We start from the raw sequence: 57,671 nt of genomic DNA, 5'->3' as shown, positions 1-57,671 counted from the left end.
TTTCTTTTTTACTGCCATTTAAGCGTTATGTATAAACGTATATATCGCCATTTAACATTTAAGGCTCAGGACTATCCGAAGCCTTAAATTTTTATTTTAAAACTTTGATCAGATCGGTTTGCTGTTCTACCAGTTCAGCGATCTTTCTCTGTAAATTCTCGAACTCTCGCATTATTTCCAAACCCTGTGGAGTGACTTCTGCTCCTCCACCGTGCTGGCCTCCTTTTTTCAGAATAACCAAAGGTTCTTCAGCATGCTGATTCAACCTTTGCACCAATTCCCAGGCTTTTTTATAGGACATTTCCATCTTACTAGCCGCCCTGGAAAGAGATCCTTCTTCCTGTATTCTTTTCAAAAGTTCGTTAGGCCCGGGACCATAAAACTTCTCTCCTTCATCTTCAACCCAACATTTAACTTTGATCTTTTTCATAATTGAAAGGATCTGTTAGGTTTTCAAATCGCTACCCGCATTTTTCAATTCATTGACAAAAGGTTGTTTATAGAATCTTTTTCCGGTCGCTTTATAAAGAGCATTAGCCAAAGCTCCCTGAACAGGAGGAAATGGCGGCTCTCCCAGACCGGTAGGATCTACACCATTATCTATAAAATGCACATCGATCTTTTTCGGTGCCTGTTTGTGACGAATTAGATTATAAGTGTCGAAATTGCTTTTCTGAGGCGCTCCATCTTTAAAGGTTATTTCGCTATAAAGAGCGTGGCCAATTCCATCGATGGTCCCACCTTCCACCATATTTTTAGCGGCATCTGGATTCACCACGATTCCACAATCTACCACACAGGTGACCTTATCTATCAAAGGTTCATTATTTTTTATCGTCATGTCAAGGATCTGTGCCACGTAAGAATTATGGCAGTAATATGCCGAAACTCCACGACTTTGAGAAGAACTTCCATTATTCCATCCAGATCTATCCCTGGCGACCTTCAGTACACCGGCATATCTTTTAGCATCATAATCATTCTCTTCACCAACAGGATCAGATTCTGCCCGTTTTAGCATATCCAGCCTGAACTGAATTGGGTCCTGCCCCATTTCCTCTGCCAGTTCATCTAAAAATGACTGCTCTGCCCCCGCAATGAAATTTGAACGTGGAGCTCTGAAAGCTCCTGTTGAAATATTTGATTCAAGACTCCAGCTTTCTGCAAGATAATTGTCGATAGCTCCTGCAGGGAAACGATTGGCGAAAAGCGGACTTTCCGGAATTCCTCCTGCATTCACATGAAAAGCAGTTAACTTATTGTTCGCATCCAGCGCAGCTCGGTATTTTACATGATAAGCCGGGCGATATACACCATTGGTCATATCATCTTCACGGGAATAGACAAGTTTGATAGGTTTCCCCATTTTCTGAGAAATGACGGCAGCTTCCACCAGGAAGTGACCATAAAGTCTACGGCCAAAACCACCTCCCATTCTTGTCATCTGTATATCTATATCTTCAAGGTCGAAGCCAAGGCGTTTATTTACACTCTTTTCGGCATATTCAGGTGTTTGAATAGGTCCTAATAACAAGGCCTTATCACTGGTAACATCGGCGAAAAAGTTCATAGGTTCCATGCAATTATGCGCAAGGAACGGGCAGGTATAAGAACGCTCGATAACCCTGGCGGCATTTTTAAATGCTTTTTCCGGTTCGCCATCCTTTCTTACCACTTCAGATTTTTTCTCCCCTACCTCAGCCATCAGCGTATTATGGATATCACTGCTTTCGAGTCCGGTTGCTCCAGCCATTCCAGCAGATTTTTCCAGAATCTGTATCTGTTCGGTCAATTTTGGGTTCAGGTCCCATTCTACCTTTAATTCTTTCTTAGCCTGCATCACCTGCCAGGTAGACTCACCTACAACCACCACAAGTTTTGAAAAGGCTGCCACATCGCTCCATTCTTTTTCCATATCCTCCGGATAGGTATCTATGGTAAAAACGTCAACGATACCGGGCATTTCTTTTACCTTATCGGAATCCATGGATTTGAACTCCATCCCGAATGCAGGTGGTTGTACCAGCATCGCGATGAGCATTCCGTCTTTATAAGTATCCAGGCCATAAAGAGGCTGCCCGGTCACAATTTTCTTCGCGTCTACATTCTTTCGGGAAGTACCTATTATTTTGAAATTGTCATTATCCTTTAATTCTACTTCTTCCGGAACTTCAACCTGGGCGGCGGCTTTCGCGATCTCGCCGTATCCCATGGTCTTATCACTTCCCTTATGTTTTATCACTCCTTCTTCAACAGTTAGTTCAGAAACCGGAACTTCCCATTGTTTAGCAGCAGCGGTAAGAAGCATCTGTCTGGCTGTCGCTCCAGCGGTTCTCAAAGATTCCCAACCCTGACGGATAGACTGACTACCACCGGCAAGCTGCCTGGTGAAAATATCAGTATTTAGGGGTGCTTGTTCTACGATGACATTATTCCAATCCACGTCAAGTTCTTCTGCCACGATCATGGGCATGGAGGTCTTTACGTTCTGACCAATTTCAGGATTTGGAGAATAGATGGTAACAATTCCATTATCGCCTATTTTCAGATAACCGTTAAGCTCGAACCACTCATCTGGCATTTGCATGGCCATTTCTTCTCCACCTTCTTCTGTAGCTCTTTTACACGCCAGCCAGTTGAAACCGATGATCAATCCGCCACTGGCAACTCCAACGCTTTTTATAAAAGATCTTCTGCCTATTCCTGTTTTTACTTTACTCATTTTTCTCGATTTAAATTCAACTAAGATTAGGCTATTTGGGAATCTGAAGCTGTTTTGATAGCAGCCTTAATTCTGGTATAGGTTCCGCAGCGGCAAATGTTACCATTCATGGCATTTTCGATTTCTTCATCACTAGGACTCGGATTCTTTTTAAGCAAAGCTGAAGCCGACATGATCTGTCCCGCCTGGCAATAACCACACTGGGGAACATCATGTTCCAGCCAGGCCTTTTGCACGGGATGATCCCCGTTTTCAGAAAGTCCCTCGATAGTCGTTATCTCGTTACCGGCAGCCGATGAAATGGGCAACTGGCATGATCTCACAGCAGAACCATTAAAATGCACTGTACAGGCTCCGCATTGAGCAATTCCGCAGCCATATTTTGTTCCAACCATTTTGAGATGGTCTCTTAAAACCCAAAGCAAAGGAGTTTTGGGATCGACGTCAACCGAAAGGTTCTTACCATTAATGGTTAAATTAAATTCTGCCATGATATTAAATTTTCTTAAAAATTAATAATTTCTTTGCTAATATGCTACGTCCTTATGCTTTAAAGTTGAAATTTTCCTGTATTTCCTCAGCCTGCCCTAAAAGTTCTTAATTCTTCCTGGATTCATTTCATGGTGGTTGTACTCGACTGATTTACATTGAAATGAAATTTTAAATCTTTCGCCATTTCAGGACGTACTGGCCGTAATTTTCACATATGAAAGCTTTATAGAAAAACCATAAATTGTAATAGGTGTATGGAATTACCTCTTTGCAATTTGAAAACCTATTTTATTCAACCAGATTTAAATTCTATTAATGTTCAATTTCATGAGTATCCCTTACACTGCTAAATGTTAGGTCCAGTAATTTCCAGTCACCCTCTTCCTTTTTATAAATTTCGGTTACAGTAAACTCATTTGTCACATCATTCCCTCGTACATGTGCCAGGAGGGTAATACGGTTCCAAAGAATTGCCGTATCATCAAAAACTTCAACAGCTACATCGTGAACATCTGCATTTTTATACCAGATACTTCCTGTTTTAATTATTTCCAATTCTCTGTCCTTTTTCCAGGATCCGCTCATGTGAACATACCTGGACCTATCATGAAATAAATTGGCAAGGCTATCGGTATTTTTATCGGCCATCCATTGCCATTTCTTTTTAGAAAGTTCAATGATCTCCTGTTCTGTATCTTGCCCTGCTTGTTCAGGAACTTTAAAACTATTATAAGTCTCAGCGGTAAGAGTATCTGTCCATTTAGTAGGTGCGTTTCCACTAATAGCTACATAGGTTACCGGGGAATCTGGTGAAGCTGCATGCCAGTGTTCTGTATTTGGAAGGCATTTAATAATATCTCCTGCACGTACCACCTGAACTTCTTTTCCTTTTTCCTGATAAAAACCAACTCCGTGAGTTATTAATAATAATTGACCCTTGGGATGCAAATGCCAGTTCAATTTTGAACCAGGTGCCGAAACGGCCTGGGCGATATTGAAATCGAAGGTTTCATCAGCATCGAAGAGAAGATTTAACCATATTTCTCCGGTATGATGGACATTCGGGGCTTTTGTCCCTTTTGGAAAGATACTTTCCTGCGCATTTACCTCGGAATTTAACGAGATTAGGAATATGAAAACTAAGGATATGTTTTTCATGACATTTAAAATTAAATATGCAACTGAGCAATTAAATTTTGCTCAGTACTAATTATTTTACAGCTAGTTCACTACAGGCTGAGCTCAATTTATGAATATACTAAATAATTGAATTAGAAATTTTTATAGATAACCTGAAGATCGGAAGTTTACGGAAATTGCTGTTGAATTTTTCCAAACGATCAACTTGCCCTGATATTCAATCTCCCAAAAGTTAAATCTTAATTAAACACACTTCTAAACTAAACCTAACCCTTTACATTTGCATCGCACACGATTTAATCGTTCAAACTTAATGATGTGAAGAATCATATTGAAACCAGTAAGATCCAGAAAATGTTCAGAATACTTCTGGCAATTTTCATGCTCTATGCCGGCTTTAGCCACCTAACATTTAACCGGATTGAATTTCAAAGCCAGGTACCAGACTGGATGCCTTTTAGCAAGGATCTTGTAGTAATTTTATCGGGAATAGTAGAAATGATTATTGGTCTAGCTCTGCTTTTCTGGAAAAGACAGCGTGTAAATACAGGCTGGTTACTCGCACTATTCTTCGTTATAGTTTTTCCGGGGAATGTAGCGCAATATGTTGAAGGCAGGGACGCTTTTAGTGTGCTGGATTCTGACCGGGCAAGACTCATCAGGCTATTTTTTCAGCCCGTGCTTATCGCCTGGGCAGTTTGGTCCACCGGAGCCTGGAAGGCCTGGCGAATTTCAAAAGAAACAGAAAATGCATAAAGAGAACCAACAAAAGCTTGAAAATCAGATCTGTTTTCCCATCTATTCGGTGTCCAGACTTATTACCAGGGCCTACAAACCTTATTTGGATAAACTAGATCTAACTTATCCGCAATACTTGGTCTTACTGGTATTATGGGAAGATAACGAGCTCTCTGTAAATAAGATCGGTAAAAAACTATTACTAAATACTAATACGCTTTCTCCACTTATAAAAAGAATGGAGAAAAATAATTTGCTTACCAGAACGCGTTCCAGGAATGATGAGCGTACGGTATTGGTAAGTCTCACAGAAAAAGGCCGGGCGTTAAAAAACCTTGCCTCCTCAATACCACAGGATCTGTTAGAAATTTTAATTAATGATGATGTAGAACTTTCAGATGTTATTCTGTTAAAGAAAACCCTGGACTCCTGGATCGATATCCTGGCTAAGGATACTGAAAGCTCTACGGAAATAAAAAAATATAGAATTATGAAAGCATTACAAATTACAAAATACGGAGATCTCCAAAACAGCCTGCAATTTTCTGAAATAGATAAACCTGAAATTTCCGAAAATGAGATCCTTATCGCGGTAAAAGCTGCAGCACTAAACCCTATAGATTATAAGCTGGCCCAGGGCCATTTAAAAGAAGTTCTTGACCTGGACCTGCCCACCGGTATTGGATATGATTTTAGCGGTGAGGTGATCGAAAAAGGATCTGCTGTACAGGATTTCGAAATTCGAGATGAGGTTTATGGCAGGGTTCCACAGGATTATATGGGTACCGTGGCAGAATTTGTTGCCGTAGACAGCCGGGTGATTGCACGTAAACCACAAAACATCAGCTTTGAAAAAGCCTGCTCACTGCCTCTTGCAGGTCTTACGACTATCCAGGCACTTGAAAAAGCGGGTATTAAGGAAAATGACCGCGTTCTTATCCATGCTGGTTCCGGCGGTGTGGGAAGTTTTGCTATACAGTATGCCAAGGCTAAAGGTGCGATTGTATATACCACCACCAGTAGTACAAATGTGGAGTGGGTTAAAGCCTTAGGGGCAGATCGCGTGATCGATTATAAAAATGAAAATTATAAAGAAATAGCCAGCGATCTGGATATAGTATTCGATACCCTAGGAGAGGAATATACTTTTGAAGCCTTCGGAATCATCAAGGAAGGAGGTCGGGTTACCAGTATTGTGGGACCGCCTGATGTTGAAACTGCGAAACAGATGGGTATGGAAGATTACCAGTTACCGGAAAAACTCAGCAAACTAAAAGAAGAAAATTCAGCAGAATATAAGTTTACCTGGATGCAGCCGAATGCTGCTCAACTTAAAGAGATAAAGGCGATGGTGGAAGATAGAACCATCAGACCAATTATAGACCTGGTCTACCCTTTTGGCGATGCGGTTAAAGCATTTGAATATTTGGCCACGGGAAGGGCCCAGGGAAAGGTGATTGTAAGTCTTGCAGAGACTTTCGAAAATCAATAAAAATTTAATTAATACCAAAAAAGAGAAATATGAAAAAGGAAAATGTATTAGTAGCAGGTGCCAATGGTACCACGGGAAAAATCATTATCGATCTTTTAAAGAGTTCAGAAAAATATAAGCCGGTAGCAATGGTTCGGAAAAAGGAACAAAAAGAAGATTTCGAGAAAAATAATGTAACGGCAATACTGGCTGATCTTGAAGAAGACGTGAGCCATACCACCGATAATATGCAAAAAGTAATTTTTGCCGCAGGATCTGGAGGTAAAAATGTCATTGGAGTAGACCAGGAAGGAGCTAAAAAACTAACAGATGCTGCCAAAAATTCCGGTGCCTCTAAATTTGTAATGTTAAGTTCTATGGGAGCAGACAATCCTTCGATCAGTGACGACCTGGAAGATTACCTGAAAGCAAAGCAGAATGCCGATGAATATTTAAAATCCAGCGGCATCAACTATAGTATCGTAAGACCGGGATCACTGAATAATAACGATGGTTCAGGAAAAATAAAACTTGAGAGGAAATTTGAAGATTTTGGAGAAATTCCACGTGCCGATGTGGCCAGGACGCTGGTAGAGGTTCTGGATGATGACAAGCGACAAAATGAAACTTTCGAAATCCTTTCCGGAGACACAGAAATTAAGAATGCGGTCAGATCATAAAGAGATTGTACTAACCGGATTCTAACATGCTACAAAAGTGCTGGAAGTTGATTTCAGCACTTTTTTCATTAAGATAAAATACTTCAATTCAGCGTCATTCCTATCCCAATTTTCTCCAGTAAATATGGGTGATGGTCAATTATAAGAATATCATTTTGCTTACCAAGTTTTTTCAGAATATCGAATAACAGATCTAGATCTTCAAAATGCAGACCGGTACTGGGCTCATCCAGAACATACAACATCCCGTTCTCCTGTGACTGCAACCAGTTTAGAAGTAGTAGCCGCTGTTTCTCTCCAGAAGATAAAGACTGTACAGGTTGATCTGATCCCAGGTGCCCCAACCCAATATCCTTTAGCAAATCCAGTTGTCTTAGGATCTTGTCAGAAATTGCTTTATCTCCAAGCCAGTTTCTTAACTCCTCTAAATTAAGAGCCAGCACCTGAGCTATATTTTGAGCATCTACCCTGTGGGCTAACACATGCTCCTGGTAACGCAGGCCTTTACACACTTCACATTTTTCAATGATGTTGGCGGCAACATCCAGGCTGGTCTCTATAAAACCTTTCCCTTTACAGTTTGGACACTGACTTGCTTTATTTTTATAGGAGAAATCCCTGGCCTTAAGCCCGGTATGACCGGCAAAGATTTTACTTATTTCCTTCAGTAGATCCAGGTAGGTAACGAGCAGGGTTGTGGCATGAGATCTTAGCTTCCTGGTTTCAAAATACTTCGCTCCGTTATATCTCTTCGGAGATTGGAAATTTCCGCAATTTACAGCAGTATTTCTTTCAATTGATGGTATCAGAATTTCTTTGACCAGGGTAGTTTTTCCTATCCCGGACTTTCCGCTTATGGCTGTAATGGAACCTACCGGAATTTCCAGATAATCTTTCTTTAAAGTATACCTGGATAAATTTTTAATTTTGATCGATTCTTTTCCCTTTTCGGGCAGGAATGGCTTTGTTTGCCTTTGAAGAAAAGGGTGACATTCCCGGGTATTCAAAAATTTGCCCGGGGTGCCTTCAAAAGTTATATAACCTCCGAGTTTACCGGCCTGGGGCCCCAGCTGGATCAAATGATCTCCCGCAAATATTATTTCCTTGTTATGTTCAATTGCAATTACCGTATTTCCCCTGGATATGATCTCTTTCAGAATATGAATAAGATCAGGAATATTGTCTCTTGAAAGACCTGCAGAAGGTTCATCCAGGAGATAGGTAATGCCTGTAAGTGGAGAATTAAGCTGGGTAATTATAGCTACCCGTTGATTTTCCCCTCCTGAAAGCGTAATAGATTTTCTGTTTAGTTGAAGGTGGTCTATATGTAATTGTGTGGCTCTTTTAATGGTGTTTTCAACCATAGGCCTGATCCCGGCGATTAGTTTTTGATCAATTTCTTCATCTGTTTTCAAAGACAGCCATTTTTGAAGTCCTTTAAAGTCGAGAGATTTGATTTCATGAAAAGAGCTTCCTACGATCTTAAATTCAAGCCTCCCGGGTTTTAATCCACTTCCTGAGCATTTACTACACGTAGAAGGCTCGAAAAGATCCTTCAGCTTTTCTATATTTTTGTTCTTCCTCGTCTTATAGTACTCTTCCTTTAAATAATTAAATAAGCCTTTCCAGGGCATTTTCACTTCCTGTATTCCTTTCCTGGTCCTGGTCTTAAAATTCCATTGGGTGGTCCATTCAGTCTCTCCGGTTCCATGAAATAGTATTTTAATTTGCTGCCTGGTTAGGTCCTTAAATGGAGTTTCCAGATTGAAATCATAATTACTACCTATTTCATTAACAATAGCCATAAATTGACTGTCTGCCTGGCCGTAATAGGCCAATGCCTTATTATGTTCAAATAAACCTTCAGAAATGCTTTTATCACTGTCGCGTACAATTTTATTGATATCCGGAAGAAGCTCTTCCCCTATTCCGTCGCAAACAGGACATTTTCCCAGATCATGATTATTGGAGAAATGACTTGCAGATAATTCCTTTCCCAGATATTGTGCCTTCCTGGAAAATGCAAACCGAAGTATTTTTTCGATACCTGTTTGTTTAGCGATATCTGATCTCTCTGTAAAGCTCTTTTCCTTTCTACTAATACAAATAGTGGGACTTAAGCCTTCAATATGATCAACATCAAGTTGAAAATTCACTCCGGTTCTTGATTGCTGATACGCAGAAAATTGTTTGGTCATTTCCTGAAGTCCATAGCCATGCAGGGTATCTATGGCTAAAGAGGATTTTCCGGACCCCGAGATTCCGGTAATTACCGTTAACTGATTCTTTGGAAAACTAACATTAAGGTCTTTAAGATGATGTGTTCTGGCTCCCCGAAGACTGATTTCATCCTTTTGTAGATCATGAATTTCATTTACATATGTAGGTTCAGCCTTTAGAGAATTATCTAACCACACATCTGCAGAATTTTGAAATAGTTCATTGTTTTCAAAACAAATAATCCCGGCAGTTTCTTTTTTTAGCCTGTGCAAAGCCTGCAGCATTTGTCTTACATTCTGCTGATGCAACCCTATCCCGGGCTCTTCCATTACTAAAAGTGTTCGCTTTGATTGTCTGGCAAAGTGTTTTGTAAGTTTAATTCGCTGCGCTTCACCTCCGGAAAGCGTGTTGGAAGGTTGACCAAGTTTAATATAACCCAGTCCCAATTCGATCATCAATGATAAAATCCTGCTGATCTTTGATTCGCCAGTAAAGAATTTATACGCTTCAGAAATACCAAGATCATAAACCTCTGATATATTTTTACCGTTCCAGTTTACTTTTAATACCTCGGGTTTAAATCGCTTTCCATTACAGGTTGGACACACCTGGTTTATAGATCCCATTAGGCTCATGGAAAGTGTTATAACCCCCGCTCCTTCACAATTTTCACATCTTCCCGCTTTATTATTGAACGAAAAGGCTCCTTTTGACAGCTGCAAATTTTTGGCCTGGGTTGTTTTAGCGAACAGGTCGCGAACCCCATCTGCCAACCCGGTATAGGTTGCAGGATTGCTTCTTGGTGTTTTTCCTATCGGTTGGTCTGTTACCATAAGAAGATTAAGGTCATTTTTTTCAGCATGATCATTTAGTTTATCCAGAATAGCAAAGCTCTTTCTGCTTACCACGTTCAGGGAGCCTTTTTGCAGTTGAAAAGCTGCTTCATCGACGAAAACCTGAGGCCTTACAGGTCGATTATCCAGTTTTGCTATTTCTTCCAGGGTTGGACTTGAAATATTTTCTGCCTTTAAAAATTTACTCACAGCACCATTAAAAATAACTTCTCCCCCATGTATCCCGGCTCCTGGACCTAATTCCACGATCCAGTCTGCCGAGCGTATGAAATTAAGGTCATGTTCTACCACCATTACCGTATTACCCCGGCTTATCAATCTTTTAAATATATAAAGCAGAAATCGCTGATAATTCTCTGGCAGACCTATAGAAGGCTCGTCAAAAACATAAAGAATTCCCTGTAAATTGCTATTTACCTGCCTGATCAATTTTATGCGCTGTCCATCTCCTGAAGAAATTTCGGAACTCGGTGTACTTAAGCAATATTCTCCCATCCCCAGATTAATAAGATCAATCAGGGCTGTATTAATTTTATCAACCAGCAGTTTTTCTCCCGCAGTGTAATCCTGGCTTTGCAACCTGGTATATAGATCGGTGAGAGTGAGATCCATCCAATCCTGAAAATTCAAACCTTTCCATTCAAACTTTAAATGTTCCGGTTTTATACGAGCTCCCTTACATTCGGGACATAATTTCGAGCTTACGAATTTTAGGATATTGGGGTTACGGTCTCGTTTAAGAATATCATTCATAATTGGCAGAATACCTTTATAAAATCCTTCTTCCCGTGGTTTAGCTTTAAGGCCTTTCCACCTGAGCCTTGATTCAATACTATGTTTTCCAAAAAAGACCTTGATACGGTCACTACCATTTAAAATTACCTCCTGTTGTTCTACAGACAGGTCTTTCCAGGGAATGTCTACATTAAAACCGTGAGCTTGACAAACCTTATTAAGTTCCTCCACGGTAATCTGTGAATAAACAATATACCCATTGGGTAAGGTGGTATTAATAGCACCATCTCTTAAGGTTTTACTTTTATCTCCAACCAGTTTGTCAATATCTATATATTCTGCCTGTCCAATCCCGTGACAGCGCTCACAAGCTCCCTTTGGATGATTGAAAGAGAACAGGGATTTACTCAAAGCTTCTTCTGCAGAATATCGGGCAAAAATGATTCTGAAAATTGCGGCAATTTCAGATAAAGTTCCAAAGGTGGCGTTTAACGTCTGAAATCGTTTAGACTGCTCAACCCTGATGACCGGTGGTAAAGATTCAATAGCATCCACCTCAGCAGTAGGTATGGCCCGTGCATTTTGCTGATTATAGGCAGAGAGACTTTCCAGGAAATAGCGATATCCTTCGTTTGCGATCACATCCATAGCCAAAGATGATTTCCCTGAACCAGACAAACCGGTGATCACGATCAACTGGTTTACGGGGATATCAAGATCTATATTTTTAAGGTTGTTCTGGTGGGCATTGATGATGCGCATGCAGGGATTTTATATTTCGTTTTGAATAAATAAAGATAGAAAGATTCTGGAGTTTGATTCCCCTGGCCTTTATGAAGGCCTGCTTAGCTGCCATGTATCAAAAATGAAATAGGTTACGGAGTATTCTTAGACCATATTAAATGCTGATCCTGAAAAAGCAGCTACAGAGTAATGTAAAGCCATATATAGAAATGACGGCAGATAATACCTTACATTTAATTTGATTCCTGAAGGTAAATCCGTTCTTGTTCCTATGATTCAGTATATAGATTCCTTACAGAACTTTCGTGTTGTGGCTTTGGATTTTTTCAGAACAAATTCAGGATTGCAGGATTGAAGTAATCCTTTCTGCGTCCAGTGGTTTTGAAAATACATCCTTTACCAGCTTATGGTTTTCTACAAAATCGATCTCCCTGGGGTTTTTTGAAAAGGTAAGTATATAAATATCGGGATTGATTTTAAGATCCTGGGAATCCAGTTCTTTTAAGAAATCAATCGCATCAAAAACCGGCATATTAAGATCCAGGAAGATTAAAAGTTTTGTACTGGCAAGGTCCAGGTCCAGCAAGTTTTTCAAAGCTTCCCGGGCAGAATTAAACCGCAGCAGTTCTGTTTCAGGAAAATGCTTCTGTATCATTAAAGATTGTATCGCGTTGATGAGAGGCTCATCATCTATCAGGAATATTTTATCATACTGCATGAAGTCGTCTTAAGATTGCAAGGATCTGTATGATTAAATATACTGAAGAGGTCGCGATCGGAATAAAGTTTAAGAATAAATTATATATATTTTTTACAGTTCAAAAAACTGGAATTCCAGGAGTCCTTCATTTTCAGGTAAATAATATTTCCTTTGTTTGTTCAGTTTAAAAAACTGATAATTACACTGCACCGTAACTTCATCTAAAAAATTAAAAAAGCACCCCTAAGAGATGCTTTTTAAAAAAAGGTTAAGCTTCCTTATTTAAACCGGCTCTACTTCCTTTACTTCTTCTGCTTCTGAATTCTCAACCTTATCGGTTGAATCTGAATTTTCAAGCACACTGAATTTTTCTAACTGTTCTTCTTCCCCGGTGAAATACAGAAATACTTTTAAGAATTGGTTCGAAATTCCCCCGGATCTTTGATAAACCTAATCTCTACATCCCGTTACGATCTTGCCGCCTACACGCCTCTCAATGCCCGTAAGGCATCACTTTCCAGGACTAGTGTCGTAATACTGTGTTCAGAAAAATCATCTTTTATCTCCTGATCGAACAGAACATGTGAGTGAGCATCGATAAGGCCAGGGAGTACAAGGTAATCGCTAAGGTCTATGATCTCTGCATCCTGGGGAATTTGCATATTTCTTTCAACACGTGTTATTTTATCACCCTTGATATGAATTACCTGTTCCTTAGTTAAGGAATTTTCTTTGCTGTTTTAGACAGAATCCACTTGGATATAAACATAACTGGTTTCTAACTGGGCTATCAGATCACCAGATAATAATAGAAGAATAGATGAAATGGAATGGTTTGTCATAAATACTAAGCTATGGTTTAGGTTGAAGCACGGGGAAAATAAAAATGTAAGGAATGATTTAAATAGTTTAAAATTTCGTGGTAATTAGATTCAAATAAAATACAGGGCGGCAAAGACTTCTCGAGATCCATTCATCGAAACTTACCTGCATTCTGCCGACACTTGAATTGATTTAATCGAAGCTTTTACAAATCACTACTATATTATCGCACCTTTAAAGGATTAAAGCCTTACGAACCACTTATGAGAAATAAATTGAATATATTATTCATCGAAGATGATGAGATTGAAGTAATGAAATTGCATCGTACCCTGAATACGCTGGATTTTAAACATACGATCACCGAAGCCTGTGACGGTAAAGAGGCTTTAACACAATTGGATGACCCCCATAATTTACCAGATTTAATCCTTCTGGATTTGAATATGCCCAGGATGAACGGGATAGATTTTCTGAAAATCCTTAAGAATGATGAAGTTTTAAAGTATATTCCAACAATAATTCTAACCACCTCCAATAACCGAAAGGATGTTTTGGAGTGTTATAAAATTGGTATTGCCGGGTATATGATCAAACCTCTTAAGTATGATGATTATGTCACCAAACTTAAATCCCTGCTGGAATACTGGAGTATGAACGAACTTATAAAAGCTTAATGAAAGGAATCGTATTTACAGAATTTCTGGAAATGGTCGAAGAGGAATTTGGCCTGGAAGTAGTAGACAGTATTATAATGAAATCTAAATTATCGTCAGAGGGCGTCTATACTTCTGTAGGTACTTATGATTTCTTTGAAATGCAGCAGCTCATCGTGAACCTGAGTAAAGAAACCGGGATAGAGGTGAATGATCTTATTTACGCCTACGGCCGGTATTTCTTCAGTGTTCTTCTAAGACACCACCCCAATATATTCAGTCTTTATTCCGACCCTATTTCGATGCTCGCTTCAATAGAAAATCATATTCATGTGGAAGTGCGCAAGATCTATCCGGGAGCGGAGCTCCCAACTTTTAAAATCATCAAAAAAGATGACAATTATCTCGAAATGATGTATTATTCAGAGCGTTCTATGTTCATGTTCGCCAGGGCATTAATGGAAAAGACATTTGAACATTACGATTCCAGCTATAATATAGATCTTGAGTTAATAAAAGAAGATGGAAGCCAGGTGAAATTCAGTATCAATAGACAACCTTATGCATTTAACCAATAAGATCGAAGTTTATGAAAGAGCCCTCAAACGTGAAAAAGCAGCCAGAAAAGCTGCCGAGGCTATTTTAGAGCAAAAATCTTCAGAACTCTATCAACTTTCAGAAAAATTAAAACAATCTAATGCCAAGCTCGAGGAACTTCTAAATCGTAAAACCTCTGAACTAGAAGGCGTTTTTGAGAACATCATTGACTCTTATGTGGTTATGAAACTGGATGGTGAAGTGGTTAAGATGAATGATGCAGCCATAGACCTAATTGGGTATGATATTGAGAAAGAGCCTGTAAATCTAATGCAGCTGGTTAAAGAAGAGTATTATGAATACACGGTGGCGTCTTTTAAAGAGCTATATCAAAAAGGCCGGTTTAATAATTATAAAGCGGTAATACGCACCAGGAATGGCGAAGAAAAGATGGTCCAGATAAATGCGAGTATCATCTATGACAAAAATCACAAACCTATAGCTGCACAGGGAATTGCCAGGGATATCACCCGGGACACCCGTATGAAAAAGATCATGGAACTGCAGAAACAGCAGTTGGATATCATCTTTAAAAACTCCCCTATTGGAGTATGCCTGCTAGACCCCAAAGTACCGGGATTCCTGGTTGTGAACGAGGCCATGTGCCAGATGTTCGAGTATGAAGAAGCAGAGCTAAAACCATTAGACGTAAAGGATCTAACGCATCCGGAAGACCGGGAAGAGTCCAGGGTCATGCAATTAAAACTGAAAACCGGTGAACTCGACAGTTTTATTACAGAAAAGCGTTATATCACTAAAAATAATAATATAGTCTGGGCCAAAACGTCTGTAACCGCAGTAAGAGATGATAATGGAGCTATAGAATACCAGGTTGCTACGGTAGAAGATATTACCGAGCAGAAAATTTCTAATGAAAAATTAAAAGAGTCTGAAAACCGGATGTCTACTCTTATCATGAACCTGCAAACCGGAATTCTCCTGGAAGATGAGAACAGGAAGATCCAGTTAACCAATCAGCAGTTCTGTAATATGTTTGGTATCCCGGCGCCTCCGGAGGCATTAGTTGGTGCAGATTGTAGTAATGCCGCTGAGGAATCTAAACATCACTTCGAGGATCAGGATAAATTCGTGGAGCGTATAAATATTCTTTTAAAGGAAAAAAAGCCAGTTCTGGCAGAGGAACTTAAACTGACAAATGGGAGAATCTATGAGCGAAGTTATATCCCTATTTATAACAACGGGATTTATAAAGGACACCTCTGGAGTTACGACGACGTTACTATAAGACGCCGCTACAAGGAGAGCTTACAGGCACAAAAAGAAAAATACGGAAATATAATTGCCAATATGAACCTTGGGCTGGTGGAAGTAGACAATGATGATCATATTCTACTGGCAAATCAAAGTTTTTGTGAAATTAGCGGATATTCTGAAGAAGAACTAAAAGGAAAAAAAGCGGCTGAACTTCTGCTTCTGGATGAATACAGGCCGGTGCTGGACGATAAGAACAGGAACAGGGAAAAAGGTGTTTCAGATTCTTATGAAGTTAAAATAAAGACCAAAAAAGGCGAAATTAGAAACTGGCTCATAAGTGGTGCTCCCAATTACGATGTGAATGGTAAGGTAGTTGGGTCTATTGGTATTCATCTAGATATCACTGAACAGAAAAAACTGGAAGAAAAACAGAAGGAGTTATTGCTGGATCTTGAAAAGCGTAACGAGCAGTTAAACGATTATGCCCATATCGTTTCTCACGATCTCAAATCACCACTGCGCAATATTTCAGCTCTACTTACCTGGACAAAAGAGGATTTTAAAGAGAAACTGGGCCCGGATAGTTTAACAAATCTCGACCTGATGGAAAGTAAGGTCGAAAAGATGGACCACCTAATTGAAAATATTCTAAAGTATTCCAGCATAGATGGCAGCCAGCTGACAAATCATGAATTAGATTCTCATCAACTGGTGGAAGATATAATTTCCATGATCTATATTCCAGATCATATAGAAGTAAAGATCAAGGATAAATTACCGGTAATCTATGCCGATACCACGAGAATGCAGCAACTATTCCAGAATTTGATTAGCAATGCGGTTAATTATATCGATAAGGAAAAAGGTTTAGTGGAAATTGGGGTTCGGGATGAAAAAACCCATTATGTTTTTTGTATTAAAGATAATGGCTGCGGGATTCCAAAAGAATATCATGAAAAGATCTTTAAAATATTTAGTTCTGTCACTAACGATAAAAATTCAACAGGCATTGGTCTTAGTATCGTAAAGAAGATCATTGATCTTTATGACGGCAGGATCTGGCTGGAAAGTGAACCGGGAAAAGGCACCACTTTTTACTTCAGCCTGAAAAAATAAGTCAGGATATAAAAATATCGATTATGGACGAGCAACCTAATTTATCTTACATACATCAACTCTCAGGAGGCGATAAAGCATTTGAAGCCAGGCTTATGGAAGTAGTAAAAAGGGAATTACCAGAGGAGTCTCAAACCTGGCGTGATAATATAAGTAGTGGTAATTTGGATGATGCCGCATCCAGTGTACATAAACTTAAACACAAAATTAGTATTTTAGGGCTGGAAGAAAGCTACCGTTTCGCAGAAACCTATGAAGATGAACTGCGGGAAGGGTTCAATATTAGGCAGGAAGAATTTGAAAAACTCCTGCAGCTTATGCTTTCTTTTGTTAAGCGTACCTAAAATCTAACTTCATGAAATGTCTTATAATTGATGATGAGGCTACCGCCAGATTGATCATTCAACAACTTATTGAAAACAATAAGCATGTAGAAATGGAACAGGAATTCCCCAATGCCATGCAGGCTATAAAATTCCTGAACCAGAACTCTGCAGACCTTATTTTTCTAGACATTCATATGCCAGATTTTACAGGTTTTGATTTTATCCAGACTTTGAAAAATCCTCCTAATGTCATACTTACCACTTCAGATAAAAGTTTTGCCATAGAAGCGTTTGAATATGATTGTATCGTAGATTACCTGGTGAAGCCCATTACACAGGAAAGGTTTGATAAAGCCGTGCAAAAGGCGCTGAGCTCGAAAGCTTCCTCGTCCAAACCAGAGGTAGAGTCTGACCTGAATAAGACAGATAATGACCTATATGTAAATATAGACCGAAGGCTGATAAAAATTGATATCTCCAGTATTTACCTGATCGAAGCAAAGGGTGATTATATCACTATTAAAACCTTCGGAAAAAATTACACGGTGCACTCTACCTTAAAGAAAATAGAAGAAAAATTACCCCAGGATATATTTCTAAAGATCCATCGTTCTTTTATCATCAATACCAAGAAGATCATTGATATCGAAGATAATTCAGTTCTTATCGAGAAAGATGTGATTCCGGTTAGCCGAAGTAATCGTCCTGAACTAATGAAAAGACTGAACCTTCTTTGATCGGTTAACCATAGTAATTCAACATTCATCTTAAGAAAATCGCAGCCTGACGATATTTAAAATCTTCAGACTAGCAAGCTTATATCTTTATCATTCTAATCACCGCATGGTAAAACCTTAAGCAATGAAAAATCACAATTATGCCGTAATCATGGCAGGAGGAGTGGGAAGTCGGTTCTGGCCGGTTAGTACCGCAGAGAACCCGAAACAATTTCAGGATATTCTTGGTTGTGGCCAAACTCTTATCCAGGCCACCTTTACCCGCCTGCAAAAAGTAGTTCCTAAGGAACATATTTTTATACTTACCAATAAGATATATGAAGCTACTGTTCTTGAGCAACTGCCGGTAGTAACGCCGGCTAATATTGTTTGCGAACCGGCCATGCGCAATACTGCGCCATGTATACTTCTGGCGGCTTTAAAGATCTGGAAAAAAGATGCTGAGGCAAAAATGCTGGTCGCTCCAAGTGATCACTGGATCCCCCAGGAAGATAAATTCATACATGATATTGAACTGGCTTTTAATGAAATTGAACAGAGCGATGATCTGGTCACCTTCGGCATACCTCCCACCTCTCCTAATACCGGATATGGTTATATCCAATATGATGATTCGGCGCACAGCAATATTTTTCACGTAAAAAGATTCACCGAAAAGCCCAACCTGGAAAATGCTAAAAGATTTCTCCAGGAGGGTGATTATCTATGGAACTCTGGAATATTTGCCTGGAGAACAGATACGATCCTGCAAAGCTTCCAGCAGTTTTTGCCTGAAATGTATCAACTATTCTTAAATGGATTCAGTTTCCTGAACACCTGTGAAGAGTTCTCATTCCTGGAGGAAAATTTCCACAAGGCCCAGGATATCTCTATTGACTTTGGTATTATAGAAAAAGCAAGTACCGTAAAGGTAATACCTGCTACTTTTTCCTGGAATGATCTAGGTACCTGGTGTAGCATTCAGGGGGAACTCCCCCAGGATGCCGCATCCAATACAGTTGTTAATTCCAGGTTTATTCCGGAACACGCCTCCGGTAATATCATTAGAACCCAGGCCGGCAAGGTCGTTTATATAGACGGTCTCAAGGATTATATGATCCTGGAAGAAGATAATGTGCTGGTAATAGTCCCTAAACAAAAAGAACAGGAGATAAAAGTGATTCGGCAAACTGTACTGGAAAAATTTGGTGCAAGCTTCGGTTAAGACTGCTTATCGAAAGATTTCTGCCATTCAACCTGTAAGAAAGAGCTATAAACGAAAAAACCGGAATTGCAGAAAATACTCCTGTAATTTTAACCTATAAGAAATAAGAATAACTTTTTTTGCCTCATGATTAACCTACATGTTATTGCAGATATTTCAGATGAGTTTACCGGCAGGTACCCTACTGTCTTCGTTGTTGAAGACAGCCGGTAAAACTTATCGATATTTAGTAAAATAACGACGCTATTACAGTATAATCTGGTCGTGGTTAGATCCAGATTACTTAAGTGGTTAGGCGAAAAGCCGGAGAAATATCTCCGGCTTTTCTTATTATATCCTTTAAAGGAACCACGATTAAACCGCATCCATATTGTTTCAGCTTAGTTCTCTAGAATATTTTATAAATTGAATATTACCCATGGTTACAAAGAACGGTCGTGCTTAACTAATCTTAAAGAGTCACATACCGGAGGGTTCAATTGAAGAATTCAACCTGCTAAGCCGACCTGCCCCTACAGGGATTTTAAAAAAATCTATTTCAAATTGAACAGAGGTTTCGCTTTAAAGAACCATTTTAGGTTGATACCAAATTCCGTAAAGGTAAAACCTGCTACCGTTGCCGATGCGATATTACTATGGGTAGCATATACCCCACCGATAAACCGCTGGCTTATATTATACCCCGCCCTGGCCTGTAAACGGTAGGTGGGCTGGCCGTCACCATCTTCGATAAATTGATATCCGGCCGCCGCAGTAAGATCATAATTAAAAGCTTTGTCCTCATCATCACTAATAAGGTTCATAAAGATCTCTGCAGCCTGAAATTTTTCAGGGCTAAAATATAATTCAGGCATACGCTTTTCAAAGCTTATATATTGATAATTAATTCCGCCTTTTAAAAGCGGCTTTTTTAATATACTATAGTATAAAGATGTAAACAATAGCTTCCGGCTATTATCATCACTTTGCTCGGTGTGCATATATTGCAAATACCAGCCAAGACCATACCTTGTTGTATAATTATTAGTTAGGAAAAGATGGTTACCCGCTATTTTACGATTTAAGAGTTCAGCATTAAAATCCTGTAAATCCCTGCGATAACCAATTTCAAGATCATCCCGCATGAAGGGTTTGATCTGAGCAGCAACCTCCCCCGTAAGATTAGTATAATCGGTTTCCACAGATCTGGCATTTATAAGCCCTGTGTTAACCCTGAATTTCACGGAAGGAATAATCTTGTAAGAGGCTGATAGATTAAAGTAATCTGAATTCGCCTCGAGGCCAGATCTTGTATTCCTCGTCTTGCGATAAGTATATCCCCCCAGTACTTCCAGTTTGGTGGAAAGTGGAAGGCGGACGGTGGTTGCGGCGGCGAAAGCCTGGTTATCTCCATTATCGAAAGAGAAACTTAGGTTTTCTTCCAGCATAGGCCTGTAACCGAATTCTATTTTTTGCAGCAGTTGTTCTGCATCCTGTTGATTTTTATAAAAACTTAAAGTTTGTTCTGCATAATCCATGGCTTCTTTGATTTCGCCTCGGGCAAAATACGCATTCGCTATCCCTAGATTACCGTCAAAGGAGGCAGAATCTATTTCCAGAATCTGATTATAATTATTAATACTTTTTTTGAAATCTCCCGTATACATACCCAGGCTGGCTGCTAAGGCCAGGACCCAGGGTTTTTCCGGATACAGTTCCAGCTGGTGTTCGATCTGATCTTCAGCCCTGGAATACTTATGATTCCAGATCAGGGCCTGTATATATCGTTCGGCTGCCATCAGCCTTGAGATACTGTCGTTACTATCTTTAGCCATTTGCCGGGCCAACGTCGCATATTTTAAAGCATCCTTTTCGCGTTTAGCTATATGATATGCCAGGGAAATACCAGTAAGCGCCTGAATACTATCCCGGGAATCCAAGGCAAGCTGTTTATAAACATCTATGGCTGCATCAGAATTTTTAAGAATAAGATAAATATTGGCTTTGTTTAAAAGGCTTTCCCGATCATTTTCGAATTCCCTAAGGTTATCATCCAGCAAACCTATTGCCAGATCATATTGACGTTCCTGTAGCAACCGATTGGCGTAACCTAACCTGATATATTTCAAGGAATTTAACGCGTTAGGATTCCCGGGCGATAAATTCAATGCTTTTTCTACCCACTTGGTAGCCGATTTATATTTTTTAAGGTTGCTAAGGGTATTCGCATATCCCAGCAGAACCGAAAAGTTTTCAGGATTCTCTTCCAGCAAAACAGAATAATAGACTTCTGCCTCAGGGTACTGCCTACTCCATAAGAGTGATTCGGCGTAATTAAGCTTTACTTCAAGATCATCTGGAAAATCTATCAATAGATCTTCAAAGATTTTCACCGCCTTGTTTGGATCACTACTTAGGCCTACTGCCCTGCCATAGCAAAGTCTTGCCGTTTTATTTTCGGGATGCTCCTTAAGGATCTTGCTGAAGAATATCTCTGCCTGGGAAAATTCCCCGGCTTCTAGATGCTCAAAGCCTTTCTGCATTTCCTGCCCCTGCATGAAAAATCCTGTAATAGTAAAGAGAACACACAGCAAACGCATTTTAAAATTTATCATTCAGGTAGGTTTAGTTTAGTTAAGGCAAGTTAAAAACACTTTAGCGATAATTCATCTACAGAAAGCTGCCATCCGTCGAAAGAGATCGCAGGTTGGTTGAAATACATAAGATATTAGCATTAGTAATTAATTTAAAAACCAGAAATCATGGCATTAAAGATCAAAGAAAACAACGGGATTTTTGAAATCAGCGGAAGACTTTCTTCCTCTAATTCTTTTCAAGTTAGAAAATATTTTGAAGTCATTCTCAAAATGAAACATTATGTGAGAATTAGCCTGGAGCAACTTGACGGGATGGATATAGGCAGCGTATTCGAATTCAGAGCTTTAATCATGTATGCTGCACGCAGAGGACGAGTAGTAAATTTTGTTGGTGATGAGAACAGAAGAATACGCGGAGCCTTTCTGGGCGCAGGAGTAGATTTGATGTCTTATAACACAATGAAGGTAACCTCCTGATAAACCGAAAACCTATGTCCACCTTAAGAATTGCCAGATATAACCTAAAAATTGAAGCCTCACAGGTCTTCATGATCAGTGCAATGGTCGTGAACGTGGGTAACTACTTATACAATCTTGCCCTGGGAAGGTTACTGGGACCTCAGGCATTTGCAGATGCTGCTATCCTGGTCACCTTTCTTTTGATTCTTTCTTTTATCGCTATGACTCTGCAATTGAGTGTGGCAAAATTTACCGGAAGTTTCGATACAGATAAAAAAGAGGCCTTTTTAAAATATTCCAGGAAATTCAGTCTGTACCTGGGGTGCATCGCAGGCCTACTGGTAATCCTTATGGCCGGAAAATTGCAACTGTGGTTTAATACCGAATCCTCCGGAATGTTCAGGATTTTTGGAATGGGGATCCCGGTTTATTTCTTAATGAGTGTCAACAGGGGCTACTTTCAGGGAGAACAGCAGTTTATAAACCTTTCTATAACCTACCAGGCAGAAATGCTGAGCCGACTATTCTTAACCCTGGCTTTTATTTTGATGCTTCCCTTTCAAAGTTCTGAACTCGTTGCGCTGGGGATTTTTATTTCTTTATTCCCCGGGATATTTCCTTTTAAAAGGATCAAAACTAAAATATTACCGGCCATTAGTTCTACCGATATCTCTCATTTAAAAAAGTTTATCCTGGTAACGGCCTTTTATGAACTCACCCAGATCCTGATCAATAATGGTGATATTTTATTGGTGAAGCATTTTTTTGACACTCATTCAGCAGGATTATATGCTTCACTGGCTTTGATAGGCCGTGGCGTCTACTTTGTAGCCTGGATGTTTGTCATGTTGTTGCTACCCAAAGTGGTACAACGACACAAGGAAAATAAAGATACTACAAGGTTATTCTTCAAATACCTGGGTATGGTCGCCACTTTAAGTATCCTGGTTATATTAACTAACCTGCTGGTTCCTGAATTGATCATAAGTATGCTCTTTGGGAATGCATATCTTGAAGTCTCTGGTCTGCTCTGGAAGTATGCCATGGCCAGTTCGCTATTTGCACTGGCAAATGTCTTCGTCTATTATTTTTTAAGTCTGGATAAATATCTGCCTGTATTGATATCTGGTATTTTTGGAATACTTCAGTTAGCGATGATTTATCTGGAGCACTCCAGTCTGGAAAAGATCGTGGAGATTCAGATATTGGTAATGACAACCTTACTAGCCATTCAAATTGGTTATTTCTTTTACCATATCAAAAAAACCTCTCACCGAAGCTAACCTGCCTCTAATCGAAGAAATCTTTGTGTCAGGGATTTACAGCTGATATTTACCATAGAAATAAAATCTAACCGAAATATAGAAATTATGAAACTTGCCTTAGTAACCGCCTTTCCGCCCAGTAAAGTAACCCTGAATGAATATGGATATCACCTGGCCAAAAACTTTGCCCGGAAAGAAGAAATTGAAGAACTAATATTAATTACTGATGAGACCGTAGAAGAAAAACAACTGGATTTCGATTCAGGTAATACAAAGATTACTGTAAAGGAATGCTGGAAATTCAATAGCTATAAAAACATATATAGCATTTATAGATCAATTAGAGAGTCACAAGCAGATGCAGTATTATTCAACTTACAGTTTATGAAATTTGGTGATAAAAAAATACCTGCAGCCCTGGGGCTTTTTCTTCCTTTACTTTTAAGACTTAAGGGTATTCCTAATATCGTTCTTTTACACAATATTTTGGAACAGGTAGATCTGGGAAATGCCGGTTTTACTGATAACAAATTCCTGAAGCGTATTTTCAACAGCATTGGCACCCTGTTAACCAGGGTTATTTTAAAGGCAGATACGGTAGCCCTCACTATTGGAAAATATGTAGAGATCATACAGGAAAAATATAGTGCATCCAATATAATTCAAATCCCTCACGGCTCCTTCGAAACTCCTGCAGAGCCCGATTTTAATCTGCCTGCAGGGCCGAAGAAGATTATGACCTTTGGCAAATTTGGAACCTATAAGAGAGTAGAGATACTTATCGAGGCCGTTATAAAGTTGCGGAAAACAACCAGCGAAGAGGTAGAAATTGTAATTGCCGGTACAGATAGCCCCAATACCCCGGGATACCTTGCTGAAATGAGGGAGAAATATAAAAATGTGAAAGGTCTGCATTTCACCGGATATGTGCAGGAAGAGGATGTTCCAAAGATATTTGGTGAAAGTACAGTGGTAGTATTTCCTTACACTTCTACCACAGGTAGTTCCGGAGTACTGCATCAGGCCGGCAGCTATGGTAAAGCCGTGGTAATGCCCAGTCTTGGTGACCTGGCACTTTTAGTGGAAGAAGAAGGTTATACTGGAGAATTTTTTAAACCCGGAAATGTAGATTCGCTCGCTCATTCTCTGGGAAAAATCATTAAAGATGACCTCTACCGCAGAAGAATAGGAGAGGTTAATTATAAAGCCGCCTGCAGTTTACCAATGGAAAAGGTAACCCAGCTATATCTTGAGGAATTTAAGAACATCACGAATTCTAAGCTCAATTTGAGATATACTTAAAGGCCGGCTTTGGATTGCCGGAATAATCAAAAAAACCAAATTCTTTCTGGAAAGCCCGGCGCCAGGGTAAAGGCCCTACCACCCTGCCGGGAATTTCCTTAAAATCATATAAGGTCCAGGATAAAAATGCGAGCTTTTCTTTAGCAAGAAACGCTTGCATTTTTTGATGATATAATGCCTGCTCCTCCTCATCTCCGGAAAATGGTTTCCAGATACCGTCATAAGAAGATATTCCAAATTCTTCCAGGATCAAAGGCTTGGAAATTTTTGAAGAGAGCCTGGTATAGATATTCTCAAAATCTGATGGATCGCCATAATAGTGAAATGAGATCATATCTACCTCTTCTTTTAGCAAATGAGCATTTTCAGGTTTGGCCCAGCCTATTGTGACCAATTTTCCCGGTGCCAAGCGCCTAAACTGATCTATGGTATATCTAAGCCAATTGGTCACCAGGTCCTTCCCCCTATTATCAAAATCAAGATCTGGTTCATTTTTTATATCGAAAGCCATGATAGCAGGATGATCTTTAAATCTCTTTAATAGTTTCCTGGCGTGAGAATGGGTCTGGGTCCATCCCAGGACCGAATAATCCCCGTAAAAATCAAAAAAAGTAAGTATTACTTTGAGTTGCTGGGCTTCAGCAACATTTAAAACCTTCTCCAGTTTTTCTAATTTATTTTCGACAAGCTTATTTTTCCCAAATCCTTCGTAGGGTATAAAAATGCGTACTGTATTTAAATTTGCAGAACGAATAAGTTCAAAATCTCTCTCGATTACTTGTATATCAAACTCATCTCCATACATATCCCAGGGTGTTTCCTTGGGATAATAATTTATTCCTTTGATAGAATAAAGGCTGTCTCTTAAATAAACTGATCTACCCTTTACCTGCCATTCAGGATTCAGGGTTGTGTCAATCCCGGTTAATTCCGGTTGCAGGCGTTTTAAATGCCTTATTCTCCAGAATCCATCTTCCAGCAACATCATTACCTGGTAGGATGCCGTATCTACGCTGGTACCAGTAAATGTATCCTGCTCAAAATTGTGAGTGTACTCCAGGACATTACGGTCCTTAAAAACTACCATCTGTCCATCTGCACTGTAGAAATTCAGTTTGGGATGATGTTCAAGACTGGTAGACTCGAAATTCAGATCAGCTTCTTTATTAAAGGCAATGTTCCTGTAGATATTTACCCGGGCACTGTCTGTATAATAATCATCAATTCTAAGTACTTCATTATTCTTATAGGCCAGGTTTTTCACATACCACGCATTCAGGTAATCCCGTTCTATTTCCTTAAGACTTTGTGGTTCCATAATTCGGCCTTCATAAGAGGTAGTATCCCAATCTATGGATGGTACATATAATTTTTCTGCTTTGACCCCGGTTTTTAACATAGAAGACCTGTCTGCCCCGGTATTTAGATAAGACCAGATCGAGCCAATTCCGTATAAAACCGCGGCATTTACAATTAAAAAACTAAGTACAATACCAGCACGATAAAGATTTCTGCTTAATTTTTGGGTCATTAAGGTATTTTGAGAGATTTGGTAATGCCAAGGGTTTCGACCTTAAAGATATCATTTTCTAAAAATTCCTGTTCCTCGGGAAGGTTAAAGATGGCATAAGCCTTCTTTGTAGCTTCCTGCATTTTGAAATTTATTTTATTCTTTCTCAGAATGGTTAAAGTTACAGTGGTACCTTCAGGGATTTGTTGATCCAGAAAACTTTGCAGGGGGCCTACTTTGACGCTTTTTGATTCGGGTTCTATGATCACTTCAAAGTCATTGAGAACCGGTTTGAATTTTATTTCGATTAGATCGCTATCTGCTATACCGTTCACTACCGCCCTGATCTTCCAGGTATTTGGTTTCTCCGGATGCAGCACCCCTGCAGTAGCCACACCATTGATCGTTGACGCCGTGGTCTTTAATTTTTTCCCCGTTTCTGTAGAAATTAGAAAGTCTACCAGAGTACCATCACTCACTATATTACCAAATCGATCCTTCAAGATTGAAGTTGAAAGTGTGGCCACCTGGTTACCATCTGCATAATCATGTATCCTATTCAAAGAAATTTGAAAATTCGCCGGTACTGAAGGATAAATCCTGCTGCTAAGTTCTTTACTAAAAACATGTCTACTGCTAGCAGATAACAGAATTTTCCCCGCCTTTTCTCTAGTCGGGAAATTCTTCCATGCGATCATATTCTTCATGCTTAAACTATCTTTTTGAATCACCTCAGCATAATATTCCTGAGTTTGCACGCTGGTTCCATCTTCCAGTGGATTGTCATATTTATCCAGTGGAATAGCTACCAGCATAGAAAAATCACCGTCTCCGGCCTGGATACTTCGAGGCCCAAAATAAGTTTCTATTTTCTCTGGTCCTTCATCAGGCAGGATCAGGATCTCTCCTTGCCTTCCCTCTACTTTCCAGGAGATTACCCCAGATTTATTTGCAATGAATTCAGGTATCTTATAACAGGTTTTATCCTCACACTTTTGCGGTTTAAGCAGGGTCTTGCCATAAGGGGAGATCAAAAACAGACGGGCTTTTGGACTTATATCATTAAATTGTAGAATGATCTCCTCCCCGGCTCTTGATGTGACAGGTAGTTCGTTCGCCCCGACATTTAATTGTTTTGTTGAGGATATAAAGAGCAGGCTAATAAAGAGTACTGCGATTTTAATGTGCTGATATATCATTTAGGATTCCCTATATAACTGTTAAGATCTATTTTTAAGTATTCATAACCCAGGCCTGATATTTCCTGAATGGTCGCAGGTAAAAGGTCCTTTCTTCTTACCGGTACACTTTTGCCGGCGATCTGTGCATTAGGCAAACCGTTCACGAAAATATTGTTCATGGAGCTGTTTATTACTGATAGTTTACTGAGGTTCTCGGGCTCCCGGTTAAAGGAGCGTTTTCGTTGTACCCTGATGCCATCATTGACGTATTGATGGTCTACCCATAATATGTCATAATTTTTATCATAATAGGAATAAATAACCTGCGGGATGGTCACCTCCTGCACACCAAAATTAAAAAGACTCCCATTAATAGAATCACCATCAAATTCCAGATCATGTAAATTAATATTCTTATAGAGGTCTGTTGTTGCGACATTCCCGGCGCATTGAAGGTTAAAACTTGCCGGTTTAGAGGAGAGATCTACCGGGGTGAATATATTTGGATCAAAGGTTTCAGGAATTTTTTCGCCCTCTCCCAGCCAGGCAATTCCCTCAAAATCTACCCTAAAAGCGGTTACTTCTTTTGGTAATAGTTTATGTTTCATTACCTGGCCGGCATTGTAAGTTGCAAGCTCTCTGTTCTTATCATCGTACAAGGTTCCCTTTATTACAACATCTGCCGGGACATAATCTACATTCTGTATTTCACCTACAATGCTATATCTACCCTTGAATTTAACCAGTTTTGCCGTAAGGACCTCAAGTACGGGTTGCCGTAGAACGTCCTCGTGATGTGTTTGCTGGGTTGTCACCATTCTGCGTCCATGATTATAAAACCGGGTTTCATTACCTGAAAATAATTGATCTGGGGGAAGATCTGGATTTCCTTGCGATGCTTTGATATACCATGAATTACCCCGCCTTATGAGATCATGATCATAAGTTTGGTAAATCACCTCCAGCGGCGTTACCCATGAGGTATGAACTACTGCATGAGCAACAGTATCATTGAGATTTTTAGATTCAACATAAATACTGTCTAATTTAGCGTATGAGCTGAGTATCCCATCATTTACCGACACTTCAAGCATAAATTGAGAGATGCTTTTCCCGCTCTTAGGGTCAAGGTATGAATGAGCTCTTTCATATTCCTTAAAATCTACCGCATCATAATAGGCCGTTATGACATTCTCGGGACTTACCTGAGATTTATTCTGAATATAAATCATATACAAAGAAACCGCAATAATGGCCAGTAAAAGGTAAGCCCAGAAATGATTTATGTTCAACATTCCCCTGTTAAATCCGAAATAAGAATTTTTATAGATCAGGAATACCGGCTTTAGAGGCACCCTGGATTTCAGGGTATTTATCCATAATAACTGAATATTCAGGATAAAAGCGATGATAACGGTTAGTATGGGAATTATTCCCCACATGATCTTTAGGAATAGCGGAACATCCTGAATGGCTATAACTTTGGACAGCGGTGGAACATTTAATTTCTCCCAGACCATAATTCCATTTTCAAGTTGTTGCAGGCGTTGCCAGCCGCTGAAATATAGCAGAGGATCATAGAACTTATCATTCGAGAAAATGTACTTAAGATTATATTTTTCGGGTATAGATAAAAATTGCTGTAATGAACCTATTCCTTCAAATCCCCTGAATTTAGAGTTTTCCAGCCTTTCCACTGCACGTGTGGTCAATTCAGGCAAACGCCGGGCCGAATGATAATTTCCGTCTACGGTTAGTGCCCTGGTTTGTGCAGAAAGCCAGGCCATCTGATCCCCGAACCCAAGCGTAAGAAATCTCCATTGATCATGTTGATCCTGGTTCAGAAAATTCACTATAGGCAACATTTTAATACTTTGCGGCTGCATGGGACGAAAGGAACCAATAGTAAGGGTAAATACTGTAAGAAATAGAAAGATTCCTGCCAGTAAAGCGCCGCTAAGACGATGGTATACAGATCCAAATCGTTCCTGAAAAAGTTTTTTGAGGTCACCCTCGGCGAACCTGTAGGCAAACTCTCCAAAAATGGGCAAAGCCATAATAGACGCCCACAGCGTAAACCTGTCCAGCGTAAGTATATTAAAGGCGGTTTCACCCAGGATTGCTCTTGGAATTGGAGTGGTTCCACCGGTTCCCAGTATAAACAACAGTGAGAAGGATAAACCAAAAAATAAAAATCTCTTAGAAAAAAACCGATAAAATATATAAGGTAATAGAAAGAATAATATACCCCATGGAATGATAAAAAATATAAGCCCGGAAGAGGTTACCTCTATAAAATTATCGCGGCTGCCATGCGGTATGGGCACCTGGGTAATTGGATTTTTCTTGGTATTGATCCAGTAGGGTAAAATACAAACGATAATGATCGCCAGTGATGAGAAACCAAAGATCAGGATTCGTTTTAAAAGACTTGTAAAACTTTTTAAGAATGAACTTAATTTCACATTTCTGATATTTCCTGAACGCTCGGTAGCGACGTCCATTACTACCATTCCAAGTAGAGGAAATATAAAAAAGATCATTCCGAATATTGGGGTTACATGATGCGAAGTAACCGTTACAGCTATTAAAGAAACAGCGCGCAAGAAAAACTGCCACTTCCCTGTTCTTATATAAAGATAGATTTCCGGCAGAGTGTGTAATAGTAGGGAAATACCAATGATACTTGGCAATTGCCCAAATATATGCAATGTCTCAACGAACGAACTGGAAAAAACCGCAAGAATGGCAGCATATCCAGCTACCTTTCTATTTGCCGTGATCAAAAGGGAAAATCGGTACACGCCGGTGATAAACAAGATCACTGCAATTATTGCCACCAGGAACATCCCGAACTTAAGTCCACCTATGAACGATAGTAAAGCTATTGCCTGATGAACTAGCGGCGGATATCCCATTACGGTAAAACCGGTGTACCACTTATAATTCCAGGGTTCAAACCAGTTGTTGGCATAATGTTCTGCAAAGAACAAATGGATAAGGGCATCATAGGTATTCTCCAGGGTAAAGAAAATACCCGAGCTGTGGAAAACAATCCCGATTATTAGGGCTACTAAGAGGTACTTATTAGTCTGTTCTTGCATTTTACTATAATAGTAAATAATTCATTTATAAAAGTACCACGACTTTAGACTTTAGCAAACTCATTGAACGACAGGAACTTTCCATTCACCGACAATAATAAACGGTTTTGTCTAATATCCTATAAAATCGCCTGTTCTGACTCTACTTTTGAAGTATTAAAATAACCTAACACTAACCAGTTATGAAAATTTTAGCCATAGACGACCAGCAATTAGTTCTTATGCCACTTGAAAAGAGGCTTAAAGAACAGGGTTATGAAGTAGTGACCACCACCGATGTTGAAGAAGGTATCCAGTTTTTTATGAAATTCAAACCAGATCTTTTAATACTTGATATCAATATGCCGCAAACTTCTGGCCTGGACGTTATAAGATATATTCGAAAGGGCCTACTTGATAAAACTCCAATCGTGGTTTTAAGTGGAGATCGTAATCAAGATTCCTTGATCGAAGCATTTGAATTGGGTATTAGTGATTTCATGAAAAAACCTTTAAGCCTGGATGAAGTTTGCATCAGAGTTAAAAGTATTCTTGGATCAGAGACCAGGGGAACAACTAAGGATATTAAGAATACCACCTTACAGAGCAGGTGCGTTGGAGTGGTAATACCCTGTTATAATGAAGAAAAGCGTTTAAAATCGGCTTCATTTCTTGAATTTATAGACAAGAATGCCGGGTATCATTTGTGTTTCGTTAACGATGGTAGCACAGATAATACTTTAGAGGTACTTAATAATTTAAGAGTAGGTAGAGAGAATTCTATAAGCATTTTTAATTGCGTTAAAAATGGGGGTAAAGCAGAGGCCGTTAGACAAGGTTTAAAATATATGGCTAATATGCCAGACCTTGACTATGTAGGCTTCCTCGATGCTGACCTCTCTACAGATCTTCAGGATTTTGATGACCTGGTAAATACCCTGGAAACAAGTGATTTCAAGATCGTAAATGGTTCGAGAATCTCCAGAATGGGAGCCAATATAACAAAGGAAAGCGCCAGGAAACTAATTAGCATGACCATAAACCTTATCATCTGCAAGATCCTGGGAATGCCTTTTAGAGATACACAGTGCGGCGCCAAAATAATGCGTAAAGAACTTATTAGCGTAGCATTTAACCGACCTTTTTATACTAAGTGGCTGTTTGATGTAGAAGTATTTATGCGCATGAAAATCTATTATGGAAAACAGAATGTGCAGAAATTCATCTGTGAACAACCCTTAAAAAGATGGATCCATGAAGATGGTTCAAAATTATCCATGAAAGATTCTATGAAAATCGGCATACAGTTAATAGAGATCTATTTAAAATATACCTTTAAAAGGTCTTTATATGTAGCGAAGAATAAAGCATATAATAAGGTTACGGTTTAAATGCTATCAAGTAAATGTTATCATAACCCATAATACAAAAAGCATCTGAACAAGATGCTTTTTGTATTTCTATAACCTTTTCTGCGACTTAACCCGCCTCGACTTCAGTTATCTCAGAAATAATTTCCTCCTGATTATCCTCATCTTCAAGCACGTTGAATTTTTCTAACTGTTCTTCTTCCCCGGTGAAATATGGGAAAACATCTAAAATGGGCGATTCAGTAATTGAAGGGATCGTATAATCGCCCATAGTATCCTCCATGGCCGTGGTGGTATTTTCAAAAGCTTCCTTTACATCATTCGCCTGAACCAACAGGTACCTATTTGTCTTTCTCTCTTTACCGCTTTCCTCATCGAGGGCAACCAAAGAAACCTTGGATTTAAACCACCTGTCTGAATTTTCAAAAGGATGAACCTCTGAAAAATTAGCCACTTTTATATTCATTATTCTGAAGTCCTCACTAGTGTATGCCTTCATTTCTTCAGTAATCCTGGCTTCGGCTTCAGTATAAGATACCGCGTCGAGTAAATAGGTATCTGTAGTTACCTTCTGTTCTCCTGTCTCGTGTGTTTTTCTGTATTTCACCTTACATTCATACCAAATTACGCTCATATCATATATTTTAGGACGCCAAATATATATTTTTAATCAGGCGTTTGGAACTAAAACCAACCATAGAAATCAACATTTATTACATTCTTCGGAAGCTGAAGTACTTACACGTAAGATTTATTTCAAATTAAAGTATGCTCAAAAAAAAGGGAACCGTTTTAAGATCCCCCTTTTTTAATTTATATAAACCTGAGTTATTTTTTAACACTTAGCTCCCTGGTTAACCATCCCCTTCTGCTCGCAGTGGCGATCGCATAAGGAGTGATCCAGAATAACCCGAAAGTATAAAGCAGACTATAAGAATAAGCCCAAAGGGATTCAGATAATTTATACCTCTTGGCATAGAACAATACCGGGAAACTGGACCAGATAAGTATACTTAAAAGCGTCGAGCTCAGGAAAAGAATTGGATGCGTAAAAACAAAGAAGAACATCAATAAGATCACCGGGTAGCTCATGATCAATTTAAGGATCTGGTTTACGAACAATATTCTGATCCCAAGTTTTCTTCCTTCTCTAAAATCTGTGAAAACATATTTTGCCATAGCCAGGTTTTCACGTACGTTACTTCTTCCCCATCTAATGAACATCTTATATAAACCGGTATATTTTTCAGGAACATTGGTATAGGCATAAGCATTTCTCTGGAACAATACATGATATCCCTGCTTCAGGATCATATTGGTCATAGCTCTGTCTTCCCCAATATCTGAGGGATTCCCCATAAATGTCTGGTTGATCCACTCGGGAAGACAGGCAAATACAGCTTCACTTCTATAAGCTGCCAGGGCTCCCGGGGTACATAGCACAGATTCCAGGCTACTTTCTGCTGAGCGTACAAATTCAAAACTAAGTACAAAACTCACATCCAGCATCTTTGGCAACAAGGCTTTCTTCTCATTGTTTAGAACCCTTATGTTACCGGCAACAGCTCCACATTTTTCATTTACTACAAATGGACTTACCAGGTTGCGCAGAGTGTCTTTTGCAACTACAGAATCACTATCCACGGTTACAAAAATTTCTCCTGTTCCCAGGTTAAATCCACGGTATAGAGCATGACGTTTACCTTTATTCTCCGGCTGCTGGTAGATCGCTAATCTGTCGCCCAAAACCTTTTTGGCTTCCAGCATCCAGGACCAGGTATCATCTTTACTTCCGTCATCAATAGCAAGTAACTGCAGTTTTTCTGCGGGATAGTCACTCTCCGCAAGACTCATTAAGGTAGACCAAACCTGTTTCCCTTCATTATACGCCGGAACAATCACCGTAGTGGTTGGTAGTTTTGCATCCTCAACTCCCTGCACCGGTTTATATCTTAAGTACAAAAAGAGGTTATAAAAAAAGAAACCTGCTTTAAAAACGAATAAAGCGGTGGCAACTATAAAAAATCCAAAGCCCCAGGATGAATTGAATCGCTCCAGTCTATACTGGCTGAAATCACTTTGTAAAGTAAATGCCAGGTAAGCAGCTCCAAGCAAGAGTAAAAAACTAGCCGCTCTAACCATGATGCCCTTAAGGTTTCTTGGCTTAACAGTCTCATTGTCCAGATCGAAAGAATTAAATCTCTCTTCTGCATTTTTTTCACTAATCACTTTTTGATCTTCTTTTTGTTCTCTATATATTTTATTCGATCTCATATTTAAACTTTACTTTTAAATGGTGTTGGTAATACCGGTTTTAACTCTCCGGCATAGCGGTCATACCAAATCACATGCCACTTCACAAACGACTGATTTTCAAATGGTTGAAGCTGACCTAAAATCCCTTCTTGTGGCGGAATACCACAGTATAATTTCCCAAATACCCTATTAATAGCTGAACTATAATTCTGAAGGCACTTTAAATCATATTTCAATAAGCTTTTACAGATTATGTCAGTAAATTCTTTCGCCTCTCTGAATTGGCCGGCAAAAGTATCTAAAAAATACCTGTTAGAGTAAAAATGTTTGGTCTTAATTCAACATCAGAAATTTTGATTAAGTTTTAAAAACTTTTGAAAAAACCATTCTGCCTAACCAGATTGAAACCCTAGTTAATTTCCTCACAAATAAAATATTAGCTTCTTTTCGTGATGTAATTTTATCTGGTTTTTACCAAATCGATGAAAATGAAAGAGGAAATGAATGTTTTGCAACCTATAGTCGCGTCTGAAGGAATGGGGGCGATTGTAGAAATTGGATACACTACCTTTAGGGTATGGGCTCCACATGCTGAGATGGTTTTTGTCTCAGGTGACTTTAACTCCTGGACAGAAGATGATCTGGAACTGGAAAAAGAAGAAAATGGTTACTGGGCTGGAACTACAGATCTGGCTAAGGAAGGAGACCAATATAAATATGTGATCTGGAATTCAGGACAAAAGCTTCTGAGAAACGATCCCTATGCCCTGGAGGTCACAAATTCCAACGGTAATTCTATAGTTAGAACCCTCAATTTTGACTGGGAAGGAGATGATTATCAATTACCTTCCTGGAATACACTGGTGATTTACGAATTACACGTTGGTACTTTTAACCGCAAACAACCCGACCAGGTTGGAACTTTTGATGATGTAATCGAGAAATTGGCCTATTTGAAAGAACTGGGTATCAATTGTATTGAGCTACTGCCGGTAGCGGAATTTGCAGGTGGTATTTCCTGGGGCTATAACCCCGCGCATCCTTTTGCTATAGAACAGGATTATGGAGGACCAGACGGGTTATTCAGGTTAGTTAAGGAAGCACATAAAATGGGCATCGGGATAATCATGGATGTGGTATACAACCATCTGGGACCTTCTGATGTTGACTTATGGCAGTTTGATGGCTGGAGTGAAAATGATAAGGGTGGTATCTACTTTTATAACGACCAGCGCAGTGAAACTCCGTGGGGAGATACCAGGCCAGACTACGGAAGGCCGGAAGTAAGACAATACTTCAGGGATAATGCCCTTATGTGGATAGAAAAATATCATTGTGATGGCCTCAGAATGGACGCCACCTCATATATAAGATATGAAGGAGGCGGATTAGGCTTTGATACAGAGATCCTGGAAGGTATAATTTTAATGCGGGACATTAATTCTGAAATTAAAAGCAAATTCCCGAATGTTCTCACCATAGCAGAAGATCTCAAAGGACAGGACATTATCACGAACGATATTGCCCATGGAGGTATTGGTTACGGAACCCAGTGGGATATGAATTTTGTTCATCCAATACGGGAAGCCCTTATCCATCCTGATGATGATGGGAGAAACCTTGAAGTTATTGCTGAAGCCTTGACCTATCGATATGGTAATGATGTTTTTTCCAGGGTTATTTATACTGAATCCCACGACGAAGTTGCCAATGGAAAAGCACGGGTACCGGAAGAGATACAACCCGGTGACGCAGAAAGTGCTTTTGCCAAAAAAAGAGCGATTCTTGGTCTGGTCCTGGTTCTTACGGCTCCTGGCATTCCCATGATCTTCCAGGGACAGGAATTTATGGAAGATGAATATTTTAAAGACGATGAAGGTTTGGATTGGGAGAAGTATGAAAAATTAAAAGGAATTGGCAGGCTTGCCTCAGATCTAATAGGGCTTAGAACCGGTCTTCATGGTGGGACAAATGGATTGAGAGGACAGGAGACAGAGATTCTTCACCTCAACCAGGAGACTAAAATTCTGGCTTATAAAAGATTGAATAGCGGGGATCATGTGGAACCTGTGCTGGTTGTTATTAACTTCAGTCACCGTGACTATGAAAACTACGGGATAGGGATCGAGGAAGGCACAGATTGGAAGCTAAGGTTCAATAGTACCTGGAAAGGTTATGATGAGGATTTCTCTGAAATGGAGGTTGATGGGATGAACACGGCAGAGAAGGTCACCGATGATAAAGCATGGACCGGAGAATTAAATATCCCGGCATATGGTGCACAGATCTATACCTTATGAAAATAGAACTGAACCCACTCCAATAGTGACGTCCCCTTCAGGCAAAGATTCTTGAGCATGCTGATTAATTTGTTATTTAAATGCTAAAATCTTTCGCTTAGATTGGAGCCAGATTTTTTGGGTTAATTTAATGGATAAATAATAGAGAAGTAATATTAAGGTTTTGATATTCTCTCTTATCTAAAATGATAGTATTATGCACAAATCAAGTTATCCCAGATCATTCTCTCATATTGGACTTACTGTACCCGATATACAAAAAGCTGTGAAATTTTACGCCGACGTTATGGGTTGGTATATAATCATGAAACCCTCTACCGTAAAAAAGGAAAGGGATACGGCCATTGGGCAAATGTGTATCGACGTTTTTGGTGAAGACTGGGAGCAGTTCGAGATTGCTCATATGTCAACCTCAGATGGAATTGGCATTGAATTGTTTTCATTTCCCCATGGAAAAAAAGAAGGCCCGGAATTCAAACCATTTAATACCGGTCTTTTCCATTTTTGTGTTCAGGAGCCGGACATTGAGGCATTAATAGATAAGATCGTAGCTTATGGAGGGAAACAAAGAATGCCCATCAGGGAATATTATCCCAATGAAAAGCCCTATAAAATGTGTTATGTAGAAGATCCTTTCGGAATAGTATTTGAGATCTATACGCATAGTTATGAACTCACCTACTCTTCCGGGGCATATTCAGAATAATTTTAAAGATTTTTAGAGATGGCCTAAAAATAAAAGCACCAGTAAATGGTGCTTTTGTTTTTTAAAATTGATCTATATCTTCTTGGGTGGAAGATCGAAAGCTTCGGCTTTATGTTCAAAATGGTTTCTGTGAGCTCCGTCACAAAAAGGTTTATTTTTAGATAGGCCACATCTGCAAAGAGATACCTGGTCTCTACCTCCAAGGTCATAAGTATTACCTACTTTATCCACGATCTCGAAATCGCCCTGTACCTTCAAAGATCCATTGCTTAGGACAGTTAGTTTGGTTTTAGACATAATAATTCTATTTTCTAGATTAATTTTATTTATCCTTTTAAGCCGGTAAGTATAATTTAAATATGAATATAAAGCAGTGAAAAATGCACAAAAAATAAATCAGTTTGATTTTTTGATCCCGGAATTTCAAATTGAGCTAAAACTGTGCTCAAAATTTTCATCTGTTTAGTTTTTTGGAATAAATTACATTTGAATACCGCAGTCTATTTCGCAAATATGCCAAACAATATGCATTCGAATTTTTACCGATGAAGGTCAACAAGAATATTTTCCTGATTCTGGGTCCTTTGATCTTTATTATTCTGCAAGGTATCACTACCCCTGCCGGGATGCCGGAACATGCCTGGGATATACTAAGCGCAACGATCTGGATAGCTTTATGGTGGATTACCGAGGCCGTTCCCATCGCGGTTACCGCCTTGCTCCCTATCGTTCTATTCCCACTCACCGGGGCCATGGACCTATCCTCTACTACTGCCTCTTACGGGCATAAGTATATTTTTCTTTACGTGGGTGGTTTTATCCTGGCAGTTGCTATTGAGAAATGGAACCTGCATAAGCGGATTGCCCTGCATATTATAAGGCTTATAGGTACAGATGTAAAAAATATCATTCTGGGCTTCATGATCGCAACTGCTTTTCTTTCCATGTGGATATCCAATACTGCTACTTCAGTCATGATGTTACCCATTGGGATGTCTATAATTTCCCAGTTAAAAAATAATCCAGCCACCAGGAACGATGAAAATTTAATTTTTGGTCGTGCTTTAATGCTTGGTATCGCCTATAGTGCTTCTATTGGTGGTATCGCTACTTTAATAGGAACCCCTCCAAACCTGGTGTTTGCAGGATATATACAGGAAATTTACAATATTGAAATTAGCTTTTACCAGTGGTTAAAATTTGGCCTTCCCATCTCTGTAACTCTATTGATTGTTTGCTGGTTCTATCTTACTCAGGTTGCCTTCAATTTTAAGCAAAAGGCATTCCCCGGAGGTAAACAGGAGATCCGGAGATTAATTTCAGAACTGGGACCAATGAAGAAAGAGGAAAAGATAGTAATGATCGTATTTATCCTTACTGCCCTTTCCTGGATTAGCAGATCTTATATTTTAGAACCTATTTTCCCGGGAATAGACGATACAATTATTGCTATTGTAGCAGCGATAATTTTATTTATGATTAATACCGGAAAGGAAAAAGGAAGACTAATCAACTGGCAGGAAGCAGTTAAAATTCCCTGGGGAATTATATTGCTGTTTGGTGGAGGTATGGCCCTTGCCTCGGGATTCGAAGTTTCAGGCCTGGCTCAATGGTTGGGTTCACAAATGACCTTATTGCAAGCTCTGCCATTATTATTACTGATCCTGTTCATTATCTTTTGTGTAAATTTCATTACCGAGCTAACTTCTAACCTGGCAACTACCGCCATGCTTTTACCCATCCTGGCGCCTATAGCCCTGCAACTGGATCTTAATCCTTATATGCTTTTAGTCGCCACTACGGTAGCGGCTTCATGTGCTTTTATGTTGCCGGTGGCCACTCCTCCCAACGCAGTGGTTTTTGGGTCTGGTTACCTTAGAATCCCAGATATGGTTAGGACCGGAATTTGGATGAACATCATATCCATACTTTTCCTCACTGCCATGGTTTACCTTATGCTTCCTATTATCTGGGATTTCGATCCCTTTGGTTTCAGCAAACAGTTTTTAAAAGACAGGCCTTAAATCAATTTTAAGTTTAATCCTGCCTTTGCATCAGTTTAAAATGAAAGGTACTTCCTTTACCATATTCAGAATCCACCCAGATCTTACCATTGTGTAGTTTTACGATCTTCTTGGCGTGAGCCAGACCCACTCCTGTTCCGGTGTTATCTTTTTCGACCCTCGAGAATATTTTAAAGATATTCTCCAGATCTTCTTCTTTAATACCAATTCCGTTATCACTAACCGAGAAATGATAATAATGGTCATCCTTAAAGGCAGAGATCCTAATTTCAGGAGACCGGTCTTTATGTTTATACTTGATAGCATTTCCAATAAGGTTTTGAAAAAGCAGGCGTAATTCTGTTTTATAACCAAAGACCTCGGGTAATTTGGAGGTGGTTATTTTGGTGTTGGTAGATTCTATCCTGGAAGCAAGATCTTCTTTTACCAGTTTTAAAACCTCACCAATATCTACATTTTCAAAATCATCTGTCTGTCCCAGTTTACTGTGTTCCAGCAAGGCTTTGATCTGCTCGCTTAGCCTGGTGGAAGACTGGTTAATATATTCCAGGTATTCACTGGCCTTACCGCTAAATTGTTCACTGTATTTCTTTTTCAGGATCTCGCTTCCAAATTTAATGGTACTCAAAGGTTCCTGAAGGTCATGTGAGCAGATAGAAACAAATTGCTCTAATTCAATATTGGCATTTTCCAGTTCTTTTTTCTGAATTTCAAGTTCATGCCGGATTTTTTTGATCTCGGTAAGATCCATTAACGTGGACCGGGTATAGTAATTACCCTCTTCATCCTGCTTAATATTAGAATTCAATAATACTGGTAATTCTTTCCCGCCTTTAGTGATAAGCACCATTTCCTGGTTACTTATCTCTTTGTTTTTGGACAGGGTTTCTAAGAGTTTACTAGCCTTGATCCTGGATTCCTCGGAATAAAAATCAAAAACAGGTTTCCCTATTACCGATGATTTCTTGGCATATCCCAGGGCTTTGTGAAATTTAGTATTGCATTCTACAAGAATCCCGGTATTAGGATTAATACTGGCATGCATAATTGGATCTGATTCATAAAAATCCTTGAATTTCTTTTCACTCTTTTGTAAAAGTACCCGGGATTCGTGAATAACCTCCACATCTGTAAATGCAATCACGACACCTTCGATCTCAGAACTTCTGCCCGTAAAAGGAGTAATACGCATCAAAAAATGTCTTTGCTGCTTGCTAATTACATTTCGATCTATTGAAACTCCCGTTTCCATGACCTCTTTTGCCAGTGAAACCAGGTCGTCTCTGGATGTCTTCTTGATATTCACCATAAAGTTGTCAATATGCCTGCCTATATCCTGTCTTAGCAGATTGAAATGTTCTTTAATGGCGCTGGTAAATTTTCTAATCCTGAAATCCTTATCAAGATAGATCACCCCGATCTTGGTACTTTTAAGCAGGTTGTCCATATCAGCATTAAGATTGGCCAACTCTTCCATTTTCTGAAGATGTTCGTTATTTACCGTATGCAGCTCCTCATTTACACTTTGTAATTCCTCGTTGGTACTTTGCAATTCTTCATTAGAAGCCAGTAATTCTTCGTTGGATGCCTGTAATTCTTCGTTGCTCGCTTCAGTATCCTGTAAAGCTTTGCTCAACTCTTCTTTAGTGATATCCAGTTCTTCTTCCAGATCCCGTATCCTTAGAGCAGCGGTGGCACTCATTGAGGAAGATTCTCTAATTGAATTGGTAATCTCTGTCTTATCTCGGGAAAGCAGCGTTACCATATAAGTCTCCCCGTGATCGTCATTATCTATCAACGCCGGAAGCACCATAATGTCTACCAGCATAGAATCACCATTCTTATCTACCAGTACCTTTTCATAGATCACCTGGGAATTGGCATTCTTGGCTTTCTTTACAGAAGTTTTGATGGGTATATTTAGCTTCTCCGGTAAGATCTCCAGAAGATTATAGCTGAATCCCTCTTCAGGAAGGTTTACAAAACTTTTCAAATTTCCCCTCGCTTCAATTATCCTGAATTCAGTGTCCACCTGGATGGTAGTAGCGTTGAACTGCCTTAGGATAGCAGAACTTACCGTTTCATCGATCCTTCTTCGCTCTTTAAATCTTACCCCCTGCAATTCTACATTTTTACTGGTTTTTTTGGGTTCCTTATAATTCGAAAAGCTAGTGGAGGCACTTAAAGACCGGTTTCTGCTGCGCTTAGTAGTTTTAATGTTTCGGTAAATTTTCCACTTTCTACTAATGTCTTCATAGTAGGCTTCCTCACTACCCAGGTTTTCACTTGGCCCCAGCATTAGGAAAGAATCCACCTTCAGACTATAATGCAGCACTTTGAGGACACTTTTTTGGACGGGATTTTGAAGATAGATCAATAAATTACGGCAAACGCACAGATCAACATTACTAAATGGCGGATCCTGTAAAATATTATGCTCTGTAAAAAGTACCGCCCGCCTAAGCTTATCTACAACCTTATAATTATCGTCATGTTGCTTGGTGAAATAGGATGAGAGATATTTATGATCAATATTGGCAACTGTATTTAGCTTAAAAACCCCTTTACTGGCCACATCGAGATTTTCTTTAGAAATATCGGTGGCAAAAATCTTTAATTTTATCTTCTTTTCCTGCTTTTTACATTCTTCAAGGAATAACATACCCAGGGTATAAGCTTCTTCCCCGGTATTGCACCCCACATCCCAGATCTTCAATTCACCTTCATCTCCCTTGAATTTTACCAGTTCAGGTATTACATGTTTTCGCAATACGTCCCAGGCTGCAGAATCCCTGAAAAAATGTGTAACGCCAATTAAGAAGTCCTTGTAGAGTTTGATTACTTCCTGCGGATTTTCCCGCAAATATTCATGGTAAGCCGAAAATGAATCAAGCTGAAGAATTTTAATCCTTCGGCTCATTCTTCTTAAAAGAGTTGGTTTTTTATATTGATTAAAGTCCAGATCTGTCTCCTCCTGAATAAGATTCAGGATCTTATTCATAGAGAGTTCATCATAATTCAGAATTTTATTAGAAAGCTCAACGATATCTGGCGACTGAAAAAAGATCTGCATCTCGGTCATCATCTCCTCTACCGGAAGAATATAATCAACCATATTGGTATTTATGGCATTCTCTGGCATGGCTGGAAATTTTGCCTGGTCAGGTTGCTGTACCATGATCATCCCGCCATGCGCTTTTATAGATTGTATGCCTTTGGAACCATCACTACCTGTACCGCTCAAGACTACAGCCACAGCATTTTGCTCAAAGTTTTCTGCCAGTGACTCAAATAATATATCAATGGGCAGATTTAAGATCCTGCCCTTAGGTTTATCCTGCAGGATCATTTTAGCCCCTTTGAGAATAAGGTTTTTATTCGAGGGAATGACATAAATCCTGTTCTTCTCAAGCACAACACCATCCTTTACGGTATCTATTTGTACGCTGGTTTTCTTGCCTAAAAGTTCATCGGTAAAACTTTCATAATTAGGCGAAAGGTGTTGGACAATTATGAATGAGTAATCACAATCCTGTGGTACGGTAGCAAAAAAGTCTGAAAGGGCCTGAAGTCCACCGGCGCTGGCTCCCATTGCCACAACTATATGGTCATTGCTTGAAGACAAAGTAATGGTTTTGGTTAATTATTGAATCTCAAATATAAACTTTTTCTCTTGCAACCCTGGAATTTGACACGCTGAATCCTTTAACCGGCTGATTATAGGGAAATAAAGGTAATCTACCCAAAAAATCAGTCAAACATATAATTACCTGACAATCAGATGTTAATATATTATGTTAATTTAGGGTACGTTTAATTCTATACCAGGCTTATGAACAGATTTGTTTTAATTTTCATGTTTGCAGTTATCTCGTTATCCGTCGGTTGTAAAACCGAAAAGAAAGAAAATAATTCAGAAGAATTTAAAGAAAAATCAATCGTGGATAACGGTGACAATATACAAGAGCTCTTAGACCAGTATGATGAAGTTGAGCTTTCCGCAGATATTTCAAAGCTTTCTGAAAAGCAAAGGAAAATGATCCCACTTCTTATTGAAGTAGCAAAAATCACTGATGAATTATTCTGGTATCAGGCTTTTGGCGGTCAGGATAGTTTGCTTGCTAATGTGGATGACCGTACGGCTGAGTATGTCCGCATAAATTATGGCCCCTGGGACAGGTTGAATAACATGAAACCTTTCATAAAGAATTATGGGGAAAAGCCTGCTGGGGCTAACTTCTATCCAGTAGATATGGCCAAGGAAGAATTTGAAAATGCCAATCTTCCCAACAAGCAAAGTCTGTACACCTTTATAAGACGGGACGAGGAGGGAAATTTAAAAGCTATATGGTACCATGAAATGTTCCCGGAGAAATTAAATAAAGCCTCAGAGCTATTAAAACAAGCTGCTGAGCTGGCAGAAGATGATGGTTTGAAGAATTATTTGAATTTAAGAGCTAAAGCTTTTATAACCGATGATTATTATGAAAGCGATGTTGCCTGGATGAAAATGAAAAACAATACCATAGATATGGTGACCGGCCCCATCGAAACTTATGAAGATAGACTATTTGGCTATAAAGCAGCTTTTGAATCATATATTCTCATTAAGGATGACGAATGGAGTAAAAGACTTGAAAAGTATGTTTCCTTCCTGCCTATGCTGCAACGCGAATTACCTGTTGATCCTGAATACAAAAAGGATAATCCGGGCACAGATTCAGACCTTAATGCGTATGATGTAGTTTATTACGCCGGGGATTGTAATGCAGGCAGCAAGACTATTGCCATTAATCTTCCAAATGATGAAAAAGTACAGGAGAATTATGGCAGCAGAAGATCACAGCTAAAAAATGCCATGAAAGCTAAATATGATCAGATCCTGGTTCCCATTTCCAAACAGCTGATTGCCCCGGAACAACAAAAAAACATCACCTTCGACGCTTTTTTTGCTAATACTATGTTTCATGAGGTAGCCCATGGGCTTGGAATAAAGAACACGATAAATAATACCGGTACGGTGCGTGAAGCGCTGAAGGATTACGCCGGTGCACTGGAAGAAGGAAAAGCCGATGTGCTTGGAGTTTATATGATCACGAAACTTCACGAAATGGGTGAATTGAATGAGACAGATCTAATGGACTATTATGTAACTTTCCTGGCGGGTATTTTCAGATCTGTAAGATTTGGTGCCTCAAGCGCTCATGGGAAAGCAAATATGGTAAGATTCAACTATTTTAAAAACCTGGGAGCCTTTACTCAGAATGATGAAGGATATTATGAGGTAGATGAACTAAAATTTAGAATGGCAATTGATGCTTTAACCAATGATATTCTGGTTTTGCAGGGAGATGGCGACTACCAGGGAACCGGTAAATTATTCGAAGAGAATGGAAAAATAGATAGTTCTTTAGCGGCATCTTTAAATAAACTTAGCGAAAAAAATATACCTGTAGATATTATTTTTAAACAGGGAATAGATGTCCTGGGACTATAACCAAAAACGGCTGCTTAGAGCGACCGTTTTTATTTAAATGATTCAAAATATAGATCTTCCATAGAAGCAGGAATGATCAATTGATTTTATCATGCTGATTAGAGGCTATTAAAATACTTTCCTGCTTGTGCGCGCTCAAAATATCCTTATCAAAATAAACCCCGTTACAGTGCATATCTGCCAGGACCACATTGCTAATTATTCTTTTTCCCTGTTTTTCCATTTTTTATTTTAAAGTTAAACTTTTTGTTTAATTTTTATTCTAAAAAAGTAAACAATTATAAGAAATTTAACGCTGCGATTATTATGATAAATACATCCATTTTTATCATTTTTGTACCTGAAATTTAAATTTCTTAGTCCAGCGACCTTTGCATCAATTCCTTCAAAGATTACCCGGTTTAGTTTTTCTCATTATACATGTGGCATTTGTATGCGCTGCTATCTGGGAGAACAAAGCTAGCCCTGTACTTAGTATTCTCCTTTGTTCGCTGGTATTTTTATTAAGTGGATTTTATATGATTAAAGTAAAGTCTGGACTTCCATCCCTGGTGAAAAGAGATATTTTAATGATTATTGGGTCTGTTGCCGGGGCTTTTATCACCTATTTATTAAATACAGAATTAAATACCGGGGCCGTGCTCGCAGCGGGAGTTACGGGATTATTTGGCTCATTTTTGCCATTTTTGAACCAAAGGTCACAAAGCTTTAAAAATTTACCTGCGGCCATTTACTGTGGAGCTTTTGCCGGCATGACCGCAGAATTTTTGGCAGAAGGATTTGCTTTTATTATTCTGGCCGGGACTTTTAGTGGTTTACTTTTGATATTTTCCAAGGAAACGCTAAATGGATTTGGAGGAAAACTAGGGACTATTGCTTTTGGCGGTGTCGCTGCAATGACTTTCATATTATTCCTGATCTCTTAAAATGTATATAGCAGTTCTACTATTTGCGGGATCCTTTAGTGCAATCTTGACTTATTGCCTAAATAATAAGATGAGACTGGGAGGAGTAATGGCATCTTCGGCAATTTCTGTGGTGGCTGCGGGTTTCTTTATCCTCTTTCCAAAATTTGCAGGAAACTATCTAACCACCCATATTCCCTCAGTAGTTATGGGAGCTTCATTTATAGGAATGGCAACTTATAAGATGATTACGAGTTCATGGGTCATCGCACTTTCCGGATTACTTTTCCCGGTGATTTACTTATTTTCGGGTTCATTTTTTGAAGGCTATGGAGGGAGCCTGGGTACTTCAGCAGCGATAGCCTTAGGCTCAGTTTTTTTTCTGCAGTGGCTTATTATTAAAATTCAGTCCTCCTAAAACAATAGTTTTAAAATTTTAAAACACTAAGAATGAGTTAGTTTAGACGACACCTCGTTTTTTTTACCTATTTTTATTCGAAACAGTTAGAAATATTTAATCAGGTATTTTTTAAGGTTACGATATACCTTCAATAAAATAAGCTATCTGCGAAATTAACTAGCCAACCTAAACTAACATGAAAAAAATTCTCCTTCTCTTCCTTGTGATTTTATTTTGCAGAGCTAATACTTCAGGACAATCTTATATCGGTAATTCTATTGATAATTATAGCGGGATTCATGGTGTATTAAATAATCCTGCTTCGATTCATGGATCTGGATTGAAATTAGATATTAATTTAATTTCCACTAGTGCGTTTGCAGGTAGTGATTACATATCACTTGACAAAAAGATATTGCTGGAAATAAATGGTGAATTTTTTATAAATGATTCTATCGAAAAATTTTCCCGAAGTGATAATAACATTTATGGTAATCTAGAAGTTTTGGGCCCCTCGGCAATGTACCAGTTATCTCCAAAACACAGTATTGGGATCACTACCCGACTCAGGTCATTTTTAAATTTAAATGGAATAAGCGGGCAGTTGATTGAAGATTTTATAGAAGACTTCGACTCAAAAGAAAACTATGATTTCAACATGAATAAATTTAATGGAACCGCTCATATATGGGGAGAAATAGGACTCACCTACGGTAGATCTTTACTGGAATTTGAGGGACATAGAATTACCGGCGGAATAAGCTTAAAATATCTCCTGGGAGGCGGTGCACTTTATAGTAATACAACAGATTTCCAGGGCAGGTATAATATGTTTAATGAAATACTAACTACTACCGGATCCCTTCGATACGGCAGTACACCGGGAATTGACAGTGATTATATAAATGTTAAACGTTCTTCTTCTGGTGTCGCTGGGGATGCAGGAATCGTATACAGGCTTTTAAAAAATGAGGATTTCAATGGTATATCTCTGTCTCAAAATACTTATAAGCTTAAAGTTGGCATATCAGTCACCGATATTGGTACTATTCATTATAACAATTCAGAAGAGATTGAATACAACATGATAAACGAACTGAATACTAATAATCTGACAGGTACTAGTATTGAAGAAATTCTGGAAGAAAACTACAGAGAAAAGGAAAGAAAAACTTTTACCAGTGAAATCAATCTACCAACCGCAATTCATGGATTTATAGATTATTACATTCAGGAAAAATTATTTGTAAGCATTAATGGAAGTTTTTCCTTACTATCTGACTCAAAAAAATATGCCAACAGAATCATAAATACCGTAACGGCTACTCCTAGATTCGAAAGTAAACTTTTCAGTTTTTATTTACCCCTAAGTGTTAGACAATATGAAGTCCTTAGTGCCGGAGCTGGTTTTAGATTTGGTCCACTTACCCTCGGTTCAGGATCTGTTCTCACAAATTTATTTTCAGACAGGGCGAGAAGTACAGATATATACCTGGCTCTCAAGATTCCATTCTACAGATAGGCTTTCCCGGAAACTATAACATATTTTCAAGAATCTCCCAGACGTTTTCAGCAAGGATCTCCTGCCCCTCAGCGGTGGGATGTATACCATCCTGTTGATTAAGATCTGGATTACCAGCAACATCTTCCAGTAAGAAAGGTATAAGTTCCAGATCATTTTTTTCAGCAACTTCGGGGAAGATATTTTTAAATCCCGTGGTATAATCCTGTCCCATGTTGGGCGGGATCTGCATTCCGGCAAGAATGATCTTTATATCAGGATTTTTTTTCTTAACAAAATCAATGATCTCCTGTAGATTATTCCTGGTTTCTGTTAATGGAATACCTCGCAGCCCATCATTGGCGCCTAATTCCAGAACAAAAATATCCACATTTTGTTTAAGCACCCAGTCGATCCTGTTCTTACCTCCAGAGGTGGTTTCTCCACTAAGGCCGGCATTTACTACTTTATAATTAAGGTTTAAGGAATCAATTTTTTCCTGGATAATTTCAGGGAATGCTTCCCCCTGCTCCAGTCCGTAACCGGCAGTTAAACTATCCCCAAAAAAAAGAATTACCTTAGAATTCTCTACACCCACTTCTTCTGAGGCACTGGTATTTTCCTGCTCCGCTTTATCTGCATCCGTCTTATTCTTACAGCCCATAAAAATGAAAAGACCAAAAGCCAGGAACAAAACATAGCTTCTTGTTAATCTAGGAGTATTAATTAAAATCATTTCTTTATTTTGTTTGCTTAGCTAAAGAAACCTAAAAGAAAGAAGATGGCAAAAATTTTAAGCGTTCAAAATCTCAAGAAAAGCTATCAAAGTGGCTCCAAACAGCTCACTGTTCTGGAAGATATCAGCTTTGAAATTGAAGAAAAGGAAACTTTTGCTATCGTTGGTCCTTCCGGAAGTGGTAAGACCACCCTGCTGGGCCTTTGCGCCGGCCTGGATCAGCCCGATTCAGGAAAAATTGAACTTTGTGAAACCATCATGAACGACCTGAATGAGGATCAAAGGGCTCTTTTGAGAAATCGAAAAGTGGGGTTTGTATTTCAGGATTTCCAATTGATCCCTACCCTTACTGCACTGGAAAATGTAGCGGTGCCATTAGAACTCAGGGGAGATAAAACAGCATCTGCTGCCGGTAAAGAATTGTTAGAAAAAGTAGGGCTGGGCGATCGTTTTGATCATTATCCCTCGCAACTTTCAGGTGGAGAACAGCAACGGGTTGCCCTGGCCAGGGCTTTTAGCACCAAACCAGATATCCTATTTGCCGATGAACCTACCGGTAACCTGGATGAGGAAACCGGAAAAAAAGTGGTGGAATTACTCATTGAATTGAATAAAGAATCGGGAACCACGCTGGTTATCGTCACCCATGATATGGAGCTGGCAAGGAAAACTCAGAAGATCCTGCGACTTAAAGGCGGTAGAATCCTTGAAACCGTAAATGTTTAAATATGCCTGCAGCAGAAGGGATCTCAAGGAAAGCAAGGTTTAGATGGCTGGTAAAAATGGCTTACCGCGATGGTAAAGCCAGCCGCAGGAAACTATTGCTTTTTATGGCCTCTATAGTTTTGGGAATTGCGGCAGTAGTATCTATCCAATCCTTTAGCAATAACCTGAAAAACACCATTGCGCTTCAATCAAAATCCCTCATGGGCGCAGATTATATTATAGACAGCGATAAAGCGCCTAATGAAAGGGTGCAGTTTATTATGGATTCCCTGGGCGGTCCAGAAGCCAGGGAAATAAGTTTTGCTTCCATGGCGGCGTTTCCGGGTAATGAGGGAACTAAACTGGTCCGCGTACGTGGAATTTCAGGTGGATTTCCGTTTTATGGAGAGCTGGAAACCATTCCTGCTGCTGCAGCTGCTATATTTCAAAAAGAAGGAAGTGCATTAGTAGATGCTACCTTAATGTTACAATTGAATATAAAGACGGGGGACAGTATAAAAATAGGCAACACGACATTGCCGGTTTCGGGAGCTTTAAAATCTGTTCCCGGCAGTGCATCTCTTTTCAGCTCTATTGCTCCACCGGTGATCATCCCTTATCGATTTATCGAGCAAACCGGGCTGGTTCAGGTAGGCAGCAGGATAGGGTATAAATATTATTTCCTGGCCGATCCAAAGTTGGACCTGGAAAAATTTGACGAGAAGATAGATCCTATCCTGGACGCTAATGATGCCGACCTAGATACCCATACCGCAACCAGCGAAAGACTGGGAAGGCGCTATGAGAACTTCGGTAAATTCCTTAACCTGGTGGCCTTTATCGCCCTGTTGCTAGGCTGTATTGGTATAGCCAGTGCGATACATATCTATATCAAGGAAAAACTACGCTCAATTGCGGTTTTGAAATGTCTTGGAGCTACCAAAAGACAAACCTTCCTAATCTACCTTATTCAAATAGGAATCATCGGCTTAATTGGCGGAATTGCAGGTACTGTAACAGGACTTATGCTACAGCAATTATTTCCCCTACTTCTGCAGGACATATTACCGGTTAATGTGGACCTCGCACTAGATTCAAAAGTGATCTTTATGGGAATTATCCTTGGATTTCTAATGTCTATCCTATTCGCTTTGTACCCTCTCATCGGGACACTATACGTTTCGCCCCTGCAAACTTTAAGGGTACAGAATCCTGCCTTAAAGAAATCGGCAAAGGCCGGGTTCCTGGTTCTTACCGGAGTCTTTTTATTTATTTTCCTCTTCGCATTCTGGTTGCTGGAAAACTGGAAGTATTCCATATTTTTTACCCTGGGAATTATAGTGACCTTTTCCATTCTGGCAGGGGTAGCCAATTTATTTATAAAGGCGATCAGGAAATTTTTTCCCACCGGCTGGGGTTTTATTGCCAGGCAGAGCCTGCTTAACCTTTACCGGCCCCAAAATCAAACGCTTATCCTGGTCCTGGCAATAGGAATTGGAACTTTTTTAATTAGCACTTTATATTTTACCAGGGATCTGCTATTAGCCCAGGCTACCCTGGATGAACAGGTAAACAGCCCCAATATGATCCTGCTGGATGTACAACAGGAACAGCAGGAAAATGTAGCGAACACCATATTTTCTGAAGATCTGCCCGTTCTGGAAAATATTCCTATCGTAAGCATGAAGGTGGAAAGCATCAAAGGTACTCCGGTGAATGAGATTAGGGAAGATACTACCTCTAAAGTGAACCGATGGATCCTGGATCACGAATTCAGGACTACTTACCGGGATTCTTTGATCTCTTCTGAAATTCTGGAAGAAGGCGAATGGGTTGGTACTAATCCTCAAAATGAGAATATTCCTATTTCGGTAAGCAATAATTTTGCAGAAGATGCCCTGGTTGGGGTTGGCGATGAAATAGATTTTAATGTCCAGGGCGTATTAATAAATACTGTGGTGGCAAGCATTCGAAGTGTAGACTGGAGCAGAATGCAACTCAATTTTTCCATAGTATTCCCCACGGGTGTCCTGGAAGAGGCTCCTCAATTCAGGGTTCTCACCACTAAAGTTCCCGATGAAAACAGCTCGGCACAACTACAGCAGAAACTTGTAAAAAATTACCCGAATGTGACTATTCTGGATCTCAGGCAGGTGCTTAGTCTCATTGAAAAGATACTAACCAGGATCTCCTGGCTTATCAATTTTATGGCTTTCTTCAGTATACTCACAGGTATCATCGTTTTAATAGGAGCCGTGAGAACCAGCAAATACCAGAGAATAAGGGAAAGTGTCCTATTGCGAACCCTGGGAGCAAAAAGCAGGCAGATATTGAAGATACTGGCCCTGGAATATTTTTACCTTGGACTACTGGGCGCCCTGTCTGGTATACTTTTATCGCTGCTAAGCAGTCTACTGCTGGGCTATTTTGTATTTGAAACCACGTTTATTCCTTCCTGGATCCCGTTCCTGGTTCTGTTACCCGGTATCGTATTGTTGGTGATGACGATTGGTTTGAGCAATAGCCTTGGGGTTATAAAAAGTCCGCCGCTGGTAGTGCTTCGGAAAGAATTAAGTTAATTCTAAAGGAATCTACAGTACCTGGATCTTGATACCACCGTTCACCACAAATCCGTCTACGGGAGCATAAATATCCCTGAATTGTGGATCTGAAATTGAACCGGTAAATATAGAATCAAAACGGGTTTGACGGGTATCGGTAAAATTTTCAAAATTCAGGAAGAGCGAAAATTTCTCCCATTTATATTCGGTCATCAATCCAAAGATCCAGTAATTTTCTCCGGTAGTTCCATCCCCCAGTTTTTGCGGATCGAAATAATAGCCTTCCAGTCCTATTACCAGTTTTTCTTCGATTTCGTACACCAATACATTGTTTAACCTGTTCTGGGCCACCAATGGTAATTCTGAAGTTTCACCGCTATAATGCTGGTTAACGTCTGCCAGGGTATGCCCCACAAATAATTTGAAATTCTGGTAAGATAACCTCAGGTTGGTTTCAATTCCTTTAGTATCAAGGTACCCGTTCGGCTGCTGATATTCAAAGATATCTGCGGAAGTATTGGTCAGAATTAAAGGATCATCCACCCTGGTATAAAAGAACAAGGTATTCAGGCTTAGATCTATAGTTTCAAAAAGTTCTGTGCGGTAATTCACGTCGAAATTCGCTCCGTAAGATCTCTCAGCTTCAGTCTCTGAAACATCAATGGGCAGTACATTCTCGAACTGTATCCTTTCAGCATCTTCAGTGAAAATGGTCGGGGTTTTATAACCTAATCCTCCTCCAAGTCTTGCCGAAAGATCATCACTTAAGCTGAATAATGCTGATAACCTGGGCAGAAAAAATGTGCCGTATTCATTCTGGTGATCCAGCCTTAACCCCGATTCCAGGCTCAAAAAATCTGAAACCCACCAGTTATTTTGTAAGAATGCTCCATAGGTAAGGTGATCATAATCTACACCCCTGGAATCCACATTATCATCTTCCGTAAAACTGTCTGCCCATAAATTAAGTCCGGCGATCCATTCTGAATCATTTCTGCCAAACCGGTAAGAAACCTCATTGAAAGAAGCGAACTGGTCTCCTGAAAAAACAAAATCTGGGATCTGTATCTTTCTCTCAAAAAAGCTGAAACTATTCTTAATGTTCAGGCTGGAACCGTTCTCGAAATTCTGTTCGTAACCCGCACGGGTAGTAATCCTTTGAGTATCGTTTTGCTCAAAATAAGGATTCTCTACTTCCCTGTTATCCTCTATAAAATCGATATTTCCTCCCGTACGTTCTTCAAGGACAACATTCACCCCGATATCCAGAGTGGCAGCATCATTAGGATAATAAAAGAATCGCGGATTTATGGTGTACCTGTCGAATTCGGGAATCGCGGTAAGACCAATATCGGCGGGGTCATACGGACTTCCAAGATTGTATGAACCAAAGATGGTCGTTCCCAGCTTTCCGGACCTGTTGGAGTAGAAAGCACTGGCATCCAGGCCCAGGGCCGAAGTTCCGTTAAGCAACAAGTTAAGCTCCTCTTCTTCACCCGGAGTTTTGGAAACCAGGTTAACCAGTCCCGCGATCGCTCCACCACCATAGAGGGTTGAGGAAGCTCCTTTAATTACTTCTACCTGCTGCAGATCCAGGGGAACGATCTGTAAAAGACTAAGGCCACCGGAGAAACCGGCATATAGCGGATACCCGTCTTTTAGCAGCTGGGTATACCTACCATCCAGTCCCTGTATCCTGATGCTGGAATTATACGAAGTAGCTGAAGTTTGCTGAGTTTGTATGCCGGTAGTTTCATTTAGCAACATCCTGATATCCCCGGGTTTCATATTTCCTTTTTCCCCGAGTTCTTCTCCCGAAATCACTTCCACCCTGGTAGGAAGATCGGCAATCGTTCTGCGGGAACGGGTTGAATTGATTATTACCACTTCCATATGTTCACCTGCCGGATTTAAATAGATGGTTTTAATTCCGTCTTCGGCAAGGGGAAACTGATAGGTCGTTTCAGAAGTTTCAAAGCCTACATAACTAAAAACGATCGTCTGGATTCCATGAGCAATATTCCTGATCTCAATTAAACCTTCTTCATTGGCGGTATCGCCATTTGCGGTTCCTTTAATCACGGCATTGGCTCCCTGCAGTGGTGTATTTGTTTCACCATCCAGAATACGGGCTATGAAATTGTTTTGAGAGAAGCTCTGGAACGTGATAAATAAAATTCCCAGCCATAAAAATTTAGGGTTCATATGCTTATTTGAAAAGGAAAACATGGATAATGGTATTCCTGGATTTATAGAATGACAAATTTAGGAAAGTAACTCTTATTGGTTCTTATATTCTGTATAAATCAAAAATATTTGGAAGCAGCTTCCCATATTTAATAACAAAATTCCCGGCTGTTTTTACAACCGGGAATTTTAAAATAAGAATTTAAATATTAATTATTTGACCAGTTTAATCTGGAATTCCTGGGTATTGCTTTTGGCTCTGAGGAGATAAATACCCTGCTCCCAACCGCTGTGGTCTAACGGCCAGAAGTATTCACCGCCATACTGGCTAACCGAAAAATTAGTTTCTGCCAGTTGCCTTCCATACAGGTCATAGACTCTAACCACGAAGGTTTCATCTGTTCCCCTTTCAGAGAATTGTAGATATACTCCTTCAGCTTCAAGGGGGTTAGGGTACACAGCAAGAGTATATAAATCAGCTGAAGATATACTGGAATAGGAATCAGTTTTAGATTTCCCCTTTGGATTATGAATTTTTATTGATCCTCTAATAAGTCCAGATTCTGGATCTGAGTCCTCTGATGCCCCCATGTGATTATCATAAATCACCCATTCTTCTGAACCAAGCTCTTCCCAAATCTTAATTCGGAATTTATCTCCCGATTCGTCATTATCAATCACGGAAATCATAAATTTATAGCCCGGAACGCCGTTTATATTTCCTACTCCTTTAAACATTGCTTTCTCTCCAGCCACAATAAGCCACTCATATTCTGAACTTACAAAACTAAAGTCTTCGCTTAGGAATTCAAATTGTGTTCTTCCTTCAGGAATATTTCTTCCCTTCTTGTATTTGGAAACAAAACCAAACTTTGCGTCACCAGATGCTAATGGGTTAGGACTATAGGAACCTTCAGGAGAATAAATCCAACCTGCCCCGGTTACAAAGCCACCGGATGGGTCATAAGCAACCAGATATTGATAATCGGAAATGGTATATGCGCCACATTCATCTTCAATTATACATGTTACAGTATATACTCCAGGAGCTATATATCTATGGCTTCCAAAAACTTCAGAAGTTGTAAAGGTACCATCAGAATCATAACCATCGCCCCACAGCCATGTAACGCTTTTAATATTCTCCTCTGCATCAGTATAAGTAGCTTCAACGTTGATCTCTATTCCAATTTCAAAAGGATCTGAAGGTGCAGTAATACTTATAATTTCAGGAGATGAATTATTTAAACAGGGATTTTCTGAACATATACCATTTTCGTCCGGATATATATTTGCGTCGGTATCATCACAATCCGTTATTGGTAATACCGTTATGGTATAGCCCAAGCCCGGTGATTCACAACCTGTTGTAGTAGAGACCGCATACTGATCATTGTCGGTATCCAGGTACCAAATCGTTTCAGGATTGAAAAAGGCATCGGAATCATCACAATCATCCACTTCAGCGGCATAACCGTCGCCATCTGCATCGGTAAAGCCTTCATCTATGGTTCCATCACAGTTATTGTCCACTCCATCGAAGATCTCTGTGGTTCCCGGATTGATAGCTACATCAGCATCGTTACAATCATCCACTTCAGCGGCATAACCGTCGCCATCTGCATCGGTAAAGCCTTCATCTATTGTTCCATCACAGTTATTATCTACTCCATCGAAGATCTCTGTGGTTCCCGGATTGATAGCTACATCAGCATCGTTACAATCATCTACTTCAGCGGCATAACCGTCGCCATCTGCATCGGTAAAGCCTTCATCTATTGTTCCATCACAGTTATTATCTACTCCATCGAAGATCTCTGTGGTTCCCGGATTGATAGCTACATCAGCATCGTTACAATCATCCACTTCAGCGGCATAACCATCGTTATCTAAATCAGTAAATCCTTCATCTATGGTTCCATCACAGTTATTATCTACTCCATCTAAGATCTCTGTGGTTCCCGGATTGATAGCTACATCAGCATCGTTACAATCATCCACTTCAGCGGCATAACCATCGTTATCTAAATCAGTAAATCCTTCATCTATTAATCCATCACAGTCATTGTCAACTCCATCGAAGATCTCTGTGGTTCCCGGATTGATAGCTACATCAGCATCGTTACAATCATCCACTTCAGCGGCATAGCCATCACCATCTGCATCGGTAAAGCCTTCATCCATTGTTCCGTCACAGTTATTGTCCACTCCATCGAAGATCTCTGTTGCACCTGGATTGATAGCTACATCAGTATCGTCACAATCATCCACTTCAGCGGCATAACCATCGTTATCTAAATCAGTAAATCCTTCATCTATAGTTCCATCACAGTTATTGTCTACTCCATCGAAGATCTCTGTAGCCCCCGGATTGATAGCCACATCAGCATCGTTACAATCATCCAATTCAGCGGCATAACCGTCGCCATCTGCATCGGTAAAGCCTTCATCTATGGTTCCATCACAGTTATTATCTACTCCATCGAAGATCTCTGTAGCCCCCGGATTGATAGCTACATCAGTATCGTTACAATCATCTACTTCGGCGGCATAACCGTCGCCATCTGCATCGGTAAAACCTTCATCTATGGTTCCATCACAGTTATTGTCCACTCCATCGATAACTTCTGTAGCGCCAGGATTTACGGTCGCATTAGAATCGTCACAATCAGTCAGCGGTAAAACATTAGTAGTGTAACCTTCTCCAGGGGAATCACAAGTCGTTACTGTAGAAATAGCGTAATTATCACCATCACTGTCTAAATACCATGCCACTGCCTGTTGCTCGGCAGTTACTTCAATTGAAAGGCTTTTGCTAAGTCCATTTTCATCTTCTACGATTACAGTATAAATGTCTGGAAGTAAGTTTGATAAGTCTTCTGTATCAGGTGTTTCATCATATAAACCTATGAGATCATTATCCCAATCGTAAGTGTAAACACCTGATCCTCCAGAAACAGTTAAATCTATACTTCCATTTTCAAGATTAGAGCAGGTGGCAGGAGTGGCTATGGCGGAAAGAATAAGTTCTTCTACAAACGTGGCTGTAATTTCTTTATCCATATCCATTGTAATAAGTACGGGGTTCTGCTCAATTAGAGTCGGATCTACATCTCCTCCCCAACCTATAAACACCCAGCCATCAGCTGGTATTGCCGATAATTCCACCTGAACTCCTTCATCATAACTTTCGGCATCAGGTAATTGTCCTACTGTGCCCTGGCCGTTATAGGTATAAGTAATCGTATATCTATTTATAAGGCTGTACTCATCAGCCCCTATACTCGGTGTCTCATCCCTTGTTTCCCCATCTATATCTGTTGCCACTTCTGGAAGAGGTGTTCCTGCATCCTGAAGTTGTTCTGCCTGGGCGTGCAGATCTGTATCTGAGACAAACTGTTGGAAGTTGCCTGCCAAGTAGGAAGATCAGGAATATTAGTATTACCCCAACGACCCAGATAACCACCCGAGGTGAAGAAATCATTGTAATCCGAAGAACTTATTCCTGAAGAATTATATACCTCTATTGCATAACCACTATTAGATCTGAAAATGTTATTCCTTAACTCATTCCCTGAACCAGAGCCCATTCGAAAAGCACGCCCCCCTCCCTGATTGTTGACACTATTATGATATACCCGATAGTTGGTATTACCGCCAAATTGAATTGATTGCTCAGAAGAATTAGCTATCACATTATTAGCAATCAGTCCAGGATTTTCAACAGGAGATTGACAAGATCCCAAATAAACTCCATGATAACCAGGACCACCTCCTATCAACCTATTATTAATTATCTCTCCTCCTCCTTCTGAATCACTTACCCATAATGAAGTACCATTATAGTGGGGCTGAATAGAAACAGAATTATTATTAAAAATAAAACCTGATTGATACTGCAAATGAACACCTCGGTATCCTGAGTTTTCTATGACATTATTTTCTATTACAGTACCCGGAACTCTTGAATAATAATCC

Annotated in this window: 43 protein-coding genes and 1 pseudogene (1 of these 44 running past the window's edge); 23 read left to right on the top strand and 21 right to left on the bottom strand. The window is 39.6% G+C overall.

The window, feature by feature from the left end:
- The 5 genes from FGM01_RS13915 to FGM01_RS13895 all read right to left on the bottom strand — a co-directional run.
- On the bottom strand, positions 1–18 hold the 5' end (the start) of the coding sequence (locus FGM01_RS13915) for a cysteine desulfurase family protein (protein WP_143411797.1). The gene continues 1,137 nt to the left of window position 1, outside the view; only the first 18 of its 1,155 coding nucleotides appear in the window; its start codon is at positions 16–18; its stop codon lies beyond the left edge, outside the window.
- A gap of 73 nt (positions 19–91) precedes the next feature.
- Complete coding sequence (locus tag FGM01_RS13910) at positions 92–430, bottom strand: winged helix-turn-helix domain-containing protein (protein WP_143411796.1); 339 nt, start codon at positions 428–430, stop codon at positions 92–94.
- A gap of 15 nt (positions 431–445) precedes the next feature.
- Positions 446–2,722, bottom strand: a complete 2,277-nt coding sequence (locus tag FGM01_RS13905) for a xanthine dehydrogenase family protein molybdopterin-binding subunit (RefSeq protein WP_143411795.1) — start codon at positions 2,720–2,722, stop codon at positions 446–448.
- A 26-nt stretch (positions 2,723–2,748) separates the two neighbouring features.
- Entirely contained in the window at positions 2,749–3,213 is a 465-nt protein-coding gene (locus FGM01_RS13900; RefSeq protein WP_143411794.1) for a (2Fe-2S)-binding protein, read from the bottom strand.
- A gap of 313 nt (positions 3,214–3,526) precedes the next feature.
- On the bottom strand, positions 3,527–4,372 hold the full coding sequence (locus tag FGM01_RS13895) for a DUF4440 domain-containing protein (protein ID WP_143411793.1): 846 nt from the start codon (positions 4,370–4,372) through the stop codon (positions 3,527–3,529).
- 336 nt (positions 4,373–4,708) lie between these two features.
- Here FGM01_RS13895 and FGM01_RS13890 point away from each other — a divergent pair, with 336 nt between their 5' ends.
- The 4 genes and pseudogenes from FGM01_RS13890 to FGM01_RS13880 all read left to right on the top strand — a co-directional run bounded on the left by FGM01_RS13890 (position 4,709) and on the right by FGM01_RS13880 (position 7,243).
- The gene (locus FGM01_RS13890) at positions 4,709–5,110 is read left to right on the top strand and encodes a DoxX family protein (protein WP_423738353.1); all 402 of its coding nucleotides are present in this window, start codon (positions 4,709–4,711) and stop codon (positions 5,108–5,110) included.
- Positions 5,103–5,414 (top strand): annotated as a pseudogene (locus FGM01_RS14665) (MarR family winged helix-turn-helix transcriptional regulator); the annotation flags it as partial. The gene FGM01_RS13890 and the pseudogene FGM01_RS14665, both read left to right, overlap by 8 nt.
- A gap of 168 nt (positions 5,415–5,582) precedes the next feature.
- Positions 5,583–6,584, top strand: coding sequence for an NADP-dependent oxidoreductase (locus FGM01_RS13885; protein WP_166435234.1), 1,002 nt, complete (start codon positions 5,583–5,585; stop codon positions 6,582–6,584).
- Between the two features lie 29 nt (positions 6,585–6,613).
- Positions 6,614–7,243 (top strand): SDR family oxidoreductase, encoded by a 630-nt coding sequence (locus FGM01_RS13880; protein WP_143411790.1) that lies wholly within the window; start codon positions 6,614–6,616, stop codon positions 7,241–7,243.
- 83 nt (positions 7,244–7,326) lie between these two features.
- Here FGM01_RS13880 and FGM01_RS13875 read toward each other — a convergent pair whose 3' ends face one another.
- The 3 genes from FGM01_RS13875 to FGM01_RS13865 form a co-directional block, all read right to left on the bottom strand.
- The gene (locus tag FGM01_RS13875; RefSeq protein ID WP_143411789.1) at positions 7,327–11,814 is read right to left on the bottom strand and encodes an excinuclease ABC subunit UvrA; all 4,488 of its coding nucleotides are present in this window, start codon (positions 11,812–11,814) and stop codon (positions 7,327–7,329) included.
- A gap of 319 nt (positions 11,815–12,133) precedes the next feature.
- On the bottom strand, positions 12,134–12,514 hold the full coding sequence (locus tag FGM01_RS13870; RefSeq protein ID WP_143411788.1) for a response regulator: 381 nt from the start codon (positions 12,512–12,514) through the stop codon (positions 12,134–12,136).
- A gap of 464 nt (positions 12,515–12,978) precedes the next feature.
- On the bottom strand, positions 12,979–13,158 hold the full coding sequence (locus FGM01_RS13865; protein WP_143411787.1) for a hypothetical protein: 180 nt from the start codon (positions 13,156–13,158) through the stop codon (positions 12,979–12,981).
- A 423-nt stretch (positions 13,159–13,581) separates the two neighbouring features.
- On the opposite strand from FGM01_RS13865, the gene FGM01_RS13860 reads away from it, so the two are divergent.
- The 6 genes from FGM01_RS13860 to FGM01_RS13835 all read left to right on the top strand — a co-directional run bounded on the left by FGM01_RS13860 (position 13,582) and on the right by FGM01_RS13835 (position 19,169).
- Positions 13,582–13,995 (top strand): response regulator, encoded by a 414-nt coding sequence (locus FGM01_RS13860; protein ID WP_143411786.1) that lies wholly within the window; start codon positions 13,582–13,584, stop codon positions 13,993–13,995.
- Positions 13,995–14,552 (top strand): heme NO-binding domain-containing protein, encoded by a 558-nt coding sequence (locus FGM01_RS13855; protein WP_143411785.1) that lies wholly within the window; start codon positions 13,995–13,997, stop codon positions 14,550–14,552. The genes FGM01_RS13860 and FGM01_RS13855 overlap by 1 nt, the downstream gene beginning before the upstream one ends.
- On the top strand, positions 14,536–16,902 hold the full coding sequence (locus FGM01_RS13850; protein WP_143411784.1) for a PAS domain S-box protein: 2,367 nt from the start codon (positions 14,536–14,538) through the stop codon (positions 16,900–16,902). Before FGM01_RS13855 ends, FGM01_RS13850 begins: the two co-directional genes overlap by 17 nt.
- A 23-nt stretch (positions 16,903–16,925) precedes the next feature.
- Positions 16,926–17,246, top strand: a complete 321-nt coding sequence (locus FGM01_RS13845) for an Hpt domain-containing protein (protein WP_143411783.1) — start codon at positions 16,926–16,928, stop codon at positions 17,244–17,246.
- Positions 17,247–17,257: 11 nt separating this feature from the next.
- A complete protein-coding gene (locus FGM01_RS13840) occupies positions 17,258–17,965 on the top strand; it encodes a LytR/AlgR family response regulator transcription factor (protein ID WP_143411782.1) in 708 nt (235 codons plus the stop codon).
- 124 nt (positions 17,966–18,089) lie between these two features.
- Positions 18,090–19,169, top strand: coding sequence for a mannose-1-phosphate guanylyltransferase (locus FGM01_RS13835; RefSeq protein WP_143411781.1), 1,080 nt, complete (start codon positions 18,090–18,092; stop codon positions 19,167–19,169).
- A gap of 533 nt (positions 19,170–19,702) precedes the next feature.
- On the opposite strand, the gene FGM01_RS13830 is transcribed toward FGM01_RS13835, so the two are convergent.
- Complete coding sequence (locus tag FGM01_RS13830; RefSeq protein ID WP_243735818.1) at positions 19,703–21,763, bottom strand: tetratricopeptide repeat protein; 2,061 nt, start codon at positions 21,761–21,763, stop codon at positions 19,703–19,705.
- Positions 21,764–21,910: 147 nt separating this feature from the next.
- Between FGM01_RS13830 and FGM01_RS13825 the strand changes: the two genes are divergently transcribed.
- The 3 genes from FGM01_RS13825 (at position 21,911) to FGM01_RS13815 (ending at position 24,771) form a co-directional block, all read left to right on the top strand.
- A complete protein-coding gene (locus FGM01_RS13825; RefSeq protein WP_143411780.1) occupies positions 21,911–22,222 on the top strand; it encodes a hypothetical protein in 312 nt (103 codons plus the stop codon).
- A 14-nt stretch (positions 22,223–22,236) separates the two neighbouring features.
- Positions 22,237–23,487, top strand: coding sequence for an oligosaccharide flippase family protein (locus FGM01_RS13820; RefSeq protein WP_143411779.1), 1,251 nt, complete (start codon positions 22,237–22,239; stop codon positions 23,485–23,487).
- 87 nt (positions 23,488–23,574) lie between these two features.
- Complete coding sequence (locus FGM01_RS13815; RefSeq protein WP_143411778.1) at positions 23,575–24,771, top strand: glycosyltransferase; 1,197 nt, start codon at positions 23,575–23,577, stop codon at positions 24,769–24,771.
- On the opposite strand, the gene FGM01_RS13810 is transcribed toward FGM01_RS13815, so the two are convergent.
- Genes FGM01_RS13810 through FGM01_RS13800 form a run of 3 tightly spaced genes read right to left on the bottom strand, consistent with a single transcriptional unit; the run spans position 24,752 to position 30,566 of the window.
- On the bottom strand, positions 24,752–26,302 hold the full coding sequence (locus FGM01_RS13810) for a cellulase family glycosylhydrolase (RefSeq protein ID WP_143411777.1): 1,551 nt from the start codon (positions 26,300–26,302) through the stop codon (positions 24,752–24,754). The genes FGM01_RS13815 and FGM01_RS13810 overlap by 20 nt on opposite strands.
- Positions 26,302–27,480, bottom strand: coding sequence for a hypothetical protein (locus tag FGM01_RS13805; RefSeq protein ID WP_143411776.1), 1,179 nt, complete (start codon positions 27,478–27,480; stop codon positions 26,302–26,304). The genes FGM01_RS13810 and FGM01_RS13805 overlap by 1 nt, the downstream gene beginning before the upstream one ends.
- Positions 27,477–30,566: a glycosyltransferase family protein gene (locus FGM01_RS13800; RefSeq protein ID WP_143411775.1), complete on the bottom strand. Its 3,090-nt coding sequence runs from the start codon at positions 30,564–30,566 to the stop codon at positions 27,477–27,479. Before FGM01_RS13800 ends, FGM01_RS13805 begins: the two co-directional genes overlap by 4 nt.
- A gap of 182 nt (positions 30,567–30,748) precedes the next feature.
- Between FGM01_RS13800 and FGM01_RS13795 the strand changes: the two genes are divergently transcribed.
- Positions 30,749–31,936: a response regulator gene (locus tag FGM01_RS13795; protein WP_143411774.1), complete on the top strand. Its 1,188-nt coding sequence runs from the start codon at positions 30,749–30,751 to the stop codon at positions 31,934–31,936.
- Positions 31,937–32,024: 88 nt separating this feature from the next.
- On the opposite strand, the gene FGM01_RS13790 is transcribed toward FGM01_RS13795, so the two are convergent.
- Positions 32,025–32,549: a DUF4494 domain-containing protein gene (locus FGM01_RS13790; RefSeq protein ID WP_143411773.1), complete on the bottom strand. Its 525-nt coding sequence runs from the start codon at positions 32,547–32,549 to the stop codon at positions 32,025–32,027.
- 194 nt (positions 32,550–32,743) lie between these two features.
- Positions 32,744–34,189, bottom strand: a complete 1,446-nt coding sequence (locus FGM01_RS13785) for a glycosyltransferase family 2 protein (protein WP_143411772.1) — start codon at positions 34,187–34,189, stop codon at positions 32,744–32,746.
- A 470-nt stretch (positions 34,190–34,659) separates the two neighbouring features.
- Here FGM01_RS13785 and FGM01_RS13780 point away from each other — a divergent pair, with 470 nt between their 5' ends.
- The gene (locus FGM01_RS13780) at positions 34,660–36,471 is read left to right on the top strand and encodes an alpha-amylase family glycosyl hydrolase (RefSeq protein WP_143411771.1); all 1,812 of its coding nucleotides are present in this window, start codon (positions 34,660–34,662) and stop codon (positions 36,469–36,471) included.
- Between the two features lie 196 nt (positions 36,472–36,667).
- Positions 36,668–37,177, top strand: coding sequence for a lactoylglutathione lyase family protein (locus FGM01_RS13775; RefSeq protein WP_143411770.1), 510 nt, complete (start codon positions 36,668–36,670; stop codon positions 37,175–37,177).
- Between the two features lie 72 nt (positions 37,178–37,249).
- Here the strand turns inward: FGM01_RS13775 and FGM01_RS13770 are convergent, their stop codons facing one another.
- Positions 37,250–37,474, bottom strand: coding sequence for a CDGSH iron-sulfur domain-containing protein (locus tag FGM01_RS13770; RefSeq protein WP_143411769.1), 225 nt, complete (start codon positions 37,472–37,474; stop codon positions 37,250–37,252).
- A 248-nt stretch (positions 37,475–37,722) separates the two neighbouring features.
- Between FGM01_RS13770 and FGM01_RS13765 the strand changes: the two genes are divergently transcribed.
- Entirely contained in the window at positions 37,723–39,201 is a 1,479-nt protein-coding gene (locus FGM01_RS13765; RefSeq protein ID WP_143411768.1) for an SLC13 family permease, read from the top strand.
- Between the two features lie 13 nt (positions 39,202–39,214).
- Here FGM01_RS13765 and FGM01_RS13760 read toward each other — a convergent pair whose 3' ends face one another.
- Complete coding sequence (locus FGM01_RS13760) at positions 39,215–42,826, bottom strand: chemotaxis protein CheB (RefSeq protein ID WP_243735817.1); 3,612 nt, start codon at positions 42,824–42,826, stop codon at positions 39,215–39,217.
- 207 nt (positions 42,827–43,033) lie between these two features.
- Between FGM01_RS13760 and FGM01_RS13755 the strand changes: the two genes are divergently transcribed.
- On the top strand, positions 43,034–44,698 hold the full coding sequence (locus FGM01_RS13755; protein WP_143411767.1) for a dipeptidyl-peptidase 3 family protein: 1,665 nt from the start codon (positions 43,034–43,036) through the stop codon (positions 44,696–44,698).
- A gap of 76 nt (positions 44,699–44,774) precedes the next feature.
- On the opposite strand, the gene FGM01_RS14565 is transcribed toward FGM01_RS13755, so the two are convergent.
- Positions 44,775–44,921: a hypothetical protein gene (locus FGM01_RS14565; RefSeq protein ID WP_166435232.1), complete on the bottom strand. Its 147-nt coding sequence runs from the start codon at positions 44,919–44,921 to the stop codon at positions 44,775–44,777.
- A 295-nt stretch (positions 44,922–45,216) separates the two neighbouring features.
- Between FGM01_RS14565 and FGM01_RS13750 the strand changes: the two genes are divergently transcribed.
- From FGM01_RS13750 to FGM01_RS13740, 3 genes are all read left to right on the top strand, one after another.
- The gene (locus FGM01_RS13750) at positions 45,217–45,624 is read left to right on the top strand and encodes a hypothetical protein (RefSeq protein ID WP_143411766.1); all 408 of its coding nucleotides are present in this window, start codon (positions 45,217–45,219) and stop codon (positions 45,622–45,624) included.
- 70 nt (positions 45,625–45,694) lie between these two features.
- On the top strand, positions 45,695–46,021 hold the full coding sequence (locus tag FGM01_RS13745; RefSeq protein ID WP_243735816.1) for a hypothetical protein: 327 nt from the start codon (positions 45,695–45,697) through the stop codon (positions 46,019–46,021).
- Positions 46,022–46,199: 178 nt separating this feature from the next.
- Positions 46,200–47,525, top strand: coding sequence for a DUF5723 family protein (locus FGM01_RS13740; protein ID WP_143411764.1), 1,326 nt, complete (start codon positions 46,200–46,202; stop codon positions 47,523–47,525).
- A gap of 13 nt (positions 47,526–47,538) precedes the next feature.
- On the opposite strand, the gene FGM01_RS13735 is transcribed toward FGM01_RS13740, so the two are convergent.
- Positions 47,539–48,240, bottom strand: coding sequence for an arylesterase (locus FGM01_RS13735; protein WP_143411763.1), 702 nt, complete (start codon positions 48,238–48,240; stop codon positions 47,539–47,541).
- Between the two features lie 45 nt (positions 48,241–48,285).
- Here FGM01_RS13735 and FGM01_RS13730 point away from each other — a divergent pair, with 45 nt between their 5' ends.
- Positions 48,286–48,966 (top strand): ABC transporter ATP-binding protein, encoded by a 681-nt coding sequence (locus tag FGM01_RS13730; protein WP_143411762.1) that lies wholly within the window; start codon positions 48,286–48,288, stop codon positions 48,964–48,966.
- A 2-nt stretch (positions 48,967–48,968) separates the two neighbouring features.
- Positions 48,969–51,524 carry an ABC transporter permease gene (locus tag FGM01_RS13725; protein WP_243735815.1) on the top strand — a complete coding sequence of 852 codons (2,556 nt, stop codon included), beginning with the start codon at positions 48,969–48,971 and terminating at the stop codon, positions 51,522–51,524.
- Positions 51,525–51,536: 12 nt separating this feature from the next.
- On the opposite strand, the gene FGM01_RS13720 is transcribed toward FGM01_RS13725, so the two are convergent.
- From FGM01_RS13720 to FGM01_RS13710, 3 genes are all read right to left on the bottom strand, one after another.
- On the bottom strand, positions 51,537–53,711 hold the full coding sequence (locus FGM01_RS13720; RefSeq protein ID WP_143411761.1) for a TonB-dependent receptor: 2,175 nt from the start codon (positions 53,709–53,711) through the stop codon (positions 51,537–51,539).
- 195 nt (positions 53,712–53,906) lie between these two features.
- Positions 53,907–57,110, bottom strand: a complete 3,204-nt coding sequence (locus FGM01_RS13715) for a MopE-related protein (RefSeq protein ID WP_143411760.1) — start codon at positions 57,108–57,110, stop codon at positions 53,907–53,909.
- Positions 57,005–57,671, bottom strand: a 667-nt coding sequence (locus FGM01_RS13710; RefSeq protein WP_143411759.1) for a right-handed parallel beta-helix repeat-containing protein, incomplete at its 5' end; no start/stop codon positions are given. The genes FGM01_RS13710 and FGM01_RS13715, both read right to left, overlap by 106 nt.

It is taken from the genome of Christiangramia sabulilitoris, assembly GCF_007050985.1.
Lineage (GTDB): Bacteria > Bacteroidota > Bacteroidia > Flavobacteriales > Flavobacteriaceae > Christiangramia > Christiangramia sabulilitoris.
The sequence above is the reverse complement of the archived record's forward strand: the minus strand, read 5'-3'. Positions and strand labels throughout refer to the sequence as shown.

Excerpts from the sequence above, each read along its gene's own strand:
- FGM01_RS13790 (WP_143411773.1), bottom strand. The coding sequence starts at position 32,549 with ATGAGCGTAATTTGGTATGAATGTAAGGTGAAATACAGAAAAACACAC.
- FGM01_RS13850 (WP_143411784.1), top strand. The coding sequence starts at position 14,536 with ATGCATTTAACCAATAAGATCGAAGTTTATGAAAGAGCCCTCAAACGT.
- FGM01_RS13820 (WP_143411779.1), top strand. The coding sequence starts at position 22,237 with ATGTCCACCTTAAGAATTGCCAGATATAACCTAAAAATTGAAGCCTCA.
- FGM01_RS13725 (WP_243735815.1), top strand. The coding sequence starts at position 48,969 with ATGCCTGCAGCAGAAGGGATCTCAAGGAAAGCAAGGTTTAGATGGCTG.
- FGM01_RS13800 (WP_143411775.1), bottom strand. The coding sequence starts at position 30,566 with ATGCAAGAACAGACTAATAAGTACCTCTTAGTAGCCCTAATAATCGGG.
- FGM01_RS13875 (WP_143411789.1), bottom strand. The coding sequence starts at position 11,814 with ATGCGCATCATCAATGCCCACCAGAACAACCTTAAAAATATAGATCTT.
- FGM01_RS13830 (WP_243735818.1), bottom strand. The coding sequence starts at position 21,763 with ATGATAAATTTTAAAATGCGTTTGCTGTGTGTTCTCTTTACTATTACA.
- FGM01_RS13890 (WP_423738353.1), top strand. The coding sequence starts at position 4,709 with ATGTTCAGAATACTTCTGGCAATTTTCATGCTCTATGCCGGCTTTAGC.
- FGM01_RS13880 (WP_143411790.1), top strand. The coding sequence starts at position 6,614 with ATGAAAAAGGAAAATGTATTAGTAGCAGGTGCCAATGGTACCACGGGA.
- FGM01_RS13900 (WP_143411794.1), bottom strand. The coding sequence starts at position 3,213 with ATGGCAGAATTTAATTTAACCATTAATGGTAAGAACCTTTCGGTTGAC.
- FGM01_RS13815 (WP_143411778.1), top strand. The coding sequence starts at position 23,575 with ATGAAACTTGCCTTAGTAACCGCCTTTCCGCCCAGTAAAGTAACCCTG.
- FGM01_RS13745 (WP_243735816.1), top strand. The coding sequence starts at position 45,695 with ATGAGACTGGGAGGAGTAATGGCATCTTCGGCAATTTCTGTGGTGGCT.
- FGM01_RS13905 (WP_143411795.1), bottom strand. The coding sequence starts at position 2,722 with ATGAGTAAAGTAAAAACAGGAATAGGCAGAAGATCTTTTATAAAAAGC.
- FGM01_RS13765 (WP_143411768.1), top strand. The coding sequence starts at position 37,723 with ATGAAGGTCAACAAGAATATTTTCCTGATTCTGGGTCCTTTGATCTTT.
- FGM01_RS13895 (WP_143411793.1), bottom strand. The coding sequence starts at position 4,372 with ATGAAAAACATATCCTTAGTTTTCATATTCCTAATCTCGTTAAATTCC.
- FGM01_RS13740 (WP_143411764.1), top strand. The coding sequence starts at position 46,200 with ATGAAAAAAATTCTCCTTCTCTTCCTTGTGATTTTATTTTGCAGAGCT.
- FGM01_RS13860 (WP_143411786.1), top strand. The coding sequence starts at position 13,582 with ATGAGAAATAAATTGAATATATTATTCATCGAAGATGATGAGATTGAA.
- FGM01_RS13730 (WP_143411762.1), top strand. The coding sequence starts at position 48,286 with ATGGCAAAAATTTTAAGCGTTCAAAATCTCAAGAAAAGCTATCAAAGT.
- FGM01_RS13845 (WP_143411783.1), top strand. The coding sequence starts at position 16,926 with ATGGACGAGCAACCTAATTTATCTTACATACATCAACTCTCAGGAGGC.
- FGM01_RS13855 (WP_143411785.1), top strand. The coding sequence starts at position 13,995 with ATGAAAGGAATCGTATTTACAGAATTTCTGGAAATGGTCGAAGAGGAA.
- FGM01_RS13735 (WP_143411763.1), bottom strand. The coding sequence starts at position 48,240 with ATGATTTTAATTAATACTCCTAGATTAACAAGAAGCTATGTTTTGTTC.
- FGM01_RS13795 (WP_143411774.1), top strand. The coding sequence starts at position 30,749 with ATGAAAATTTTAGCCATAGACGACCAGCAATTAGTTCTTATGCCACTT.
- FGM01_RS13720 (WP_143411761.1), bottom strand. The coding sequence starts at position 53,711 with ATGAACCCTAAATTTTTATGGCTGGGAATTTTATTTATCACGTTCCAG.
- FGM01_RS13750 (WP_143411766.1), top strand. The coding sequence starts at position 45,217 with ATGATTAAAGTAAAGTCTGGACTTCCATCCCTGGTGAAAAGAGATATT.
- FGM01_RS13825 (WP_143411780.1), top strand. The coding sequence starts at position 21,911 with ATGGCATTAAAGATCAAAGAAAACAACGGGATTTTTGAAATCAGCGGA.
- FGM01_RS13910 (WP_143411796.1), bottom strand. The coding sequence starts at position 430 with ATGAAAAAGATCAAAGTTAAATGTTGGGTTGAAGATGAAGGAGAGAAG.
- FGM01_RS13780 (WP_143411771.1), top strand. The coding sequence starts at position 34,660 with ATGAAAGAGGAAATGAATGTTTTGCAACCTATAGTCGCGTCTGAAGGA.
- FGM01_RS13870 (WP_143411788.1), bottom strand. The coding sequence starts at position 12,514 with ATGCAGTATGATAAAATATTCCTGATAGATGATGAGCCTCTCATCAAC.
- FGM01_RS13785 (WP_143411772.1), bottom strand. The coding sequence starts at position 34,189 with ATGAGATCGAATAAAATATATAGAGAACAAAAAGAAGATCAAAAAGTG.
- FGM01_RS13885 (WP_166435234.1), top strand. The coding sequence starts at position 5,583 with ATGAAAGCATTACAAATTACAAAATACGGAGATCTCCAAAACAGCCTG.
- FGM01_RS13810 (WP_143411777.1), bottom strand. The coding sequence starts at position 26,302 with ATGACCCAAAAATTAAGCAGAAATCTTTATCGTGCTGGTATTGTACTT.
- FGM01_RS13840 (WP_143411782.1), top strand. The coding sequence starts at position 17,258 with ATGAAATGTCTTATAATTGATGATGAGGCTACCGCCAGATTGATCATT.
- FGM01_RS13805 (WP_143411776.1), bottom strand. The coding sequence starts at position 27,480 with ATGATATATCAGCACATTAAAATCGCAGTACTCTTTATTAGCCTGCTC.
- FGM01_RS13755 (WP_143411767.1), top strand. The coding sequence starts at position 43,034 with ATGAACAGATTTGTTTTAATTTTCATGTTTGCAGTTATCTCGTTATCC.
- FGM01_RS13865 (WP_143411787.1), bottom strand. The coding sequence starts at position 13,158 with ATGCAAATTCCCCAGGATGCAGAGATCATAGACCTTAGCGATTACCTT.
- FGM01_RS13770 (WP_143411769.1), bottom strand. The coding sequence starts at position 37,474 with ATGTCTAAAACCAAACTAACTGTCCTAAGCAATGGATCTTTGAAGGTA.
- FGM01_RS14565 (WP_166435232.1), bottom strand. The coding sequence starts at position 44,921 with ATGGAAAAACAGGGAAAAAGAATAATTAGCAATGTGGTCCTGGCAGAT.
- FGM01_RS13835 (WP_143411781.1), top strand. The coding sequence starts at position 18,090 with ATGAAAAATCACAATTATGCCGTAATCATGGCAGGAGGAGTGGGAAGT.
- FGM01_RS13775 (WP_143411770.1), top strand. The coding sequence starts at position 36,668 with ATGCACAAATCAAGTTATCCCAGATCATTCTCTCATATTGGACTTACT.